The organism is Nocardioides alcanivorans (genome assembly GCF_021555175.1).
GTDB classification, from domain to species: domain Bacteria; phylum Actinomycetota; class Actinomycetes; order Propionibacteriales; family Nocardioidaceae; genus Nocardioides; species Nocardioides alcanivorans.
On record NZ_JAKGRW010000013.1, the window covers coordinates 1 to 56345 of the forward strand.

58 protein-coding genes and 4 pseudogenes (1 of these 62 running past the window's edge) are annotated in these 56345 nt (G+C 67.7%); 34 read left to right on the forward strand and 28 right to left on the reverse strand.

Annotation, left to right across the window (positions count from 1 at the left end; all coding sequences use genetic code 11):
- Positions 1-406: 406 nt before the first annotated feature.
- From L1066_RS07625 to L1066_RS07665, 9 genes and pseudogenes are all read left to right on the forward strand, one after another.
- Positions 407-760 carry a hypothetical protein gene (locus L1066_RS07625; protein WP_235735779.1) on the forward strand — a complete coding sequence of 118 codons (354 nt, stop codon included), beginning with the start codon at positions 407-409 and terminating at the stop codon, positions 758-760.
- Positions 682-1146, forward strand: a pseudogene (locus L1066_RS07630) (M20/M25/M40 family metallo-hydrolase); the annotation flags it as partial. The gene L1066_RS07625 and the pseudogene L1066_RS07630, both read left to right, overlap by 79 nt.
- A gap of 187 nt (positions 1147-1333) precedes the next feature.
- Positions 1334-1609, forward strand: a complete 276-nt coding sequence (locus tag L1066_RS07635; RefSeq protein ID WP_235735780.1) for a M20/M25/M40 family metallo-hydrolase — start codon at positions 1334-1336, stop codon at positions 1607-1609.
- A gap of 151 nt (positions 1610-1760) precedes the next feature.
- Positions 1761-2882 carry a BMP family lipoprotein gene (locus L1066_RS07640; RefSeq protein WP_235735782.1) on the forward strand — a complete coding sequence of 374 codons (1122 nt, stop codon included), beginning with the start codon at positions 1761-1763 and terminating at the stop codon, positions 2880-2882.
- A 127-nt stretch (positions 2883-3009) separates the two neighbouring features.
- Positions 3010-4497 (forward strand): annotated as a pseudogene (locus L1066_RS07645) (ABC transporter ATP-binding protein); the annotation flags it as partial.
- Positions 4498-4537: 40 nt separating this feature from the next.
- Positions 4538-5740, forward strand: coding sequence for an ABC transporter permease (locus L1066_RS07650; RefSeq protein ID WP_235735784.1), 1203 nt, complete (start codon positions 4538-4540; stop codon positions 5738-5740).
- A complete protein-coding gene (locus L1066_RS07655) occupies positions 5737-7035 on the forward strand; it encodes an ABC transporter permease (protein ID WP_235735785.1) in 1299 nt (432 codons plus the stop codon). The genes L1066_RS07650 and L1066_RS07655 overlap by 4 nt, the downstream gene beginning before the upstream one ends.
- A gap of 3 nt (positions 7036-7038) precedes the next feature.
- The gene (locus tag L1066_RS07660) at positions 7039-7470 is read left to right on the forward strand and encodes a cytidine deaminase (protein WP_235735786.1); all 432 of its coding nucleotides are present in this window, start codon (positions 7039-7041) and stop codon (positions 7468-7470) included.
- A gap of 1 nt (position 7471) precedes the next feature.
- Positions 7472-8758, forward strand: a complete 1287-nt coding sequence (locus tag L1066_RS07665) for a thymidine phosphorylase (protein WP_235735787.1) — start codon at positions 7472-7474, stop codon at positions 8756-8758.
- A gap of 38 nt (positions 8759-8796) precedes the next feature.
- Here the strand turns inward: L1066_RS07665 and L1066_RS07670 are convergent, their stop codons facing one another.
- From L1066_RS07670 to L1066_RS07690, 5 genes are all read right to left on the reverse strand, one after another.
- A complete protein-coding gene (locus L1066_RS07670; protein WP_235735788.1) occupies positions 8797-9249 on the reverse strand; it encodes a MaoC family dehydratase in 453 nt (150 codons plus the stop codon).
- Between the two features lie 112 nt (positions 9250-9361).
- The gene (locus tag L1066_RS27565) at positions 9362-9937 is read right to left on the reverse strand and encodes a MarR family winged helix-turn-helix transcriptional regulator (RefSeq protein ID WP_312007280.1); all 576 of its coding nucleotides are present in this window, start codon (positions 9935-9937) and stop codon (positions 9362-9364) included.
- Positions 9849-10958, reverse strand: a complete 1110-nt coding sequence (locus L1066_RS07680; RefSeq protein WP_235735791.1) for a phosphotransferase family protein — start codon at positions 10956-10958, stop codon at positions 9849-9851. Before L1066_RS07680 ends, L1066_RS27565 begins: the two co-directional genes overlap by 89 nt.
- Complete coding sequence (locus L1066_RS07685; protein WP_235735885.1) at positions 10955-11917, reverse strand: acyl-CoA dehydrogenase family protein; 963 nt, start codon at positions 11915-11917, stop codon at positions 10955-10957. The genes L1066_RS07680 and L1066_RS07685 overlap by 4 nt, the downstream gene beginning before the upstream one ends.
- A complete protein-coding gene (locus tag L1066_RS07690; RefSeq protein ID WP_235735792.1) occupies positions 11872-12267 on the reverse strand; it encodes an acyl-CoA dehydrogenase family protein in 396 nt (131 codons plus the stop codon). The genes L1066_RS07685 and L1066_RS07690 overlap by 46 nt, the downstream gene beginning before the upstream one ends.
- A 109-nt stretch (positions 12268-12376) precedes the next feature.
- On the opposite strand from L1066_RS07690, the pseudogene L1066_RS07695 reads away from it, so the two are divergent.
- Positions 12377-13446 (forward strand): annotated as a pseudogene (locus L1066_RS07695) (adenosine deaminase).
- On the opposite strand, the gene L1066_RS07700 reads toward L1066_RS07695, so the two are convergent.
- Positions 13436-14035, reverse strand: a complete 600-nt coding sequence (locus L1066_RS07700) for an ATP-binding protein (protein WP_235735793.1) — start codon at positions 14033-14035, stop codon at positions 13436-13438. The pseudogene L1066_RS07695 and the gene L1066_RS07700 overlap by 11 nt on opposite strands.
- A 186-nt stretch (positions 14036-14221) precedes the next feature.
- Between L1066_RS07700 and L1066_RS07705 the strand changes: the two genes are divergently transcribed.
- Positions 14222-14839: an RNA polymerase sigma factor gene (locus tag L1066_RS07705; protein ID WP_235735794.1), complete on the forward strand. Its 618-nt coding sequence runs from the start codon at positions 14222-14224 to the stop codon at positions 14837-14839.
- A complete protein-coding gene (locus L1066_RS07710) occupies positions 14836-15597 on the forward strand; it encodes a hypothetical protein (RefSeq protein ID WP_235735795.1) in 762 nt (253 codons plus the stop codon). Before L1066_RS07705 ends, L1066_RS07710 begins: the two co-directional genes overlap by 4 nt.
- A 136-nt stretch (positions 15598-15733) precedes the next feature.
- Here the strand turns inward: L1066_RS07710 and L1066_RS07715 are convergent, their stop codons facing one another.
- The 5 genes from L1066_RS07715 to deoC form a co-directional block, all read right to left on the reverse strand.
- Positions 15734-16873, reverse strand: coding sequence for a chymotrypsin family serine protease (locus L1066_RS07715; protein ID WP_235735796.1), 1140 nt, complete (start codon positions 16871-16873; stop codon positions 15734-15736).
- 388 nt (positions 16874-17261) lie between these two features.
- Positions 17262-17828, reverse strand: coding sequence for a hypothetical protein (locus L1066_RS07720; protein ID WP_235735797.1), 567 nt, complete (start codon positions 17826-17828; stop codon positions 17262-17264).
- 19 nt (positions 17829-17847) lie between these two features.
- Complete coding sequence (locus L1066_RS07725; RefSeq protein ID WP_235735798.1) at positions 17848-18717, reverse strand: aldehyde dehydrogenase family protein; 870 nt, start codon at positions 18715-18717, stop codon at positions 17848-17850.
- Positions 18717-20159 carry an aldehyde dehydrogenase family protein gene (locus L1066_RS07730; protein ID WP_235735799.1) on the reverse strand — a complete coding sequence of 481 codons (1443 nt, stop codon included), beginning with the start codon at positions 20157-20159 and terminating at the stop codon, positions 18717-18719. Before L1066_RS07730 ends, L1066_RS07725 begins: the two co-directional genes overlap by 1 nt.
- Positions 20159-21118 (reverse strand): deoxyribose-phosphate aldolase, encoded by a 960-nt coding sequence (gene deoC / locus L1066_RS07735; protein ID WP_235735800.1) that lies wholly within the window; start codon positions 21116-21118, stop codon positions 20159-20161. The genes L1066_RS07730 and deoC overlap by 1 nt, the downstream gene beginning before the upstream one ends.
- 110 nt (positions 21119-21228) lie before the next feature.
- On the opposite strand from deoC, the gene L1066_RS07740 reads away from it, so the two are divergent.
- Positions 21229-21774 (forward strand): hypothetical protein, encoded by a 546-nt coding sequence (locus tag L1066_RS07740; RefSeq protein ID WP_235735801.1) that lies wholly within the window; start codon positions 21229-21231, stop codon positions 21772-21774.
- Here L1066_RS07740 and L1066_RS07745 read toward each other — a convergent pair.
- The 6 genes from L1066_RS07745 to L1066_RS07770 all read right to left on the reverse strand — a co-directional run bounded on the left by L1066_RS07745 (position 21675) and on the right by L1066_RS07770 (position 27573).
- On the reverse strand, positions 21675-23417 hold the full coding sequence (locus L1066_RS07745; RefSeq protein WP_235735802.1) for a phospho-sugar mutase: 1743 nt from the start codon (positions 23415-23417) through the stop codon (positions 21675-21677). The two genes, L1066_RS07740 and L1066_RS07745, sit on opposite strands and share 100 nt — an antisense overlap.
- Positions 23418-23426: 9 nt before the next feature.
- Positions 23427-24398 (reverse strand): hypothetical protein, encoded by a 972-nt coding sequence (locus L1066_RS07750; RefSeq protein WP_235735803.1) that lies wholly within the window; start codon positions 24396-24398, stop codon positions 23427-23429.
- Positions 24399-24400: 2 nt separating this feature from the next.
- Entirely contained in the window at positions 24401-24727 is a 327-nt protein-coding gene (locus L1066_RS07755; RefSeq protein WP_235735804.1) for a PadR family transcriptional regulator, read from the reverse strand.
- A 54-nt stretch (positions 24728-24781) separates the two neighbouring features.
- Positions 24782-25573: a crotonase/enoyl-CoA hydratase family protein gene (locus L1066_RS07760; RefSeq protein ID WP_235735805.1), complete on the reverse strand. Its 792-nt coding sequence runs from the start codon at positions 25571-25573 to the stop codon at positions 24782-24784.
- A gap of 236 nt (positions 25574-25809) precedes the next feature.
- Positions 25810-26841, reverse strand: coding sequence for an NAD-dependent epimerase/dehydratase family protein (locus L1066_RS07765; protein WP_235735806.1), 1032 nt, complete (start codon positions 26839-26841; stop codon positions 25810-25812).
- Positions 26842-26895: 54 nt separating this feature from the next.
- The gene (locus L1066_RS07770) at positions 26896-27573 is read right to left on the reverse strand and encodes a biliverdin-producing heme oxygenase (RefSeq protein WP_235735807.1); all 678 of its coding nucleotides are present in this window, start codon (positions 27571-27573) and stop codon (positions 26896-26898) included.
- A gap of 258 nt (positions 27574-27831) precedes the next feature.
- Here L1066_RS07770 and L1066_RS07775 point away from each other — a divergent pair, with 258 nt between their 5' ends.
- The 8 genes from L1066_RS07775 to L1066_RS07810 are packed head-to-tail and all read left to right on the forward strand — an operon-like array spanning position 27832 to position 35189.
- Entirely contained in the window at positions 27832-28926 is a 1095-nt protein-coding gene (locus tag L1066_RS07775) for a heme/hemin ABC transporter substrate-binding protein (RefSeq protein WP_235735808.1), read from the forward strand.
- 34 nt (positions 28927-28960) lie between these two features.
- On the forward strand, positions 28961-29266 hold the full coding sequence (locus L1066_RS07780) for a hypothetical protein (RefSeq protein WP_235735809.1): 306 nt from the start codon (positions 28961-28963) through the stop codon (positions 29264-29266).
- Positions 29266-30045: a FecCD family ABC transporter permease gene (locus L1066_RS07785; protein WP_235735810.1), complete on the forward strand. Its 780-nt coding sequence runs from the start codon at positions 29266-29268 to the stop codon at positions 30043-30045. The genes L1066_RS07780 and L1066_RS07785 overlap by 1 nt, the downstream gene beginning before the upstream one ends.
- A complete protein-coding gene (locus L1066_RS07790) occupies positions 30042-30854 on the forward strand; it encodes a heme ABC transporter ATP-binding protein (protein WP_235735811.1) in 813 nt (270 codons plus the stop codon). Before L1066_RS07785 ends, L1066_RS07790 begins: the two co-directional genes overlap by 4 nt.
- Complete coding sequence (locus tag L1066_RS07795; RefSeq protein WP_235735812.1) at positions 30851-31930, forward strand: hypothetical protein; 1080 nt, start codon at positions 30851-30853, stop codon at positions 31928-31930. Before L1066_RS07790 ends, L1066_RS07795 begins: the two co-directional genes overlap by 4 nt.
- On the forward strand, positions 31917-32714 hold the full coding sequence (locus L1066_RS07800; protein ID WP_235735813.1) for a hypothetical protein: 798 nt from the start codon (positions 31917-31919) through the stop codon (positions 32712-32714). Before L1066_RS07795 ends, L1066_RS07800 begins: the two co-directional genes overlap by 14 nt.
- A 17-nt stretch (positions 32715-32731) precedes the next feature.
- Positions 32732-33766, forward strand: a complete 1035-nt coding sequence (locus L1066_RS07805) for a hypothetical protein (protein WP_235735814.1) — start codon at positions 32732-32734, stop codon at positions 33764-33766.
- 43 nt (positions 33767-33809) lie between these two features.
- Positions 33810-35189: a hypothetical protein gene (locus L1066_RS07810; protein ID WP_235735815.1), complete on the forward strand. Its 1380-nt coding sequence runs from the start codon at positions 33810-33812 to the stop codon at positions 35187-35189.
- Between the two features lie 112 nt (positions 35190-35301).
- Here the strand turns inward: L1066_RS07810 and L1066_RS07815 are convergent, their stop codons facing one another.
- Together L1066_RS07815 and L1066_RS07820 are read right to left on the reverse strand one after the other, a co-directional pair.
- Positions 35302-35865: a TetR/AcrR family transcriptional regulator gene (locus L1066_RS07815; RefSeq protein WP_235735816.1), complete on the reverse strand. Its 564-nt coding sequence runs from the start codon at positions 35863-35865 to the stop codon at positions 35302-35304.
- A gap of 2 nt (positions 35866-35867) precedes the next feature.
- Positions 35868-36662, reverse strand: a complete 795-nt coding sequence (locus L1066_RS07820; RefSeq protein ID WP_235735817.1) for a purine-nucleoside phosphorylase — start codon at positions 36660-36662, stop codon at positions 35868-35870.
- Between the two features lie 204 nt (positions 36663-36866).
- On the opposite strand from L1066_RS07820, the gene L1066_RS07825 reads away from it, so the two are divergent.
- From L1066_RS07825 to L1066_RS07835, 3 genes are all read left to right on the forward strand, one after another.
- Complete coding sequence (locus L1066_RS07825; protein ID WP_235735818.1) at positions 36867-37646, forward strand: alpha/beta fold hydrolase; 780 nt, start codon at positions 36867-36869, stop codon at positions 37644-37646.
- A gap of 380 nt (positions 37647-38026) precedes the next feature.
- A complete protein-coding gene (locus L1066_RS07830; protein WP_235735819.1) occupies positions 38027-38974 on the forward strand; it encodes a hypothetical protein in 948 nt (315 codons plus the stop codon).
- Positions 38941-39570, forward strand: coding sequence for an HNH endonuclease signature motif containing protein (locus L1066_RS07835; RefSeq protein ID WP_235735820.1), 630 nt, complete (start codon positions 38941-38943; stop codon positions 39568-39570). The genes L1066_RS07830 and L1066_RS07835 overlap by 34 nt, the downstream gene beginning before the upstream one ends.
- Before the next feature lie 513 nt (positions 39571-40083).
- On the opposite strand, the gene L1066_RS07840 is transcribed toward L1066_RS07835, so the two are convergent.
- The 6 genes and pseudogenes from L1066_RS07840 to L1066_RS07865 form a co-directional block, all read right to left on the reverse strand.
- Positions 40084-40965, reverse strand: a complete 882-nt coding sequence (locus L1066_RS07840) for a hypothetical protein (RefSeq protein ID WP_235735821.1) — start codon at positions 40963-40965, stop codon at positions 40084-40086.
- Positions 40966-41463: 498 nt separating this feature from the next.
- Positions 41464-41952, reverse strand: coding sequence for a MarR family winged helix-turn-helix transcriptional regulator (locus L1066_RS07845; protein WP_235735822.1), 489 nt, complete (start codon positions 41950-41952; stop codon positions 41464-41466).
- A complete protein-coding gene (locus tag L1066_RS07850) occupies positions 41952-42473 on the reverse strand; it encodes a PH domain-containing protein (protein ID WP_235735823.1) in 522 nt (173 codons plus the stop codon). The genes L1066_RS07845 and L1066_RS07850 overlap by 1 nt, the downstream gene beginning before the upstream one ends.
- Before the next feature lie 7 nt (positions 42474-42480).
- On the reverse strand, positions 42481-42651 hold the full coding sequence (locus tag L1066_RS07855; protein WP_235735824.1) for a hypothetical protein: 171 nt from the start codon (positions 42649-42651) through the stop codon (positions 42481-42483).
- 196 nt (positions 42652-42847) lie between these two features.
- Positions 42848-43788: pseudogene (gene meaB, locus L1066_RS28505) on the reverse strand (methylmalonyl Co-A mutase-associated GTPase MeaB).
- Entirely contained in the window at positions 43757-44944 is a 1188-nt protein-coding gene (locus tag L1066_RS07865; protein ID WP_235735825.1) for an acetyl-CoA C-acetyltransferase, read from the reverse strand. Before L1066_RS07865 ends, meaB begins: the two are co-directional and overlap by 32 nt.
- 124 nt (positions 44945-45068) lie before the next feature.
- On the opposite strand from L1066_RS07865, the gene mce reads away from it, so the two are divergent.
- The 6 genes from mce to L1066_RS07895 all read left to right on the forward strand — a co-directional run bounded on the left by mce (position 45069) and on the right by L1066_RS07895 (position 49595).
- A complete protein-coding gene (gene mce / locus L1066_RS07870; protein WP_235735826.1) occupies positions 45069-45521 on the forward strand; it encodes a methylmalonyl-CoA epimerase in 453 nt (150 codons plus the stop codon).
- A gap of 147 nt (positions 45522-45668) precedes the next feature.
- Positions 45669-46334 carry an alcohol dehydrogenase catalytic domain-containing protein gene (locus tag L1066_RS29115; protein WP_235735827.1) on the forward strand — a complete coding sequence of 222 codons (666 nt, stop codon included), beginning with the start codon at positions 45669-45671 and terminating at the stop codon, positions 46332-46334.
- Between the two features lie 40 nt (positions 46335-46374).
- A complete protein-coding gene (locus L1066_RS29120) occupies positions 46375-47007 on the forward strand; it encodes a zinc-binding dehydrogenase (protein ID WP_235735886.1) in 633 nt (210 codons plus the stop codon).
- 392 nt (positions 47008-47399) lie between these two features.
- Complete coding sequence (locus L1066_RS07885) at positions 47400-48407, forward strand: coiled-coil domain-containing protein (protein WP_235735828.1); 1008 nt, start codon at positions 47400-47402, stop codon at positions 48405-48407.
- Positions 48379-48621 (forward strand): hypothetical protein, encoded by a 243-nt coding sequence (locus L1066_RS07890; RefSeq protein ID WP_235735829.1) that lies wholly within the window; start codon positions 48379-48381, stop codon positions 48619-48621. Before L1066_RS07885 ends, L1066_RS07890 begins: the two co-directional genes overlap by 29 nt.
- Complete coding sequence (locus L1066_RS07895; RefSeq protein WP_235735830.1) at positions 48618-49595, forward strand: AI-2E family transporter; 978 nt, start codon at positions 48618-48620, stop codon at positions 49593-49595. The genes L1066_RS07890 and L1066_RS07895 overlap by 4 nt, the downstream gene beginning before the upstream one ends.
- A 76-nt stretch (positions 49596-49671) precedes the next feature.
- Here the strand turns inward: L1066_RS07895 and L1066_RS07900 are convergent, their stop codons facing one another.
- Together L1066_RS07900 and L1066_RS07905 are read right to left on the reverse strand one after the other, a co-directional pair.
- Positions 49672-50487, reverse strand: coding sequence for an alpha/beta fold hydrolase (locus tag L1066_RS07900; RefSeq protein ID WP_235735831.1), 816 nt, complete (start codon positions 50485-50487; stop codon positions 49672-49674).
- Between the two features lie 77 nt (positions 50488-50564).
- Positions 50565-51311 carry an endo alpha-1,4 polygalactosaminidase gene (locus L1066_RS07905; protein ID WP_235735832.1) on the reverse strand — a complete coding sequence of 249 codons (747 nt, stop codon included), beginning with the start codon at positions 51309-51311 and terminating at the stop codon, positions 50565-50567.
- Between the two features lie 49 nt (positions 51312-51360).
- Here L1066_RS07905 and L1066_RS07910 point away from each other — a divergent pair, with 49 nt between their 5' ends.
- The 3 genes from L1066_RS07910 (at position 51361) to L1066_RS07920 (ending at position 54604) form a co-directional block, all read left to right on the forward strand.
- Positions 51361-52176, forward strand: a complete 816-nt coding sequence (locus L1066_RS07910) for a flavodoxin family protein (protein ID WP_235735833.1) — start codon at positions 51361-51363, stop codon at positions 52174-52176.
- Positions 52177-52261: 85 nt separating this feature from the next.
- Positions 52262-52852: a DinB family protein gene (locus L1066_RS07915; protein WP_235735834.1), complete on the forward strand. Its 591-nt coding sequence runs from the start codon at positions 52262-52264 to the stop codon at positions 52850-52852.
- Positions 52853-53041: 189 nt separating this feature from the next.
- Positions 53042-54604, forward strand: a complete 1563-nt coding sequence (locus L1066_RS07920) for a DUF222 domain-containing protein (RefSeq protein WP_235735835.1) — start codon at positions 53042-53044, stop codon at positions 54602-54604.
- A 229-nt stretch (positions 54605-54833) separates the two neighbouring features.
- On the opposite strand, the gene L1066_RS07925 is transcribed toward L1066_RS07920, so the two are convergent.
- Positions 54834-56054, reverse strand: a complete 1221-nt coding sequence (locus L1066_RS07925) for a 3-hydroxyacyl-CoA dehydrogenase NAD-binding domain-containing protein (protein ID WP_235735836.1) — start codon at positions 56052-56054, stop codon at positions 54834-54836.
- 148 nt (positions 56055-56202) lie between these two features.
- On the opposite strand from L1066_RS07925, the gene nucS reads away from it, so the two are divergent.
- A protein-coding gene (gene nucS / locus L1066_RS07930) for an endonuclease NucS (protein WP_235735837.1) crosses the window boundary here: on the forward strand, positions 56203-56345 show its start. 547 nt of this gene lie beyond the right edge of the window; 143 of the gene's 690 nt are visible here — the first part of the coding sequence; it begins with the start codon at positions 56203-56205; the stop codon falls past the right edge of the window.

Genomic DNA, 56345 nt, shown 5'->3' on the forward strand with positions numbered 1-56345 from the left:
GACCAGCGGGGTGGGCGCCGGGACGCGGTCTCGACAAGCTCGACCTCCGGTGGGGGTGGGGGTCTCGACGGGCCTCGACCTCCGGGGTGGGAGGCGGGGTGGTCTCGACAAGCTCGACCACCGAACCGGTCTCGACAAGCTCGACCAACGGAGTACAGGCTCGACCTCCGGTGGCGGGCGGCGGGGTGGTCTCGACAGGCTCGACCTCCGGGGTGGTCTCGACAAGCTCGACCAACGGGGGTGGGTCTCGACGGGCTTGACCAACGAACCGGTCTCGACGGGCCCGACCTCCGGTGGTGGGCGGCGGGGTGGTCTCGACGGGCTCGACCTCCGGTCTGGTCTCGACGGGCTCGACCAACGGGGTGGACAGCGGGGGCGAGGGGGGACCGGCCGTAGAGTGACCTCGATGTCCACTTCACCCACCGCCGCGGCGACCGACCCGGCTGCCGGTCTGATCGCCGGCAGTATCCGGGAACTGGAGCCGGAGCTCTTGGAGTTCCGCCGCGACCTGCACGCCCACCCCGAGCTCTCCTGGCAGGAGGCTCGCACCACGGAGCGCGTCGCGACGCGCCTCGAGGCGGCGGGGCTGCGGGTACGGCGCCTCCCGCGCAGCGGGCTGGTGGCCGAGGTGGGGAGAACGGGCCACTGGTCGCACTGCGTGCCGACCTCGACGCGCTCCCGGTGGAGGACCGCACCGGCGCGCCCTGGGCCTCCACGGTGCCCGGTGTCGCCCACGCGTGCGGGCACGACGTGCACGTGACCGCACTCGTCGGTGCCGGCCGTGCGCTGGCCCGGGTGCATGCCGCAGGGCTGTTGCCCGGTCGGGTCCGGCTCCTCTTCCAGCCCGCCGAGGAGGTCATGCCAGGCGGCGCGCTCGAGCTGCTCTCGCTCGGTGCCCTCGACGACGTCTCGCACGTCTTCTGCCTGCACTGCGACCCCAGCCTCGACGTGGGTGAGGTCGGTCTGCGTGACGGGCCGCTCACCGGAGCCGCCGATGCGCTGGGCATCACCTTGATCGGCAAGGGCGGCCACACTTCGCGTCCCCACCTCACCGAGGACCTCACCTTCGCCCTGGCCAAGCTCGTCACCGAGCTGCCCGCCATCTTGTCGCGCCGCCTCGATCCGCGAGCCGGTGCGAGCCTGGTCTGGGGCATGGTCAGTGCCGGGTCGGCACTCAACGTCATCCCCGCCACTGGCCACCTCGGGGGACGGTGCGGATGCTCGACGCCGTCGCCTGGGCCGAGGCCGAGGACCTCGTGCGTGAGCTCGTCGCCCAGATCATCGCGCCCTACGGCATCACGGCGGAGATCTCCTACCAGCGTGGCGTTCCCCGGTGGTCAACGACCACACCGCCACCGCCCTGCTCGGCCGTGCTGTGGAGTCGGTGCTCGGCCCGGCCGGCCACGTACCCACCCGCCAGAGCCTTGGCGGGGAGGATTTCGGGTGGTACCTCGACCGCATCCCGGGAGCGATGGGACGCCTCGGCACACGTACGCCGGGCGGCACGACGTACGACCTCCACCAAGGGGACCTGCGCGTCGACGAGCGGGCCGTTGCGATCGGTGCCCGGGTGCTGGCGGAGACGGCACTGCTCGCGCTGCGTCACTGAGCGGCCGACCCGCCACGCAGGTCCGCTCAAGACGGTTCGGTCACTGCACGGTAACTATTTGCGCGCATGTGGTTCCCGGCGCGAGTACGTGACTTAGGGTGCTGCCGAGTGGCCGCGGTGCGGCCGTCCACGAACCCTCAGGAGGACCGCCGTGAAGAAGACGGCTCGAGTAGCTGCAGCCATCCTGGTCACCACCCTCGCACTCACCGCCTGCGGTGATCGTGACGACTCGGACGACAACAGCAGCAGCAACAACACCGACTCCACCAGCGAGACCACCGAGTCGGAGTCCGCGGCCCCGACCGAGAGCCACCCCGACTTCAAGGCCTGCATGGTCTCCGACGACGGCGGCTTCGACGACAAGTCCTTCAACCAGACCTCCCACGACGGCCTGAAGCAGGCTGTCGAGCAGCTCGGTGTGCAGACCGGCGAGATCGAGTCGCACGCGCAGACCGAGTTCGAGGACAACATCAACGAGATGGTCCAGGCGGGCTGCAACAGCATCACCACCGTCGGCTTCCTGCTCGGTGACGCCACCCTCAAGGCCGCCAACAAGAACAAGGACATCGACTTCTCGATCGTCGACTTCGCCTACATCGACGAGGCGGGCGAGAACACCGCTCCCAACAACCTCAAGGGCCTGACCTACGACACCGCCCAGCCTTCCTACCTGGCTGGCTACCTGGCTGCGGCCAAGAGCGAGAACGGCGTGGTCGGCACCTTCGGTGGCGTCAACATCCCGACGGTCACCATCTTCATGGACGGCTTCTTCCACGGCGTCCAGAAGTACAACGAGGACAACGACGCCGACGTCCAGGTCATCGGCTGGGACCCCGCCAAGCCGAAGACCGGCTCCTTCACGAACGACTTCGGCGACAAGACCAAGGGCCAGAACATCGCGGAGGAGATGATCGGCCAGGGCGCCGACGTCATCTTCCCAGTCGCGGGTCCCGCCGGACTCGGTGGTCTGCAGGCTGCCCAGGACAACAGCGTCTGGGGCATCTGGGTCGACACTGACGGCTGCGTCTCGGCGGCCGAGTACTGCGACTCCCTGCTGACCTCCGTGGTCAAGGGCATGGACGTCTCCGTGCTGGAAGCCATCCGCGAGTCCGCCAACGGCGAGTTCACCAACGAGCTCTACGAGGGCACCCTCGAGAACGGTGGCGTGAGCCTGGCCGACTACGGCCCCCAGGCCGACATCGACGACGAGCTCGACGCCAAGATCCAGGAGCTCTCCCAGCAGATCATCGACGGCACGATCACCATCGGCTGAGCGATCCCGGCCTGTCGGTCGGACACGACGAAAGGTCGGGGCGTGTCCACGCCCCGACCTTTCGATTCGCAAGTGTCATGCTGAGCACCGGCGGTCCCACCCGTGGGGCCCGGTGCGGAGGAGCGAGATGAAACTCGAGATCCGGGGTCTCACCAAGCGGTTCGGTTCGTTCACCGCCAACGACGCGATCGACCTGACCATCGAACCGGGTGAGATCCACTGCCTGCTGGGGGAGAACGGCGCAGGCAAGTCGACGCTGATGAACATGCTCTACGGGCTGTTGGAGCCAACTGAGGGCGAGATCCTCGTCGATGGTGAGCCGGTGGACTTCAACGACCCCAGCGACGCCATTGCCGCTGGCATCGGCATGGTCCATCAGCACTTCATGCTGGTGCCGGTCTTCACCGTGGCCGAGAACGTGATGCTCGGTCGTGAACAGACCCGCGGGGGCGGTGTGCTCAATCGGCATGCCGCTGCGAAGCGGGTGCGCGAGCTCTCCGACGAGCACGGCCTGCGCGTCGATCCCGACCGGCTGGTCGAGGACCTGCCGGTGGGCGTGCAGCAACGCGTCGAGATCCTCAAGGCGCTCGCCAACGATGCCCGGGTGTTGATCCTCGACGAGCCCACGGCGGTGCTCACTCCGCAGGAGATCGACGAACTCATGCGCATCATGCGCGACCTCAAGGCGCGCGGCACCTCGATCATCTTCATCACCCACAAGCTGCGCGAGGTCAAGGCCGTCGGCGACAAGATCAGCGTGATCCGACGCGGCAAGGTCGTCGGCACTGCCAGGCCTGACGCGACCGAGGCCGAGCTCGCCGAGATGATGGTCGGTCGCTCCGTGCAGCTGCGGGTCGACAAGCCCGAGGCAGAGGTCGGCGAGGTCGTCCTCTCGGTGGAGGGCATGACCGTCGTCGATCCGCGCGGTCACCAGGTCGTCAAGGACGTCTCGTTCGAGGCCCGCGCCGGCGAGGTGCTCGGCGTCGCGGGCGTGCAGGGCAACGGCCAGACCGAATTGATCAAGGCCCTCATGGGCCTGGTCAAGCCCGACGCCGGCACCGTCAAGCTCGACGGCAGGGACATCTCCAAGCAGGGTCCGAAGAAGTCGCTGGCGGCTGGCATCGGCTACGTGCCCGAGGACCGCTCCCACGACGGCTACGTCGGCACTTTCAGCGTCCGCGAGAACCTGGTGCTCGATCTCTACCGCAACGAGGAGTTCTCCAAGCACGGCGCCCTCGCCCTGGAGGCGATCGCGCGCAACGCCGAGCACCGCATCCAGGAGTTCGACATCCGCACCGAGTCCGCCGAGACTCCGGTCGCCTCGCTCTCGGGAGGCAACCAGCAGAAGGTGGTGGTGGCCCGTGAGTTCTCGCGCCCGCTCAAGGTGCTCATCGCCTCCCAGCCGACCCGTGGGGTCGACGTGGGGTCGATCGAGTTCATCCACAAACGGATCATTGCCGAACGTGACACGGGCACTGCGGTGATCATCGTGTCCACCGAGCTCGACGAGATCTATGCGCTGTCCGACCGGATCGCGGTCATGTACGACGGACGCATCGCCGGCATCGTCGGTCCGGACATCCCCCGTGAGGAGATCGGACTGTTGATGGCCGGAGCCGGGGGCGAAGCGCCCACGAACGGGGAGGGGCTGCCTGATGAGCGACCAGTCAGGAGCCGGGACCGTCGAGGCGGCACCGCCGCCGGAGCCGGACGAGCCGACCACGCGGGGTGGTCTCACGGCATGGTTGCCGACCGTGGTCGACACCATCGTCGCCATCGGGCTCGCGCTGATCATCGGCGCCATCTTGATCATCTTCTCCACCGAGGACGTCATCGACTCCCTCGGCTACTTCTTCAGCTACCCCTGGGACTTCTTCAGGTTCGCGGGCACGGCCGTCTGGGATGCCTACTCGAGCCTCGTCGACGGCGCGGTGGGTTCGGGAACCGCCATCCGCCGTACGCTCGAACGCGCAGCGCCGCTCATCTGTGCGGGTCTCGGTGTCAGCCTTGCGTTCCGTTCCGGCCTGTTCAACATCGGTGCCCAGGGCCAGATGCTCCTCGGCGCCCTGGCCGGTGGCTATGTCGGGTTCCACTACGACCTGCCCCCGGGCATCCACCTCGTCGCGGCCCTGCTCGCCGCGCTGGTGGCCGGTGGCCTCTACGGCGGCATCGCAGGTCTGCTGAAGGCGCGCACCGGTGCCCACGAGGTGATCGTGACGATCATGCTCAACCACGTCGCCGGGTTCATCGTGCTCTACTTCCTGGCCAAGGACACCTTCCAGCGGCCCAACTCCAACAACCTGCTGACGCCGCCGGTGGCCGACAGCGCGAGCTTCCCATCGGTGGGTGGCCTCCACCTCGGGGTGATCCTGGCGCTCGTCGCTGCCGGACTCGTGTGGTGGCTGCTCGAACGCAGCACCCTCGGCTTCGAGATGCGCGCCGTCGGTGCCAATCCTGACGCCGCGCGCACCGCGGGCATGAGCGTGGCGCGGGTCTACGTCGCGGGCATGATGATCGCGGGCATGCTCGCGGCGCTGGCGGTGACGATGAACGTGCTGGGTCGCCAGGACGCCGTGACCGAGAACATCGCCGGCCAGGTCGGCTTCGAGGCGATCACCGTGGCCCTGCTGGGGCGCGCGACGCCGCTCGGCACCGTGCTGGCGGGTCTGCTGTTCGGCGCGCTCTCCTCGGGTGGCCTGGCCATGCAGAGTGGAGCCGGCGTGCCGCCGGAGATGGCACAGGTGCTGCAGGCACTGATCGTCTTGTTCGTGGCCGCACCGGCCCTGATCCGGGGCATCACCCGGATGCGGGGTGGTGACGGTGGAGGCACCGTGATGGCGAAGGGGTGGGGCGGATGAGCGCGCTGGCCGAGGCTCCCGTGACAGACGAGGTGCCCGAGGTGCGGGACCGGGCCGATGTCGCCCGGCAGATCCGACTGGTCGTCGTCTTCGCTCTCGCGACCCTGCTGCTCGTGTGGATGAAGTTCGACATCGACGACCCCAACGTCACCTACCTGCTCACCGAGAAGCGGAGCAAGGACTCACCGCCCAAGCCGTTGGACGGCGCGCTGGTGTCGTGGATCGCGATCATCGTCTGTGCGGTGGCGCTGGTGCTGGCGGCGGTCAACCGCTATCCGCGGCGGTGGATCGGTGGGCTGTTCTCGCTGGCGGTGGGCCTGTCGTTCTATGCCGGCTTCCTGATGTGGGCGTACGCCGACCAGGAGGGTTTTGCGGCCTCCATCGCGAATCCGCTCCCGGGCACCGTCAGGATCGCAGCGCCGATCGTGCTCGGCGCACTCGCCGGCTGCCTGTGTGAGCGAGCGGGTGTCATCAACATCGCGATCGAGGGCCAGTTCCTCATGGGTGCCTTCTTCGCCTCGGTTGCTGCGAGTCTCGCCTACAGCGCGGAGATGGGTCTCGTCGGCGGCATCCTCGCGGGCGTGGGCATGGCAGCCCTGCTCGGGCTCTTCGCACTGCGCTACCAGATGAACCAGGTGGTGCTGGGCGTCGTGCTCGTCGCTCTGGCGACCGGTCTCACGACCTTCCTGGCAGGACAGATCCCGACCGACCCCGACATCAAGAAGTACTTCAACGATCCGCCGATCCTCAGCAACATCGCGATCCCGGGCCTCAGCGACATCCCTGTGATCGGTCCGGCGCTCTTCAACCAGAACCTGCTGATCTACGTCATGTATGCGTCGGTCGTGGTCGTCACCTTCCTGCTGTTCGAGACCCGTTGGGGGCTGCGGGTGCGATCGGTCGGCGAGCACCCGAAGGCGGCCGACACCGTCGGCATCAATGTCAACCGGGTGCGTTGGCAGGCAGTGCTCCTGGGCGGCGTCTTCGCCGGACTGGGCGGCGCGCTCTACACCGTCGGCTCGACGGGAGCCTTCGACCGCGACGCCTCCTCAGGCACCGGCTTCATCGCGTTGGCCGCCGTGATCATGGGCCGTTGGCACCCGGTGGGGGCGACCTTCGCCGGCGTCTTCTTCGGCTTCATGTGGAACCTGCAGAACCAACTGAGCTTCGCCGGCAAGCTGCCGACCGAGCTGCTGGGCGCGGCCCCCTACCTGGCGACGATCATCGCCGTCGCCGGCTTCGTCGGTCGGGTCCGTCCGCCCGCTGCCGACGGCGAGCCCTACACGAAGGGCTGACACATGTATCCCGACCAGGAGAGCTGGGACCCGGCCGACGACTGGCCGGCGCTGCTGGCTGCAGCGGTTGAGGCCTCCACGCACGCCTACGCGCCGTACTCCCACTACCGCGTGGGGGCCGCGGCCCGCGTCGACGACGGCCGGGTCGTCGTCGGCTGCAACGTGGAGAACGCGGGGTACGGCGTCACGTTGTGCGCCGAGTGCGGGTTGGTGTCGTCGCTCCACGTGACCGGGGGCGGCAAGCTGACCCACTTCGTCTGCGTCAACGGCGCGGGCGACGTGATCATGCCGTGCGGTCGGTGCCGGCAGCTGCTCGTCGAGCACGGAGGCAACGAGCTGCGTTGCCTCACCGTCTCCGGAGTGCGCAGCATGCGCGAGGTGTTGCCCGACGCATTCGGGCCCGCAGACCTGGCCTCGAAGGCCGGAGGGGAATGAGATGGAGCAGCACGACGTCGTCGAGGTCATCCACGCCAAGCGTGACGGGGGACGGTTGAGCGACTCCCAGATCGACTGGGTGATCGACGCCTACACCCGTGGTGGTGTGGCGGACGAGCAGATGGCGGCCCTGGCCATGGCCATCTTGCTCAACGGCATGGACCGCGCGGAGATCGCACGTTGGACCGGCGCGATGATCGCCTCGGGGGAGCGGATGGACTTCTCGTCCCTCTCCCGACCGACGGCGGACAAGCACTCGACCGGTGGTGTGGGAGACAAGATCACGCTCCCACTCGCACCGCTCGTCGCTGCCTGCGGTGTCGCCGTACCCCAGCTCTCCGGGCGCGGGCTCGGCCACACCGGCGGCACGCTCGACAAGCTCGAGGCCGTCGCGGGATGGCGCGCAACCCTGAGCAACGACGAGATGATGCGGCAGCTCGAGGACGTCGGTGCGGTCATCTGCGCGGCGGGGGACGGACTGGCGCCGGCCGACAAGAAGCTCTATGCACTGCGCGACGTCACTGGGACCGTCGAGGCAATTCCGCTGATCGCCTCGTCGATCATGTCGAAGAAGATCGCCGAGGGCACCGGCTCGCTCGTGCTCGACGTGAAGGTGGGCTCCGGTGCGTTCATGAAGAACATCGATGATGCCCGCGAGCTGGCCGCCACGATGGTGGCACTCGGGCAGGACGCCGGCGTCAACACTGTCGCGCTGGTCACCGACATGGCCACGCCGCTCGGACTCACGGCCGGCAACGGCGTCGAGGTTGCGGAGTCGGTCGAGGTGCTCGCCGGTGGTGGGCCCGCTGACGTGGTCGAGCTGACCGTCGCGCTGGCGCGCGAGATGCTCGCCGGTGCGGGGCGTGACGACGTCGACCCCGCCGACGTGCTCGCCTCGGGCAAGGCGATGGACGTGTGGCGCGCCATGATCCGGGCGCAGGACGGCGACCCGGACGCACCGATGCCGACTCCGAAGGAGACGCACGTGGTCGCTGCGCCGAGTAGCGGCGTACTCACCCGTCTCGACGCACTCTCGGTCGGCGTGGCCTCCTGGCGTCTCGGAGCCGGCCGGGCGCGCAAGGAGGACCCGGTGCAGGCGGCAGCTGGCATCACGTGGCACGCCCGCCCCGGTGACTCCGTCGTGGAGGGCGCGCCCCTCTTCACCCTCCAGACCGACGCGCCGGAGCGGTTCGCTCGCGCCCTGGAGTCGCTGGAGGGCGGCTACGACATCGCCCCGGCCGGGACCCCGTTCGAGGCTGCTCCGCTGGTCATCGATCGCCTTTCCTGACCAGCGGAGCAGCACACAGCACGTGTTGTCGCGCGGCGTCAGGGGAGCAGCAGCACCACGGTCTCGGCGACGCAGGCGGGCTTCTCCTCGCCCTCGATCTCGATGACGTGATTGACGGTGAGCTGCTTGCCCGCCGGGATGTCGACGACCTGACCCATGGTGACGACGACGCGCACCTTGGAACCGACCTTGACCGGGTTCGGGAAGCGCACCTTGTTGACCCCGTAGTTGAGCTTGGCGCCCGGCGTCTGCAGGGTGAAGACCTGACTGCCGAGCCACGGGAGCAGCGACAAGGTGAGATAGCCGTGGGCGATCGTGCCACCGAACGGACCGTCCTTGGCGCGTTCGAGGTCGACGTGGATCCATTGGTGGTCACCGGTGGCCTCGGCGAACTGGTTGACCCGACGCTGGTCGACCGTGACCCAGTCGGAGGCACCCAGCTCCTTGCCAGCGGCCTCGGCGACCTCGTCGAACGTGGTGAAGACCCTCATGTTGTGCTCCTTCCGGCTGCGTCCGTCGGGCTCGGGGAACTCTTGTCCAGAACCTACGCAATCACCGGTTGACCTGACCACCAGAACACGCTGCGGATCGGCGGTGATCTCGTCAGGAGAAGGCGGTGCCGGGCGAGTCGGCCGGTCGACCACGACGGAGATCGGCGATGAGCCGGCGCATCCCGGTGGTGAGGTCGACGAGGTCGGCCTCGCTCCAGCCCGCGAGCGCCTCCCCGAGGAGGGCGGTGTTGGCCTCGTCGAAGCGGGCGAGTGCTTCACGGCCCGCGTCGGTGATCGAGACCAGGGTCGCCCGCTTGTCGTCCGGGTCCGGGTGCCGCTCGACCAGTCGGTTCTCGACCAGGGAGGTGAGCTGTCGAGACATCGGAGGACGTGCGATGCGCAGCTCGCGGGACAGGTCCGACATCCGGAGATCGCCCACCTTCGCGAGGTGTCCCAGGACCGCCACGGCGGTCAGCGGGAGTTCGATGCCGGTGGCCGCGGCGTGGACGGAGGAGAGCCCCTGCTGTTGGAGAAGCGCGCAACCACCCCGATCGCGTCGTTGACGGCATCGCGGACGGTCGGATCGAGTCCTCGACGGTTCACGTCGTCCGACCCCGTCGGGTTCCGGCTTCGGCTGCCTCCGCGAGACTGCGCACCTGGGACTCCACGATCGATCGCCGGTCGACACCGGAACTCGTCTTCGCGGGAAGCCTGATGAGAGCCCCGGCGACGATGACCGCCAGGCGTGCCGTGGCCAGGGTGACGTACCAGCCGAGGTGCTCCAGGTCGGCACCCGTGCCGGCAGCCGCATAGGCCGCGGCGAGCTCGTCGGGCCCCGGCAGCGCGGGCACCGTCGTGGGGTGGCAGAGCGCCGTCTCGGCTGCCGAGTCGATGATGCGTCCCGCCTCCGAGAAGTAGGCGCAGAGGATCCCGAGGTCTGCCAGCGGATCACCCAGCGACGTGAGCTCCCAGTCGAGGACCGCCTGGACCACCGTGGGCCGGTCACGGTGGAACATGACGTTGGCGAACGCGTAGTCGCCGTGCACGATCCGTGGGGCCTGGGGTGGTGGCCTGTTCGTCACGAGCCAGTCGAAGGACCTGTCGAGGGCGGGCTCGTCCCCCAGGCCCGTGGCCTCTCGCGAACGCACCCACTGGCCCTGCCAGCGCCGGAGCTGCCGGTCGGCGTACGGCTCCGGGCGTCGGAACTCGTCGAACCCGGCCGATCGTGACGGGTCGACGGCGTGCACCTGGGCCAGGCAGGTGGCCAGTGCCAGGCCGGCGCGGTGGACATCGCCGTCCGACATCGCCGTCAGGGTCGCGGGGGAGTGGGTGAAGCCGTCGAGCCGTTCCATCAGGTAGAAGGGGGCGCCGATGACCTCCTCGTCCTCGCACGGCGCGACGACGGTGGGGAGCGCCAGGTCGCGTCCCTGTTCCTGGGCCGCGATCGTCAGCGCCTGCTGGATGCGATGTTCGCGCAGCATGTCGTGGGCATTGCCGACCCCGCCCCGCACCGGGGCTCGCCGCAGCACCCAGTCGGCGTCGCCGCTCTGGACCCGGACGGTGAGGTTGGAGGAGCCGCCGGCGAGCCGGGTGAGCAGCAGGGCGGGGGCGTCGGGTGTCAGCAGGCCCTGGCCGGTCAGCCACGCTCTCAGCGGAGCTGCCGGGACGCCGTCGATCTCGGGGTGCCGGGTGGGATCGGTCGGGTTCATGAACCCAGCTCCTGCGACGCGGCGTCGTGGCCGAGGAACGCGGCGTACTTCGTCTCAGCCCTGGCGAGCCGGGTCGGGACGTGCTCGGACGGGTGGCCCTCGACCGGCGCGTAGTGGCGGAGCACCGAGCGGGCGATGGTCTCGATGTGCACCTCGTCCGCGCCGTCCGAGATCCGGAAGTTGCGAGCGGTGCGATACATCTCCTCCAGGGGCAGGTCACTGGAATAACCGAGGGCGCCGTGCACCTGGATCGCCCGGTCGACGACGTCGTGCAGCACCTGGGCACCCCAGAGCTTGATCTCGGAGACCATCTGGCGAGCCGCCTTCGGTCCCTCGTTGTCCCACGTCCACGCCGTCCGCAAGGTCAGCAGGCGGAAGGCCTCGAGTTCGATGCTCGACCTGGCGATCATCTGCTGCACCAGCTGCCGATCGCCCAGGGGTGCGCCCTTCAACTCACGCGACACGGCGCGTTCGCACATCATGTCGAACGCGCGGCGGCACTGGCCCACCCAGCGCATCGCATGGTGGATGCGTCCTCCGTTGAGTCGACGCTGGGCGAGCAGGAATGCGTCGCCAGGGTCGCCGATCATGTTCGCCGCCGGCACCCGGCAGTCGACGAACCTCACCTCGGCGTGGCCGCCGTACCACCGGGGCGCCGCTGCCTCGTAGGGGTGGTGCATCGTCGGCACGTCACGCAGGATCTCCAGGCCGGGGGTGTCGCGCTCGACGACGAACATCGATGCCCTGCGGTGGCGCTCCGCGCCGGGATCGGTGACGGCGAAGACCAAGAGGAAGTCGGCGAAGCTCGCGTTGGAGGCGAACCATTTGTGACCGTTGATCACCCAGTCGTCACCGGCGCGTACGGCGGCGGTGGTGATCGCCGTGGGATCCGAGCTTGCGACATGTGGTTCGGTCAGGGCGAAGCAGCTGGTGAGCCTGCCTTCGAGCAGCGGGTCCAGCCAGCGTTCGCGCTGCTCGGGGTGGCCCCGACCGCGAGCAACTCGCTGTTGCCGGAGTCGGGAGCCTGGTTGCCGAAGATCTCCGGTGCCGACATGGTGCGGCCGAGGATCTCGTGCATCAGGGCAAGGGGGAGCTGCCCCAGGCCTTGGCCGCCGAGGTCGGGATCGAGGTGTGCGGCCCACAGGCCGCGTTCACGGACCCGCTGCTTGAGCGGAGCCGTCACCGCCAACCACTGGTGGCGTGACATCCGGTCGCGCACCAGGTCGAGCAGTTCGATCTCATCGACCAGGGAGGCGATCCAGTCGAGGTCTTCCTGGAGTTCGGGCTCGGTTCTGAAATCCCACGTCATGACCGCGATAATTGCTTACCTGGGTCAACCAATGCCGATCTGCTCCCGTTGGGTGCGACCGGCTGCGCGGCGAGCGCGCCCCGAGGCGGTGGTGGGCCATGATGGGGTCATGACGTTGACGATCGAGGAGTGCCGGCAGGCGCCGAAGGTGTTGCTTCACGACCACCTCGACGGGGGCTGCGACCTGGGACGATCGCCGAGCTCGCTCTCGAGCACCGCCACACGCTCCCGGTCGACGACCCGGTTGAACTCGGCCGTTGGTTCACCGCGGCAGCCGACTCAGGCTCGCTCGAGCGCTATCTCGAGACCTTCCAGCACACCGTCGGTGTCATGCAGACTGCCTCGGCGCTCACGCGAGTCGCGCGGGAGTGCGTGGAGGATCTGGTCGCGGACGGCGTCGTGTACGCCGAGATCCGGTATGCGCCCGAACAGCATGTCGAGCGTGGCCTCACCCTGGACGAGGTCGTGGCCGCTGTGCAGCAGGGCTTCGATGAGGGAGTGGCCGCTTCGGGCGACCGGATCGTGGTGCGGCAACTGCTCACGGCGATGCGCCACCAGGCCCGATCGCGGGAGATCGCGGAACTTGCGGTGGCCTGGCGGGATCGTGGTGTTGCCGGCTTCGACATCGCCGGCGCGGAGGCCGGGTTCCCTCCGACCCGGCACCTGGACGCGTTCGAGTACCTCCAGCGCGAGAACGCACACTTCACCATCCATGCCGGCGAGGCGTTCGGGCTGCCGTCGATCTGGCAGGCACTCCAGTGGTGTGGTGCCGACCGGCTGGGTCATGGCGTACGCATCGTCGATGACGTCACCGTCACCGACTCGGGGCAGGCGCAGCTCGGCCTGTTGGCCGCCTACGTCCGCGACAAGCGGATCCCGCTCGAACTGTGCCCCGCCTCCAACGTGCAGACCGGTGCCGCTGCCTCGATCGCGGAGCACCCGATCGGGCTGCTCACCGACCTGCGCTTCCGGGTCACCGTCAACACCGACAACCGACTGATGAGCGGCACCTCGATGAGCAAGGAGATGCATGCGCTTTCCGAGGCCTTCGGCTACGGGTTCAGCGAGTTGCGGTGGTTCACCATCAACGCCATGAAGTCGGCGTTCCTGCCGTTCGACGAGCGGTTGAAGCTGATCGAAGAGGTCATCAAGCCCGGCTACGCCTCGCTCACTTCCTGAGGATCTCCCGGATCTGGATGTTCGCCTGGTCCGGGGTGACCGGGGCGCAGCCCTTCACGACGGCGTCGGCGACGACGGAGCGCTGGGCACGCATCAGCGCCAGACCACGACGTATCAGCACCAGCGGCGGTTTGCGGTGCTCGCGCAGGTCACGGGTCAGTCGCCGCCAGAAGGTCACCAGTGGCTGCTGGCGCACGCAGAAGGCAGCAGCCAGCAGGCCGCGCTCTCGGCAGGCCGCCACGACGTCCTGGGCGAAGATGCCCTCGGCGAGGAACAGCGCATGGCCGGCGAGATCGAGCGTCTGCTCGCCACACCGCCCGCTGCGGGAGATGTCGTAGACCGGTGTCGCCGCCGTACCGTCGCTGCAGAGCTTCTCGATCGTGGCGATGGCGTCGGCGGGCAGCCAGGAGTCGGGATGATCCCAGTCCACGAGTCCGGTGTTGGCGCCCTCGAGGATCCGCGGGAGGGAGGGATCGCCCTCGTCCTTGTAGAAGTCGTCGAGCCGCAGCACGGGGAGTCCGGTACGCTCTGCCAGCCGGGACTTACCGGCACCTGATGGTCCGGCGAGGACGATCACCTGGGCGCGCACCGGAGGATTCTAAGCCTAGATCCGTAAGTTGTTGGGTGGCTCGGGAGGGTCGGGCAGGTGTGTCGAGACGTGAGTGTCGTCTCAGAGTGGCCGAATCGTAGTTCTGCAGGCAACGATTCTGCGGCCACGAGAACCCACGACGGTTGATAGCACATGCTGCACCATTGGGCACGTGGTCTTACCATCGTGTCTGACAACCGTGCGGGCAACTCAGCCCAGAAAGTTCAACGCGGCTGTTACGAATTGGTCCTCGATCTGCGTCTCTTCTACATGGCCGCAAACCCAAGACTTGCCGTGTCGGTGAGCCCATCATCGAGCAGCCGACTCGACATCTCCGTATTCGTCGCGGACAACCGCGATCACTGGGTCGCTTACGCCTATGTCCTGACAGGCAGCGCAGAAGCAGCGCAGGATGCGGTCCATGATGTGATCGAGCGGCTCCTGAAGAAGGACATGACGGAAGTCTTGGATCACGACGCATACGCACGTCGAGCGGTGGCCAATGCCTGCTCAGATAGCGGGCGGCGGCGGAGACGAGACCGGCGCCGGGACGAGCAGCTCCGCGCTGAGTGGCATCGGCGACATGCGACTCAAACGGACACCTTCGGAAAGGTGGAGGTTCTCTCGGCGCTCGCTGCCTTGCCGCACCGCCAGCGTGCGGTCGTGGTCCTCAGCTACTACCTGGACCTTGATGACGTCGACATCGCCGACGTGGTGGGGCTCGCGCCCAACAGCGTACGTGTGGTCCGCAGCCGTGCACTGCGCAAACTCCGGAAGATCCTCGGCACAGGAGGTTGTCAATGAGTGAGAAGAGAACCATCGATGACGACCTGGAGACACGTCTCCGAGGAGCCCTCCATGAGATTGGCGACGACGCTCTTCAAGACCTGAGCGTGAACGCACCCCCGCAAGACCTCGGAGGGCCTCGGAGGCAGCGACGCCGCTCCACGGCTCCGCTGCTGGTGACAGCAGCGGTCGTGGCGGTCATCGGCGCGGCAGCAGTGGCGCCGCGGCCGTTCGGCGCGCAGAACGATCGGCAAGCTGTCGGCGAAGGCACGTTCACCTCGTCCAATGAGAAGTCGCCACCGCTTGGTCGACCAGACATACGAAGCGCGGTCGACAGGGTCAGCGCACGAGCGTCTGGCTTTTGGCGAGAACCTGGCTATGGAAAGGTCACGGTCGACTATGAAGCTGCGGCCGTCCGGGTGTTCTGGCGCGGTAGCCCGCCGCCCGACATCGAGAGGTTGCGTGGCATGACGATCGACGGCGTCGCGGTCGACATCATCGACGTCCCCTACAGCGACTCGGACATGGCCGTAGCCGCGCGGCAGGTTCTCAATCACCATGGATCCTTGACGGGCGCCGTCAGGGTTTCGCACACGTTCCCATCCAAGGATTTTTCCGCGCTCGTCGTAGTCGTCGTGAAGACAGGCAACACTCTCGACGCTGCTGTTCTGGAGGAGCTGCTCGCCGAGGTTGCAGGCATACCGGTCGTCGTCAAGTTCACCAAGGACGAATTCGTCGACGGGTCGTGGCCCTTTCAGAGTAGCGGGCGCGGGTAAGAAGCGTGTCACCCGCAGAGGGGTTCCGCGCAGAACGTCGCATGAGGGTGGTTCTCCCCGCTGGGAAACCACCCTCATGCGCTGCAACGTTGGCCTGCCTCGGTGGTGAGGTGCATTGGCCATCCAGACGGACGGTTTAGTGTTCAACACTGATGCCAAACCTGTTCTCGATCTTGTGGATGCCGATCGAGAAGACCTTGTTGTAGCAGGTGGTCGGGGCTGCGGTAGATCCGCAGATGACCGGCTTGTTCCCTTGCGAGATGACACCCCGCGCTCCGACCTTGCCATCACTTCGCTTGATGTAGACCGGGCCACCGCTGTCTGCACCCGAAATGGCCACACCGCCACTGGCGTTCATTGAAATGAAGCCTTGGCAGTCGACCGTCCCTCCCACGCACTTCTTCCACACCCCGGTCTTCTTGATGAGGAGGTTGCAGTGTTCCCCGCTCATGGCGCCGGATGTGCACACGCGCTGCCCTTCAGCAGGTGCGGCGGATCCGCCAACCCAGCTCTGGTACCGACTGTGGCCGGTACCTGCGTTCCACGGGCCGCCGAATACCTTGCCGATGGTTCCGGTGTCGGGGTCGATGAGCAGGGCGTCATAGGCGGGCGCCCGACGGGAGACCGTTCCGATGCGTTCACCGGCGCCGTCGCGGACCACGCCTCCGGTGCCGGTGGCGCAGTGGGCCGCGCTGATGAGCCTGCCGGCGCCGCTGGGGGTGACTGCGGTGAAGGCCGAGCTGCAACCGTTCCCTGCGAAGTTGAGGATTGATCCGCCTTGCCAAGGCGCCGAGTCGTTCCATCGGGTGGCGTCTTCCCACGGAGTGTCTTTGATGATCGTGACTGGCACTTCACTCCGGGCAGCGATCTCGGAGATCGCTCGCGCCCGCTCGGTCGCGGTGGCGGTCTCGTCCACGGCGACGACGAGACCTGACAGATCGTCGTTCGGATGGATGTATACGATCGTTCGGTTGTCCGCCAGGAGCTTGCGACTGACGACAGACAAGTCCTCGTCGCTGTGGGGGCTGGGGACGACGTCCACGGTGACGCCGTCGGTGATCTCGCCGTCCCGTGCTGCGATGTCCCGGGGAGGCCGACCCCTCCAGTAGATCCGGACTCTCGCTTTGGTTTTGTCGACGACGACCTTCCCGTATCCGTCCTCCTTCCAGTGACGGGTTGCCCACTCACTCACGTCGGTCGAGGCGTCGATCGCTTGCGTGGAGATGTCGGTCTCTGGTGGTTTTCCGCCCGGCTCGGCGTGGGATGCCCATGGCACGCTCGCGCCCAGCGCGCTGATCCCGACAAGCGACGCTGTCAATAGTGCTGGTCTTCGTATCGTCATTCTCAAATCTCTCGCTGAGTTCGTTCCAGGGGCCCTTCGTCCTTTTGCGCCAGAACCTAAGGTGGACCAACGAAGCCAGCCAACGGGTTTGGGCCCAGCTGCTCCACTTATGCGCAGAAGTTGTCACCAGCGTGCTAAGAATCCGGTCATCGGCGAGATATCGCCGCTGACACCGACAAGACCTCACGTAGTTTGTGCTCGAGGGCACGGGCCACTTGGCTAAGAGGTTCTGAGGACTGGGCGGAATCCGCCCGAGCACGCCCTCGGCACGTCCACTTCCGCAGAATGTCGTGCTTCCTGCAAGGCCTTCCATGGCTTGGAGCTAATCTGCTGCTGTCTCGCTCGAGCAGTTGGTCGAGTCACCTGCGTCTGTCTCGATCCAGGCCCACGGATGTCCCCAGCGTCGCAATGCGAGCTTGGGCCTCGCGAAGGCGGTCGAGTCCAGGAGGACGACGTCACCGTGCGCCGGGTCGTAGGTGTGCAGCTCGGGGTCGATCACCAAGAGCACGTGACGGGGAAGCCAGCGACTGCCGACATACACGGCCACAGGGCCGGACGTGAGGGCTGCCCTCACGTCGGCCAAGGCCCGGGCACGTCGCCACGGCGGGATCCACCGGACTCGGTGGCGGCAGCCGCCGGCGATGCCGAGGGCGCGGGCCAACGCCCAGGGCGGAGTACCCAGGAACCGGGGCCATGGCAGCTGCAGGCGTCCGTCGCTTCCGCGCAGTCGCAGGAGACGGCGGTGCGTGGTGAGAACTTCGTCGCCGAACCGCCCAGCGGTCTCCTCGGCGTACGCCCCATCGTGGAGCATCCGATACACCACCACGACCGCTGCGCCGCAGCTGAACTGATCGGGCTGACGCAGCGGGCCGTCGGGCAAAGACCTCACGGGCGGCGCGGTTCGGAGCTCAGATGCCGATCGGGTGCCAGACGGTCTTGGTCTCCAGCAACCAGGTCATCGGTTCGATCCCCGGGTCGGTCGACCAGTCGGGCTCGGCGGCCGGAGCCCGGCGTACCCGCTTCAGGTTGTCGGCCGCCGCGATCTCGAGGTCGCGCGCGAGGTCGAGATCGCCGGCGACGCCGGTGAGGTCGATGGCATTCACGTCCATGTGGCCGGCCAGCCACGGGCCGACGGTGGCCGCGGATCCGGTGAGGACGTTGACGACACCGCCGGGCACGTCGGAGGTGGCGAGCACCTCGGCGAACGTGACCGCAGGCAGCGGGCGCTCGTGGGACGAGACCACGACGACCACGTTGCCGGTCGTGATGGCAGGTGCCACCACCGAGACCAGGCCGAGCAGGCTGGACCCCTGCGGCGCGAGCACCGCGACCACGCCGGTGGGCTCGGGGGACGAGAGGTTGAAGAAGGGGCCCGCGACCGGGTTGGCGCTGCCGGTGACCTGCCCGATCTTGTCGGACCACCCGGCGTACCAGACGAGGCGATCGATCGCCTCGTCGACGACCTTGTTGGCCCGCGCCGGGGTGAGGCCTTCGGAACGGACCACGGCATCCACGAACTGCGGCCGTCGGTCCTCCATGACCTCGGCGATCCGGTAGAGGATCTGCGCCCGGTTGTAGGCGGTCCGTGTCGACCAACCGCCGAAGGCCTTGCGGGCGGCGACGACCGCGTCGCGGGCGTCCTTGCGGGAGGCGAGGGACGCGTTGGCCATGAACACTCCCGAGCTGTCGTGCACCTCGTAGGAGTAGCCGGACTCCGATCGGGGGAATGCGCCCCCGATGAAGAGCTTGTAGGTCTTCCTCACGTCGACGCGCGCCATCAGCCGATTCCCTTCAGGTAGCCCTCGAGGCCGTGGCGGCCTCCCTCACGTCCGTAACCGGACTCCTTGTAGCCACCGAACGGGCTGGTGGGGTCGAACTTGTTGAACGTGTTGGCCCACACCACGCCGGCCCGCAGCTTGTCGGCCATCCAGAGGATCCGCGACCCCTTCTCGGTCCACACCCCGGCGGAGAGGCCGTACGGCGTGTTGTTCGCCTTCTCGACGGCTTCTGCGGGCGTGCGGAAGGTCAGGACGGAGAGCACCGGGCCGAAGATCTCCTCGCGCGCGATCCGGTGGGCCTGGGTGACGCCGGTGAACACCGTCGGAGGGAACCAGAAACCCTTCTCGGGCAGGTCGCACGCCGGGGACCAGCGCTCGCCGGCCACCTCCTGCTCGCCGATGTCGGAGAGCTCACGAATGCGGGCCAGCTGTTCGGCGGAGTTGATTGCGCCGATGTCGGTGTTCTTGTCGAGCGGGTCGCCCACGCGCAGCGTGCTCATCCGGGCCTTGAGACGCTCGAGCACCTCGTCGGCCACGGACTCCTGCACCAGCAAACGGCTGCCGGCGCAGCACACGTGCCCCTGGTTGAAGAAGATGCCGCTGACGATCCCTTCGACGGCCTGGTCGATGGGGGCGTCGTCGAAGACGATGTTGGCGGCCTTGCCGCCCAGTTCGAGAGTGACGCGCTTGCTGGTGCCAGCGACGGTACGAGCGATCGCCTTCCCGACCTCGGTCGACCCGGTGAACGCGACCTTGTCGGCGTCATCGTGGGCGACGAGTGCCTGGCCGGTGTCGCCTGCACCGGTGATGATGTTGACGACCCCGGCAGGGAGATCGGCCTGCTGGCAGATCTCGGCGAAGAGGAGCGCCGTCAGCGGCGTGGTCTCGGCCGGCTTCAACACGACGGTGTTGCCAGCGGCGAGCGCCGGGGCGATCTTCCACGCCAGCATCAGCAGGGGGAAGTTCCAGGGGATGACCTGGGCGGCCACGCCCATCGACTGGCTGCCGTAGCCGGAGTACTCGAGCTTGTCGGCCCATCCGGCGTAGTAGAAGAAGTGCGCTGCCGCAACGGGTACGTCGACGTCACGCGCCTCCTTGATCGGCTTCCCGTTGTCGATCGCCTCCAGGACCGCGAGCTCGCGGGCCCGTTCCTGGATGATCCGAGCGATGCGGAAGAGGTACTTCGCCCGCTCACGGCCGGGCAGCTTCGACCAGACCCGTGTGTGCGCACGACGGGCGGCGCGTACGGCGGCGTCCACGTCCTCGGCGGATGCCGCGGCAACCTCGGCGAGCACCTCCTCGGTGGCCGGGTTGATGGTCTTGAACGAGGCACCTGAACCGTCGACGAACTCCCCGTTGATGAAGAGGCCGTAGGAGGCCTTGATGTCCACGATCGCGCGCGATTCCGGCGCGGGGGCGTAGTCGAACACGTTGCTCATCATCAGTCCAAAGTGAAGTAGTCGGGGCCGGAGTAGCGTCCGGTGGTCATCTTGGTGCGCTGCATGAGCAGGTCGTTGAGCAGCGACGAGGCGCCGAAGCGGAACCAGTCCGGATCCAGCCAGTCAGGGCCTGCCACCTCATTGACCATCACCAGATACTTGATCGCATCCTTGGTGGTGCGGATGCCACCGGCTGGCTTCACGCCGATCATCTGCCCGGTTGCGGCGCGGAAGTCGCGCACCGCCTCGAGCATCACCAACGTCACCGGGAGGGTGGCGGCGGGGGACACCTTGCCGGTGGAGGTCTTGATGAAGTGTCCGCCGGCCATCATGGCGAGCCAGGAGGCACGACGTACGTTGTCGTAGGTCTGCAACTCGCCGGTCTCGAAGATCACCTTGAGGTGGGCATCCCCACATGCCTCGCGGACCGCGACGATCTCCTCGAAGACCTGCAGGTAGCGCCCGGACAGGAAGGCCCCGCGGTCGATCACCATGTCGATCTCGTCAGCGCCGGCCTCGACGGCGTCGCGGGTGTCGGCGAGCTTGATGTCGAGGGCCGCGCGACCACTGGGAAAGGCGGTGGCGACGGCCGCGACCTTGACCAGGTCGCCCACGACGCTCTTCACGTCGGCCACCATGTCGGGATAGACGCAGACGGCCGCAGTGGGCGGGCACGTCGGATCGGACGGATCGGGGCGCAGGGCCTTGTTGGCCAGTGCCCGCACCTTGCCCGGGGTGTCCTGTCCCTCCAACGTGGTGAGGTCGACCATGCGGATCGCCAGGTCGATGGCGAACTCCTTGGCGCTGGTCTTGATCGAGCGGGTGCTCAAGCCGGCCACACGGGCTTCGGCTCCCACCTGGTCCACGCCCGGGAGGCCGTGCAGGAAGCGACGCAGCGACGCGTCGGAGGAGGTCACGTCGGCGAACTGGTCCCGGGCCGATGCCGTCGGTGTCTGGGTCACCGCCCCAGCATAGGCACGGAAGCCCGCGGTGACCCGGTGTCGAAGTCACCTCGTAGGGTTCTGTGACCGGCTTGCAACAAATCGAGTGCGACAGATCATCGGAGTGATTCATGGCCCTGCAGGATGAGGACCGCTTCCCGCCGTCCAACGGACGCGCGGTGGGATGGTTCGGCGTCGTCGCGGTCACCGTGGGCATCGTCGTGGTCATCGCGAACGGCTACCAGAGTCAGGATCTCGTCGCGGTGCCGGTGCTCCTGCTCTTCGGCTACCTCGTCTGGGTGGCCGTGCTGCAGACCCAGGCGAGCGTGCGTGACGGCCACCTGGAGCTCAACAACTCCTTCCACACCACCCGTGTGCCGTTGGCGTCGATCACCGAGGCCGAGGTGCGGATGGCGTTGATCGTGCGGCTCGCCGAGGGCGACCGGCTCACCTTTGCGGCGATCTCCCGCTCGCGCCGCGAGATCGCCAAGAACGCCCCGAAGGATCCGCTGACCAACTATCCCGACCTGGTCGAGGCACGGCTGACGCACCGAGCCACGGAGGCTCGGGAGCTCGGTCAGCAACCGGGGCCGGTCGAGCGGGTGCCGTCCCAGCTGCGCATCGGCATCCTCGCCGCCCTGGTGGCGCTCGTGGCGGTCGGCGCGCTGATCGCCTGATCAGAGACCGGCCGCAGCGCGGATGCCCTCGCCGAGTGCGTCCAGGCGACCGGCGGCTGCGATGCGGGCGGCATCGACGCCCCCTCGTCCTCGACGGGTACGACGACCTCGAGGTAGCACTTCACCTTCGGCTCGGTGCCACTGGGCCGCACGATCACCCGGGCGCCGTCGGCGAGCGAGTAGCGCAATCCGTCGGTCGGAGGCAGGTCGTCGGATCCCTGGCTGAGGTCTTCGATGCGCTGCACCGCGAGACCGCCGATCGCGGCTGGCGGCTGCTCACGGAGCCGAGTCATCGCAGCGGGGATGAGGTGCAGGTCGGTGACGCGCACCGAGACCTGGTCGGTGGCGTGCAGCCCGTGTTCGCGGGCGATGTCGTCGAGCAGGTCGACCAGACCACGCCCGTCGGCCTTCGCGATCGCTGCCACGTGGCACAGCAGCAGCGCTGCTGACACCCCGTCCTTGTCCCGCACGTGGGCAGGGTCGACGCAGTAGCCCAACGCCTCCTCGTAGCCGAAGGCGAGTCCCGGGATGCGGCCGATCCACTTGAAGCCGGTCAACGTCTCCTCGTGAGGCTGACCGGATGCTCGGGCGAGCTTGCCGAGTAGGGAGGACGACACGATCGACTGGGCGTAGACGCCCTGCTTTCCGGTGGCCAGCAGGTGCGCCCCGAGCAGCGCCCCGACCTCGTCACCGCGGAGCATCCGCCACCCGTGCGGTCCGGGAACTGCAGCGGCGCAGCGGTCGGCGTCGGGGTCGTTCGCGACAACGAGGTCGGCCCCGACCTCCTCGGCCAGCGCCATGGCGAGGTCCATCGCGCCGGGCTCCTCCGGGTTGGGGAAGGCGACGGTCGGGAAGTCGGGGTCGGGCTGCTGCTGCGCAGCGACGACGTGCGGCGCTGCGAAGCCCGCCTGCTCCAGGACTGCCAGGAAGGTGTCATTGCCGACGCCGTGCATCGGTGTGTAGACGATGCGCAGGTCGCGTGGACCCGCTGGTACGACGGCACGGGCGGCTGCGACGTACCGTTCCAGCAGGGCCTCCTCAACCACGCTGCCCGCATCGCCGCGCGGGATGTCGGCCAGTCGGCCGACGGAGGCGATCTGCTCGGCGATCCGGGCATCGACGGGCGCGACGATCTGGCTGCCGTCACCGAGATAGACCTTGTAGCCGTTGTCGCGGGGCGGGTTGTGGCTGGCGGTCACCATCACGCCGGCCACGGCGCCGAGGTCACGGATCGCGAAGGCGAGCACGGGGGTGGGCAGCGGTCGTGGCATGACCTGCGCCTCGAGGCCCGCCCCGGTCATCACCTCGGCGGTGTCGCGGGCGAAGACGTCGGAGTTGTGGCGCGCGTCGAAACCGATCACCACCGTGTCGCCGGGCCGGGCGCCGGAGGCGAGCAGGTGCGCAGCCAGGCCCGCTGCGGCGCGGGTGACCACCACCCGGTTCATCCGATTGGGCCCCGCCCCGAGCTCGCCACGCAGTCCGGCCGTGCCGAAGGCGAGCGGGGCCCGGAAGGCATCGGCGAGTTCGACGGAGTCACCACCGACCTCGACCGCGGCAATCGCCTGGTCCAGCTCGGCTCGCGTCTGGGGGTCGGGGTCCTCGGCGGCCCAGGCACGGGCCAGTTCCAGCAGTGATCCGTCCATGGAGCGAGGTTAGTTCAACTCGCCGGGGGTGTCGTCGACCTTGCGCCAGGAGTCGACGAGGTCCCAGAGCGTGATCGCCACGGTCGCGATGACGATGACGGTGTTGATGTGGCCGGGGTCGCCGACGTGCTCGTCGATCACCGGCAGCAGGGCGGGGTTGAGGAGGCGGTCGGTGGCCGCCAGCCAGACGACGGGTGCCGCGAAGAGGAGCCCCAGTACGGTGTTGGCGATCGCCAGCCCGCTGGTCCAGTGCCCGGTGCGCCACTTGATGATCTCGAAGCCGATCATCGCGATCGCCACCGCGATCAGGAACGGCAGCCAGAAGGTCCAGAGGTCGGGATCGAGCATCGGCAGCGCCTCGCTGCCGTCCTCGTGCCAGGTCCAGAAGTGCTGGCCGACGAGGAAGGCGATGGCAACCAGCAGGAAGACCACCGAGGCGATCAGCTCGCCGAGGGGGAACTGGGTGGCTCTCGGCGGCTCCGGCAGATCGTCGGGCGACCAGTCGGCGCCGAGGTTCTTCGTCACGTCCTCCGGCGCGGAACCGCGTTCGACGAGGATGCAGACCAACGTGACCCAGAAGACGATCTGGACGCCGACCGTGAAGGTCGTCCACGCCGTGTGGCCGACGACCGCTCCCACGTTGTCGCCGTCGAGGACCTGCACGACGACGGTCACCACCGCGATGACGGGCAGGACGGCGAGGAGGATCGCCTTCAGCAGCCGCACGTAGCTCGGATAGACGGCCGGACCGATCAGGTGCAGCGGTCGTCCGGCATAGCGGGCAGACAGTCGGATCGGGTCGTCGAGCTCGGCGACGGCGGCGTACTCGGCTTGCTCCTGGTCGAGCTGCCCGTCTTCGTGCCGCAGTGAGTCCGCCCGGTCGGCGATGGTGGCTCGGAGCTCGTCGGCGACGTCGTCACGCTGGTCCTCGGGGAGGGAGCGGGTGACCGCGTGGACGTACTTCTCGGTGAGGGTGGCCATGACTACCTCAACTTCTCGATGGACGTGTGGAGGGCTTGCCACTCGGCGAGCAGCGACGCCAGCAGGGCATCGCCGTCCGGGCTGACCCGATAGAACTTGCGTGGGCGTGACTCCTCGGTGTTCCACTCGCTGGTCAGCAACCCCTGCTTCTCCAACCGCCGGAGCAGGGGATAGAGGGTGTTGCCGTCCACGGCGAAACCTGCCCTGCTCAGGGACTCGAGCAGTGCGTAGCCGTAGGTGGGCCGACTCAGCGTGGCCAGCGCCGCCATGACCACGGTGCCGCGGCGCAACTCCTGGAGGTGGCTGGCAAGTACGTCGGAATCACTCACGTCCAACACGATAGTGTGTGTCGCACACTATCGTCAAACGAACAGCATGGCCGGCTAGAACCGACGCGACCGCGGAGCGAAGGTGGGGGCAATCTTCTTGGCGGCCGCCTCACGCGCAGCCCTGGTGTTGGCGGACGCGAGCAGGAAGTACTGCTCCCAGCGCTCGCGTGCGAACGTACGCCGCGGGCCCGCGTGCCAGGTGTCGCCGAAGAGTCGCTTCGTTGCCGCGAGCTGGTCGGGAGAGCGGCTGGCCAACTCGTCCGCGAAGTCGCGGGCCGCTGCCACGGGGTCGTCGGCGAGCTCGCCGACGAGGCCGATGTCGTGGGCTGTCTTGCCGGAGAGGACGCGAGCGGTCATGGTGAGCCGCTTCGCGGTCTCGATGCCGACGAGCTCGGCGAGTGACTGCACGCCCGACATGTCGGGGACGAGGCCCCACTTCGCCTCGAGCACTGACCATTCGGCGTCAGGGGTGGAGATCCGGAAGTCGGCGGCCAGGGCGAGCTGGAGTCCGCCGCCGAAGCAGTGACCGTGCACGGCCGCGATCACCGGAACCGGCAGGCGACGCCAGGCCCAGCAGGCCTCCTGGAACTTGTTGGTGCCGCGCCAGGGCAGCGGCACCAGTGCACCGGCGATGCGTTGCGGCTTCCTCATCACGGTGCCGAAGTCGAGGCCGGCGCAGAAGGAGTCGCCCTCCCCGGAGATGATCACTGTGCGCAGGGTGGTGTCGCGGCGCAAGTCGCGGGCAGTGGCGATGAGCTGGTCGAGGGTGTCGATGGTGAGCCCGTTGAGCTTCTCGGGGCGGGTCAGCCGGACGTGGGCGATGCCGTTCTCGACAGAGTTACTCACCAGTAGGTTCATGGTGACAGGCTAACCGAATGGATTCCGCTCGCCGATTCGTGTTCCGCCACTCGTGGTGGGTCCCGCACGAGGCCGCCCGGTTGCACGAGGTGCTCCTCGACCTCGGCAGCTATCCGCGCTGGTGGCCGCAGGTGCGAGCGGTGGCGAGGATGGGCGCCGACGACGCGTGGGTACGTTGTCGTTCGGTGATGCCGTGGACCCTCGACCTGTTGTTGCATGCGCAATCACGGCAGGTCGGCCGCCTGGAGACCTCGGTCAGTGGCGACCTCGACGGGCGGGTGCGCTGGCTGTTGACCTCGGCGTACGGCGGCACGAGGCTCGACTTCGAGCAGGAGGTGGATCTCGGGGTCGCCTGGGCGGCACCGTTGTTGCGGCCGGTCGAGCCGGTGTTGCGCTGGAACCACGACGCGATGATGCGCGGGTGCCGGCGCGGACTGGGCGAATGGCTCCGGACGGCTCGCTGACTCAGTCGAGCGCCGGGCGCCAGGCCCCTCGCCGGCGAAGGGGCCGCCGACCATCGATGCCTCGAAGTCGTCCTCGGGGCGCTGGGGGAGGAGAGCCGCCCACGCCTCGGCATCGTCTTGTGGGTGGTAGCCGAGTGCCCTTCCCGGTGCGAGATCCCACCAGGCGCGGGTGTTGGCGGAGATGCCGTAGAGAGTTGCGAAACCCGGCGCGGGTGCGGCGAGCGCGGCCTCCACCATGCGCACACAGTCGTCGGGGGAGAGCCAGGTGGCGAGATGGCGGCGGTGCACGGGCTCGGGCAGGAAGGATCCGATGCGGCAGGCGACGGCGTCGATGCCATGGCGATCGGCGAAGAGCTGCATCAGTGCCTCGGCGGCGATCTTGCTGACGCCGTAATAGGTGTCGGGGCGCGGAGCCGCGTCGGTGCCGACCAACTCGCCGGCCGGCGTACGGCCGACGGCGTGGTTGGAGGAGGCGTAGACGAGGCGGCCGACGCCGTGGGTGACCATGGCGTCCAGGAGCGCCGCCGTGGTCAGCACGTGGGAGGCAAGCGAGTCCGGCAGGCTGGCCTCGGCCGGGTTGCCGGCGAGGTGGACGACGGCGTCGAGTGGCTGGGCCGCCACTGCGTCGAGTACGGCGTCCGCGTCCGTGCAGTCGGCGACGTGCCATCCGCCGTCGGCGTGGCCGGGTGTCTCGACGAGGTCGAGACCGGTGACGCCGTGCCCGGCCGCGGTCAGTGCGGGGACGATCGCCTGGCCAATGGAGCCGGCGGCGCCGGAGACGAGGATCTGCATGGCAGCGAGCCTACGACTCCGGCGGCCTCGCCGGCCTCAAGAATCCCCGCCGGATCAGCGCTGGTAGGCCGCCAGGTTCTCGCCGAGCTCGACGAAGAAGGCCTGGTTGCAGCCGAAGGCGGCCTTGACCTCGGTGACGATCTCATCGCGCTGTTCGGCGGTCACCGGCAGCGCGTCGAGGGCTGCGCGGTAGCCGTCCTTGTAGACCTTCGGCTTCTCGATCTGCTCGAAGCGATAGAAGGAGAGGCCTTCGCCATCGGCGTCGAGCTCGTAGGTGCGGGCCAGGATGCGGCCGATGGCCAGGCCGCCGGAGAGGTCGCCCAGGTAGCGGGTGTAGTGGTGCGCGGCGTAACGGGCCGGGTTGTCGACCGTGGCCTCGATCCGAGCCGCGTAGGCCTCGGCGGCGGGGGAGGAGTGGCTGCCTGCCGCGACGCCGGCACGAGCTGCCCAGTAGTCGATGTCGGCGTCGAGGGCGCTGCTGCGCTCGAGCTGGGTGTCGTGGATGCCGTCGACCGGGCTGGTGGTCGCGAGCTCGCGGCCAACCTTCTCGAGGGCGCGGTAGACGGTGCGCAGGCCCTCGAGGTAGTGCAGGTAGCCGAGGGCGTTGATCTTGCCGGCCATCAAGTCGGTGGTGAAGCCGGCGTGCTCGGCCTGCTCATGTTCCGACATCGAGCCCTCGCGCATGGCAACGGAGAGCGGAGTGGTGGTCGGTGCGGTGTCGAGCGCGGTCATGGTGGCTCCTCTGGTGTCTGGGTGCCGCGTCGGCGACGGGCGATTGGGTGTCGCCGGGACGTGGCTCTGACACATTGTCCAAAACATGTGGACAGGTTGTCAACTGTGATGCCGACAACTTGTCAACGCCACGTGGATGAAGTTAGGCTAACCTGAGTTGGGGGAAAATTGCGAGAGGCTTCACGCGGCGGACCGTCGCGCTTGATGCCTCGGAATCAAGCGGCCCACCCGATGGGTCGAGGTGAGGGGAGTGATCCGGTGCGCCGCGTCGTCGCCGTAGTTCTGGCCGTAGTCCTGACGCTGCTCGCTGCGTGCGGGATCGAGGTCGACAAGTCCGAGGACGCCCACGGCGCCACGGGCACAGCCGCCCCCGACCTCGACAGCGTGACGCCGCTCGACGACGTACGTGACTGGAAGGGGCCGGCCACCGCGGTGGCTGCGGACCCGGCCGTCCACCCCGTCGCCGACAACCCCGAGCAGAAGCTCCCGGTCACCGTCACCGACAACCAAGGCACCAAGGTCACCGTCAAGGACACGTCACGGGTCCTGGCGCTCGACGTCTACGGCTCGCTGTCGCGGATCACCTACGAGCTCGGCCTGGGCGACACGCTCATCGGGCGGGACGTGTCGACGCAGTTCGAGGAGGCGCAGGATCTCCCGCTGGTCACCCACGGCGGTCACGACCTCAGTGCCGAGTCGATCCTCGATCTCGACCCCACGTTGATCATCACCGACACCTCCCTCGGTCCGTGGGACGTCATCTTGCAGATGCGCGAGGCGGGCATCCCGGTGGTCGTCGTCGACTCCACGCGCTCGATCGACAACGTCTCCTCGCTGATCGACGAGGTCGCCACCGCCCTGGGGGTGCCGGCCGAGGGCAAGGTCCTTGCCGAGCGCAGCCAGGCCCAGATCGACGACGTGCTCGCCAAGATCGCGAAGGTCGCTCCTCAGCAGGAGTCGGGCCAGTTGCGGACGATCTTCCTCTACGTCCGTGGGCAGGCCAACACCTACCAGCTCTTCGGTGAGGGGTCGGGTGCCGACACGTTGATCGAGGCGCTCGGGCTCTACGACGTGGCGAAGGAGATCAACTGGAAGGGCTCCCGCTCGGTCACTGCGGAGGCATTGATCGAGGCGCAACCCGACCTGGTGCTCCTCATGTCGAAGGGGCTCGAGTCGGTCGGCGGTGTCGACGGGCTGCTGGAGAAGGTCCCGGCGCTGGCCAGCACTCCGGCCGGCGAGAACCAGCGCGTCGTCGACATGTCCGACTCCCAGATCCTCGGCTACGGGCCCATGACCGCCCAGGTGCTCAATGCTCTCGCCGTCGCCATCTACGCTCCGGGGTCGCTGACGTGAGCATCCGTACGACGACGCTCGACTCGGGGTGCCGATGACCACCGTCACCGCGGGGCTCGGCAGCCTCCGCGACCGGATCGCCGGTCGCGTCGCGACGAAGGTCGGACTCTTCGCCGTCCTCGGTGCGCTGCTGGTGGTCGTGGTGCTGTTCGGCGCCGGGCAAGGTGCGGTCAACGTGCCGCCGCAAGAGGTGCTCGGGTCGGTGATGCACAAGCTGGGCCTCGACATCGGTCCGATGCCGACCCATCCGCGTGGTGACGACGCGCTCTGGAACGTGCGGTTCCCGCGGGTGGCCATCGCCGTGCTGGTCGGTGCGTCCTCGCCACCGCAGGTGCGGTGATGCAGGGCGTCTTCGGCAACCCGCTGGCCGAGCCCGGCGTGGTCGGGGTCTCCTCCGGCGCTGCCGTGGCCGCCGCCGCCGTGATCGTCTTCGAACTCGACTTCGCAGGCAGCTGGACCATCGCGATCGCCGCCTTCCTCGGCGGTCTCATCACCACCTTCCTCGTCTACTTCCTCTCCCGGGAGGGCGGGCGTACCGAGGTCGTCACCCTGGTGCTGACCGGCATCGCGCTGAACGCGATGACCAGCGCCGGCCTGGCGTTCCTGCTCTTCCTGGCCAACACCTCGGCCCGCGAGGAGATCGTCTTCTGGCAGCTCGGCAGCCTCAACGGCGCCCGCTGGGAGAAGGTCGGCATCGTCGCAGTCCTCGCGGTCGTCGGTGTCGCCGCGGCCATCGTGATGTCGCGTCAGCTCGACCTCCTCGCCCTCGGCGACCGGGCGGCGCGCCACGTCGGCGTCGACGTCGAACGGCTCCGCATGAAGGCGATCATCGTGGTTGCCGTCCTCACCGGTGGCGCCGTGGCCTTCTGCGGCATCATCGCCTTCATCGGCCTGGTCGTGCCCCACTTGGTGCGGTTGATCATCGGTCCCGGCCACCGCCTGCTGATCCCGGCCAGCGCGTTGGGTGGCGCCGTGCTGCTGACGGCGGCCGACCTCTGGGCGCGCACCGCGATCGTCAACGCCGACCTCCCGATCGGCATGCTCACCTCACTCGTCGGCGGCCCCTTCTTCTTCTGGTTGATCCGCAGGGCTAGGCGGACGGCAGGTGGTTGGGCATGAAGCACCGCATCGAGCCGGTCATCGGTGAGGTCATGCTCGCCGGGCACGACGTCACGCTCACCCTGGGGGACGCGCAGATCCTCAGGGGCGTCGACGTCGAGGTGCGCGCAGGCGAAGTGCTGGCCCTGGTCGGGCCCAACGGTGCCGGCAAGTCGACGCTGCTCGGCGTCCTGGCGGGCGACCACACGCCGACCAACGGCGACGTCAGACTGCGTGGCGAGTCGCTGCGGAGCTTCAGCTCCCAGCATGCGGCACGTGAGCGCGGGGTGCTCATGCAGAAGCAGACGCTCTCCTTCGGCTTCGTCGTGCGCGACGTGGTGATGATGGGGCGGGCGCCGTGGCACCGCAGTCCCCAGTCCGATCTCGACGAGGCGATCGTCGACGAGGCGATCAAGCGTGCTGACGTCGGCCACCTGACGAGCCGTCACTTCCCGACGCTGTCAGGTGGTGAGCAGGGGCGTACGGCGTTTGCCCGGTTGCTCGCCCAGGACACTCCCGTCCTGATGCTCGACGAGCCGACCGCGGCCCTCGACATCCATCACCAGGAGCAGGTGCTCTCGGTGGTGCGTGAGGCTGCCGACGCAGGCGCGGCGGTCGTCGTCGTGCTCCACGACCTGTCGTTGGCGGCGGCCTATGCCGACCAGGTCTGTGTGCTCGCAAGAGGAGAGGTGCGCGCGCTCGGCCGCCCCGACGACGTACTCACCTCGGACCTCCTCTCCGAGGTCTATTCCCATCCGGTGCAGGTCCTGCGCCACGAAGGCCAGCTGGTGGTCGTGCCGGTGCGCCGGCCCAGCAAGGAAGGTGCTTGATGTTGTCGAGGCGTACGTCGCTGCTCACCCTGGTTGCGCTGGTCGCGGGCATCCTGCTGCCGGTCTTCGCGGTGGCTCCCGCCCACGCGGCAGCCTCGGTGAGCGTGCGCAACCCGGCAGGCAGCGCGCAGATCGATGGTCAGTACTCGACGAAGCTGACCGTCTCCGGCAGCGGCTTCCAGTCGATTCGTGGCGGTCACGGCGGCATCTATGTCTGGTTCGGCACTGTCGGCAGTGGCTGGAAGCCCAGCCAGGGCGGCGTCTCCGGACAGGACTACCAATACATCCCCGACTCCGAGTCGGCTAACAACAAGGGTTTCCAGCGCTACATCGCCTTCCCGGGCTCCGACACTGCGTCGTCGGCCCACGGCACGATGAGCGACAGCGGGGCCTGGAGCGCCACCATCACGGTGCCCGGGCCGACCTTCCAGGCTGTCGGCCGCAACGGTTCGGCCACGACGGTGGACTGCCGCAAGGTGCAGTGCGGGATCATCACCGTCGGTGCGCACGGGGTGAAGAACGCGCAGAACGAGACGTTCACGCCGGTGTCGGTCGGGACGGTCAGCACCGCGCAGGACGAAGCGCCGGCAGACGAGACCTCGGCCGACGAGCCGGCCTCCGCCGACGAGACCACGACACCCAAGAAGGTGAAGCTGGGCAAGCCCAAGCTGGAGGTCGACCGGACGTCGGCCGTGGCCGGGCGAGTGCTCTCCTTCACCGTCTCGGGGATGACCCCCGACTCGCAGCTCTCGGTGGTCTTCGATGACGGACGAGCTGCTGCCGGGCCGTTCCTGGTGGGCGACAACGGGCAGTTCGCCGGCGTCATCACGCTGCCTGTCGACCTGCCTGCAGGCACCTACGAGCTGCGCGTCTTCGGGGTGAAGAACCCACCGTCGATGAAGTTCGCCGTGCGGGCAGCCGACGAGGTGAGCACCGCCGCGACCGCACCGGCGAGCAACGAGAGCGACGACAGCGAGAAGTGGGGCATGATCTTCGCCGGTCTCGCCGGTGCCGTGCTGCTGGTGGCGCTGGCCCGCCTGTTGCTGATGGCGAGGGGGCGTCGTGCGCAGTCCTGAGACGCGGTACGCCGCTCGTCCGGTCGCTGCCGTCCTGCTGGTCGTGCTCGCCGTGGTGCTGGCGTTCAGTGCGGTGATGAACGTGCCGGGGGCGTCGGCGGATCCGATCGGCGGCGACCCGCGATGCACGCAGACCATCAAGAGCGGTGCTTTGGAATGGGACCTCTCGAAGTATCTGGCGGCCTTCGCCACTGGCGACCGGCCCACGACGTGGCGCAACGGCAGCGGTGAGGTTGGCGACGACGGATCGGTCGACGCTTCCTTCGAAGGCACGTCGGTCCACTTCGATGAGGAGTCGGGTGCTTGGCTGAAGATCACCGATCCCGTGGTCACGCTCGACGGTTCCGGGGCCGGCGCCTTGCGCGCCGAGGTCGCCTATGGAATCGCGGGGCAGGACGAGGATGGGATAGTCGAGTTCGATCCTGAGCAGGAGCCTTTGAGGACGGCGACCGTCGAGGTCATCACCGTCAAGGGTCAGGTTGTCGTCAAGGACCGGACCATGACCGCCGATGAACTCACTGCCCAGTGGTCCGACGCATTCCTCGACCTCCTCAAGGGGAGCCGGACGGCACCCCCGCGACACCGGCTTTTCCACACGTCGACCAGGTCGATGACACTGCGAACGGCCGGCCGAGCCCGGTCTCGGTCGCTGCGGTTCTCTCGACCCTGCCGGAAGAATGCGCGTCGACCGCACCACCGACCGACACGCCGTCGAAGGAACCGACCGATGAGCCAAAGCCCACGGCGGTCGAGGTCGATGACGCAGTCTTCCGCTGGGGGCTGAACCGCACATCGAACGCGATGTCGCACTCAGGCGCATACAACTTCTTCTCCGCCGGGACGATCAGACTGAGCGAAGCCAACATGCTGGTGCCCAAGAAGCTGTGGAGTGCCAAGCAGGGCAATGTGGTGATCCAGAAGTGGATGGGCAGCAAGGATGGCTGGCAGGAGGCCGTCTGGAACGGCTGGAAGAAGAATCACAAGGGCCAGACCAACACCACCACGGGGAATTTCAGCATTCACAACGTCGTCATTAACGGCGGCGAGGGTTGGGTCGACCGCAAGGAGCGGCGAGCCGAAATTAAGTGGACAGGCACCTTCACGGTCGTCTACTACGGCGGGAACTCCATCTTCACCGTGACTGATCCTCGGCTCTCGGTGACGGGAAAGAAAGGACAGATCACGGCGACTCTCGGTGGCTTCGGTTCCGCGCAAGGCACATCGCAGTGGGAAGAGCTGGACCCGACGGAAGTCACGATCGCTGATCTGTCCAAGGTGAAGTTGGGCAAGAAAGGGTTCACCGTTACGCCCGACTACCAGGGCGTCGCCGTAGACATAACCGACGAGTTCCCCAACCTCGACAAGCAGACGACGGGCAAGGACAAGGGCTCCTTCCCTCCCAGCATGGTGCGCTTCTTGGCAAGGGTCGGGGTCGGGCCCTACTGGTACTCCTCGGCCCTCAGCTCCGGCAACAGCTACAAGAGGCCATTGCCGCTGACCATCAGTTTCGACAGCTCTGACGAGGTGGACCAGACGGCGCAGGACGACGATGACTCCAGTCCGGTCATCGAGAATCCACTCAACGATCCACCTGCTGAGCGGGCCACGACCGAATCGCAGGTCGCCGCGCCTGTGCCAGCAGCTCTGGCACCGGGCCTCCCGGCGCAGGTCCCCGAGAGCCAGCGACAGCTGCTGACTCCGGCAGATCTCGGCGCAATCAAGCCTGCTGCCACCACGACCACGCATTCCCAACCTGACCGCACCTGGTGGCTGGTCGGTTCGCTGCTACTCGTGGCAGCCCTCCTCCTTTTCATCCCGGCTCGATCTCGGACCTGAGCCGTTCCGCCAACCGCAACACCCAACCCGAGAAAGGCACCACATGCTGTTCCTCACCCGAGGCCGGATGCGCCCTGCCGCAGCGGCACTGACCACGGCGGCTCTTGCCGCCACGACCTTGGCGTTCGCTGGGTCGCCGGCTCAAGCAGCCGAAGAGGGCTCTGTCAACGGCCTGAACTGGAACATTTCCGCGCAGTTCTTGGATCACTTCTCGCCGAAGCCCTATGCGCCCGCCAACGAGATCATTGCTTCTGATGGTGCTTCGTACGTCGACGGCCAGGTCGCTTACTCCTTCGAGGACGTCAGCGTCGAAGGCGGTGTGACCACGGTCGAGTACTCCGGCTCTGTAACGGGCCGCTTCATTGTTGGCGTCGAGCAGTACGCCATCACCGTTGCGGACCCCACGATCGTGTTCGATGAGGCTGGCGCCGGCGAGATCCGTGCAACTGCCTCCAACCGGGAGAAGGATGTTGAGCCGACGTCACCGGCCGAAGTGAAGGTTGCGGACTTCACGGGTGGGTCCCTGTCTGACGGCGTCTTCACCGTGACTCCGAACTTCGACGGAGTGCTGCCTGCGGATAGCGCCGAGGCCGAAGCCCTCGGCATCTCGGCCGGCCAGCCGGTCGACGGCAAGTCCTTTCACCCCGACTTCCTCGGTAACCTGACTGCGGGTGCACGCGCGCACTTCTACGCCAGCGGCGAGAACCAGCCGAAGAAGGCTGTGGCGGACATCGAGGCCGCAGTTTTCCTGCCGACGGTGAATGCAGTGGCCACCACCAGCGGAAACAATGTTCGAATCGCCGTTGAAGGCACGAACTTCGACTCCGCATCGCGGCCGGGGGCCCAAGGCGTCTACGTGGGGCTCAGCAACGAGCGCAACATTTTCAAGGTCGACTCCGACGACCAGGCCAGCGGTATGGCTTCCTTCCTTGGATCTGCCCATGTCTCGCCGGCCGGGTTCACCGATGGTGCTTGGAGCACAACGGTGAACGTCAACAAGAAGCAGCTCGCCAAGGGCATCGACTACGTCATCTACACCTGGACCGCTCACGGCAACCCGGCGAAGGGTGACTCGCAGTACACCGCGACTCCTGTGAAGGTCGGCGGCTTGGCGAAGGCTCCGACGAAGATCAACAAGAAGTGGAAGAAGAAGCCCACTTCGAAGAAGAAGAGCGCACTCGTTGTCGTGGTCAAGTCCAACAAGGCGATCAATCAGTCTGCGACCGCCACGGGCAAGGTGAACGTCAAGCTCAAGAAGGGCAAGCAGACCAAGAAGGTCAAGGCCACGCTCAATAAGAAGGGCCAGGTCAAGGTGAAGCTGCCCAAGCTGGCCAAGGGACAGTGGAAGGTCGTCGTGAACTACGGCGCCGACAAGACGTTCAAGAAGGCGAAGGCCAACTTCAAGGTCAAGGTCAAGAAGTGACTTCTCGTCACTGACCGACAATCAGCGAGCCCCCGTCACCACAGCGATGTGGTGACGGGGGCTCGTTGCTGTCGTGGCGGCGTACCCGTGCCGGACGGGTCGCGGCGGGCGGTCAGCGCACGCCGAGGGCGCGGAGGACGAACGCCTCGATGACCTTGGGGTCGAGGTGGCGGGGGCTCAGGCACGCGTGGATGAGCGACATGGTGGCGGAGAGGTCGTCGACGACGAAGTCGCCGGACTGCATGCCCGCCTCGAGGAGCTCGCGCAGCACCCGTTCGACGTCGAGCACGTGCTCGCGGATGGCCATCCGCGAGTCCTCGGAGAGCATCCCGTAGAACTGCATCCCCAGACCCATGTGGAACTGCTCTCCGGCGACCAAGTGGTAGTCGACATAGATCCGCAGGCGGTCGATGGGGGAGTCGGAGGTGGCGAGCACCTCGCGCAGGCGGTCCAGGTATTGATCGGTCTCGTGCGAGGCGAAGGCGACGACCACGGCTTCCTTGTCGGGGAAGTGGTGATAGATCGCAGTGCGGCCCATGCCGGCCTTGGCGGCCAGCTGGGCCATCGTGATCGCGTCGAAGCTCTTCTCCTCGAGAAGGGCAGTGAGGGCCTCGAAGACGGACTGACGGATCAGTTCCCGATGCTCGTCGAGCGAGTTGCCGGTGATCTTGGGCAAGGTCAGATCTTCCCGACGATCTGGCTGAGCAGGCCGCCCATGCGGCTCGCCGCAGCGCGGCCGGCTTCGAGGACCTCCTCGTGGTTGAGCGGCTGACCGCTCAGCCCCGCAGCCAAGTTGGTGACCAGGCTGATGCCGAGGATCTCCAGCCCCGCCTCACGGGCGGCGATCGCCTCGAGGGTGGTGCTCATGCCGACCAGGTCGCCACCGATCGCACGGACCATCTTGATCTCGGCCGGGGTCTCGTAGTGGGGCCCGGGGAACTGGACGTAGACGCCCTCGTCGAGGCTCGGGTCGATCTCCCTGCACAACTGGCGCAAGCGCGGGCTGTAGAGGTCGGTGAGATCCACGAAGTTGGCGCCGACGATGGGGGAGGTGGCCGTCAGGTTGATGTGGTCGCTGATCAGCACCGGCTGACCGGGTTGCCACCCCTCGCGCAGGCCGCCACAGCCATTCGTCAATACGATGGCCCCGCAACCGGCGGCGGCCGCCGTACGCACCGGGTGCACGACCGCATCGACGCCCTTGCCCTCGTAGAAATGGGTGCGGCTGAGGAAGACCAGGAGTTGCTTGTCGCCGGCCTTGACGCTTCGGATCTTGCCGGAGTGCCCGGCAACCGCGGCTGCGCTGAATCCGGGCAGGTCGGTCGTGTCGATCTCTGCGGTGGCCTCGCCCAGTGCGTCCACGGCGGGCAGCCAGCCGGAGCCGAGCACGAGCGCGATGTCGTGGCGCGCGACGCCGGTGAGTTCAGCGAGCCGGGCAGCGGCCTCCCGAGCGAGGGTCTGGGTCTGGGTCACGTTGCCAACTCTATGCCAGTCCGACGCCCGTCTCCGATCCTCGTGCACGGCAGGGTGTCGAAACATGGACCCGGTTGGTCGGGCAGCGAACTGAACGAGAAGGGTGTCGGGGGACAGTACGCCGGACATTGCGCTGTTGACGGTTGAGGACAGGGCGCCGTTCCTCCACCATGACCCGAGAACTCGAGTTGAGGAGACAACCACGTGACCGCACCCCTGGTCCTGATCGCGCCGGCGATGGCCATCGGCTCCGGCTACTACCGACCGCTCGTCGAGGAGTTCGAGGCGCGGGGCTGGTCGGCTCGTGCCCTGCCTCGGCGCGGCTTCGAGGCTGACGGCGTGCGGGCATCGCGCGGGCACGACTGGTCCTACGCAGACGAGATCGACGACATCGCCGCAGCTGTTGCCGAGGCGCGTACGGAGGATCCCGCCCGGCCGGTCCTGCTGCTCGGGCACAGCCTTGGTGGGCAACTTGTGGCTGGGCACGAACTGACCCGTGACCCCGTCGACGGCGCGGTCACGGTCGGCGCCTCGCTGCCACATCACCGTCAGCATCCGTACGGCGGCCCGCACCTGGTGCTGATGGGCGCGCTGGTGGTCCCGGCGCTCACCACGGTGTTCGGATACCTGCCCAAACCGGCGTTCGGAGCACCGGGGGCACGCACCCTGATGCGGGAGTGGGCGCGGATGGTGCTCACCGGGCGCACGCCGTATCCCGCGACAGGCAAGGTCGCGACGCCCTCCCTGATCGTCAGCCTCGAGGACGACGTGATGGCGCCGGTCGGGTCGATCGACGCGTTCGCGAAGCGGCTGTTCCAGGGCGACAGGGTCACCCGGTGGCACTTCCGCAACGACGACGTGCGTCCGGGCAACAGCAACGACCACATCGCCTGGGCCCGCGGTGGCAGCCAGGTCGTCGACCGCATCGTTGCTTGGTGGGCCGACCACCTCGAAGTGCTCCAGAACCCGCACGCCGCCACCTGAACCTCTCCCGCGCGCCGCCACGGACGTTGGTCGAGCCCGGTTCGTTGGTCGAGCCTGTCGAGACCGCTCCGCCCACCCTCGGAGGTCGAGCCCGTCGAGACCCTCGCGCCCCGTTGGTCGAGCCTGTCGAGACCACCCTGCCGCCCACCTCGTTGGTCGAGCCCGTCGAGACCACCCTGCCGCCCACCCCGTTGGTCGAGCTTGTCGAGACCCCGTGCCGCACCCCCGTTGGTCGAGCTGGTCGAGACCTCGTCCGGCAGCGCGGCCGGTGGTTGTCCACAGGTTGAGTCCCGGTACCGCTGGTTGTGTCGGAGCCAAATGTTGGACTGGTTCCATGATCGAAATCGACGCCCGCCACCAGCCCTACGAGGTCACCGACCTTGACGGCTGGCAGCCTGCTCGGCATCCTCGCCGAGAACCGGATCGTCGAGCTGAAAGCCATCCGCAGCAAACTCCGCCTCGCCTATCAGTGGGCGATCATGCACCCACCCACACCCGACAAGCCGAAAGCAGTGGTGGGTGACGAGACCCTGTTCCCCACCGACTGTGAAGACAGGATCTCGGGTGACGGCACCCCTGATGTCGCCCTGTTCGCGGTGGAGGAGCTCGCCGCATCAGGTGGGATGTCGCGTGCTGCTGGGTTCGCGTTGATCGCGGACGCTCTGGATCTGGTGCACCGGCTCCCGCTGTTGTGGGCGAAGGTCGAGGCCCTGGAGGTTCCGGGGTGGAACGCCCGCCGTGTCGCACTCCTCACCAGGAAACTGTCCTACGAGGCGGCACGATGGTTCGACGACCACCTCGCCGCCACCGGCCTCACCGGGTGGCCGACGATCGAGAAGTGGTTGGCGATGGCGATCGCGAAGTTCCACCCCGAACTGGTGAAGGACCCCACCACGCCGAAGGGGAAGGCGGATTGGGGTGTGTGGCTGCACCACCCCCAAGCCGGACACGAAGAAGGAGCCGGCGGTATTGCTGGCACCTCCGAGCTGCAGGCCGTTGGTGACTCGTTGGACCTCACCCGATTCATGGACTTGTTGTCAGCCGAGGCCGAGACGATGCGGCGTCTCGGTGACACCGACGACGTGAACCAGCGGCGTGCGAAGGCGATCGGGCGGCTCACCGACGACAACGAACAACCCGCACTCGACCTACACCACCCATCACCGACGACGACAGCAGCACCGACAGCACCGACATCGGTATCGACGCGGGTATCGGCGACAGCGAGAGCGGCACCGGCAGCAGCACCGGTACCGGCACCTCTTCCGCCGTTGCGGCGGCGGGTGGCGAGCCGGTGCTGGGCAACCCGGTGCTGGGCGAGCTGGTGATCGGGGTGAAGCCGGGTCGGTTGGTGACGACACCGGGGCCGTTCGGACGCCGTCGTGGGTTGCGGGTGATGGCCCACGTGAACCTTGCGGACCTGTTCGCGTTGGGCCTCGACCCCCACGAGTTGGGGTTGGACGGCGACGGGATCGCCTCCACCGACCGGTTGGGGCAGGTCCTCACCACCCAGCTACGCGACTGGATCACCCGCCACGGTTCCCTCGCGACCATCACCCCAGTCGTCGACCTGAACCGCACCGATGCGGTGGATCGTCACGATCCACCCGAATGGATGGACACCCTCGTCCGACTCCGTGACCCACACTGTGTGTATCCCAACTGTGAACGCTCCAGCTGGGACGCCGACCTCGACCACATCGACCCGTACCTTCCACCTGGTGAGGGTGGTCCACCTGGGCAAACCCGGCCGGAGAACCTGGCGCCGTTGTGTCGACGTCACCACCTGATGAAGACCCACGGCAGGTGGCGCTACCGACGGACCAGGGACGGAACCTATATCTGGACCAGCCAGCACGGCAGGACCTGGCTGGCCACACCCCAAGGCACCCACGGCACCACCGACACCAGCCAGCCCGGCTGAGCCTCACCGGTCACAAGCAGCGCCTGCCGAACAGCACCACAGCCCGATCCCCGGGAGAACACACGCTCTCCCGGGGCACAGGCACGCCACCAGCCTGGGAGACGTCTCGACAAGCTCGACCACCGGAGCGAGAGTCTCGAGCAGCGGCGTACGGGCTCTATCGGCGGGTGCGGCAATGGTCTCGGCAAGCTCGACCACCGACGCACGGACGCGACCAGCGGGGATGCCATGGGCTCGAGAACAGGATCCCGGTGGTCGAGCCTGTCGAGACCTTGCCCCGCGGGGTCAGAGCTGGTCTCGACAAGCTCGACCAACGACGTAGGGGATCGACCAAAGACGTAGGGCTCGACCAACGGGGGCGCGGCGATCTCGACAGGCTCGACCAACGGCGGACAGGTCGACCAACGGGCGCACATGGTCTCGACAAGCTCGACCAACGACGTAGGGGATCGACCAACGACGTAGGGCTCGACCAACGGGGGCGCGGGCTCGAGCGGCCGGCGGAGAGTCCGGTCAGGAGCGTGGGCGGCGTACCTGCCACACACCGAGCGCGAGGCACACCAGTCCCCCGGCCACGAGGCCCATCCCGGCGCCGCGGCGGCCGGTCAACCAGGTCTCGTCGCCATCGAGCGGCGCCGTGTGACCCGAGGCTGAGCTCGACCAGGTGTCAGGTCCGATGAGGAAGCCGGCTGATTGCCCTGAATACTCCGGGGCCTCGACCTTCTCCCCCTGCACCTCGATCGTGAGCGTGTAGGACACCGGCACGCGGCGTGCCTCGTCCTCCTCGTCCTTGGCACTGACGATGATCCAGTGGTCACCCGACAGATAGGCCGAGCGATTGGAGACCCGGTCCCGCCAGGTGACCGGCCCCAGACCGGTGGTGGCCGTCACCGGCTCGACCGTCTCTTCGGGTTGGTCGAACTCCGTGGTGACGTCGTCGTCGATCCCGTCGAGGTTCGACGAGATGGTGTTGCGCAACGGGTCGGCGACTGCCACCTTGAGCTCGGGGCCGTCCCACGGGATGTTCTCGGAGTCGCCGGGCTCGAGCGGCTCGACGTCGACCCGTGCAGCGATGGTCTGCCCCCACTCGACGGGAGCCCGGTAGAAGTGCATCTCTCCGGCTCCCAGCGTCGCACTCACCGTGCCGGAGCCGAGCTCACGCGCGTCATCGAAACCACGACCGGGCTCGACCTCCTCGGGGTCGCCAGGATCGGGCAGCACGAGCAACTCGTTGGAGCCCGGGGACTCCGGCAACCGGCCGCCCTCCTTCGCGTCCGTGGGGTTGCGCAGCGGCGCCTCCTCCACGACCTTGATGCGGATGGGCAGCTCCTCCCCACCGTCGACGAAGACTGACGCTGCACCTGGATCTGCAACGGCACGGCTTCGAGCATGCACTCGTCGCTGGTGTCCGCCTTGGCCACGGTGACGCGGCTGCCGACAGGTACGTGCTCCCAGCCAGCCCAGCTGTCCCCCTCGACGGTGGTACTGCCGCAATCGGCGACCCGACCTGCACTCGTCTTGACCTCCACACCGTCCCCACGGCCGAGCAACCCGATCACGGCGATGTGCACCGTGCTCTGGTTGACGCTGCGTCGATAGACGAACTGGTGCGCGTTGCTCGGAGCGGGTTCCAGTACGTCGCTCCACAGCCCGGGTTGGAGCGTGACGGGATCGTCGGCGTTCTTCGAGATGTCCAGGCGCGGAGCGCTGCCCAGCACGTCGTCAACCTCGTCTGCGGCGGCGAAGCCGCTGGGCAGCAGCGCGCTCAACAGTGCGACGGCGGCAACCGCGGCAGGAAGCGATCGTCGCCCACGGAGAGTCCTCAGGCCCAACACGGCCAGCACCCTACCCACCAGACGCCCGACGCAACCGGGTCGGCCCGATCGAGGGCGCTCAGAAGTCGCCCGCTTCGCGCCGGACGGGCCGCAGCAGTTCAGAGAGCTCCTCGAGCTGCTCGGCGTCGAGAGCATTGAGCGCGAACCCCGAAGCGACCAGATCCCGGGTGGCCGCCTCGACGACCGCCCGGCCGCTGTCGGTGATCTCGGCCAGCACGGCACGGCCGTCCTCGGGGTGCGGCACCCGGACCACATGGCCCTGTTCGACGAGTCGGCTGACGATCGAGGTGACCGAGGTGGGGTGCACCTGCAGTCGCTCCCCCATCTTTCCCAACGGCAAGGAGCCCTGCCGGGTGAAGCACAGCAGCACCAGCGCCTCATAGCGGGCGAAGGTGAGCCCGTGGGGCTTGAGGGTCGCGTCGAGGCGCGCTTGCACCAGCTGCTGCACGCGCATCAGGGACGTGACGGCGTGCATCGCGGGCACGCCCTTCCAACGCAGCCCCCATTGGCGGGCCGCCTCGTCGATCGGGTCGAACGGCAGAGTCATCAGTTCACCTTGGGTCCGCGCAGTCCGGAACGCTGCACCACGCGCTGGATGGCCAGGTCACGCTCACCGGGGCGGGCGACGTACCTGATGTCACGCAGGCCCTGTTCCTGGGCTGCGGATTCGAAGACGAAGTGCCCGAAACCGAGGATTCGGCCCTGCAACGGGCGCACGACCGTGATGTCGAGGATCCGGCTCAACGGCATCGTCGCGTGCTGCTGCGAGAGGACCCCGTGCACCCGGAAGACGCGCATGTTGGTGATCACGAAACGGTCGCGGTGCGCGGCCAACGCCTTCCAGCCCGCATGACAGAGCAGGGCTCCCGCCACCAGCATCGGCAGCCAGGCGAAGGAGATGTCGGCGAAGGGGACCCACAGCAGCAGGGCAACCGCCGCGACGACCTCGATCACGGGTACCACGTAGACGATCCAGTGGTGCAGTACCTCGTCGACGATGACCTCTCCCTCATCTCGCAACAGGTGCTTGCGGATGTTGGGGTCGGACAGGGACTTGAGGAGGCCCATCCCGTGCCTAGAACAGCTCGTTGATGAAGCGGATCGTGGCGTCGAAGAACTGAGTGGTCATGCCCCAACCGCCATCGAATGCCCGGCCGGAGAGCTCAGCGAGTCCACTGGGGTCCTTGAACATGTAGAAGCCCAGGAACAGCACGACGACCAGGAGCACGCCCTTCTTGGCGCCCATGTCTTCTCCTCGGGTTGCTGTCGGGCAGATTGCGATGCCATTTCTAGCAAACGAGCGCACGGCGACGCGGGAGGCGCGCCCGACACCCGCCATCAGGAAGGTTCGACCCGCTGGCGCAGCTCGTCGGCAGCGCTGTAGGGATCGCACTCCCCTGCCGCCACGCGCTGGGCCAGGTCCGCCAGGGTGCTCCCCTGCGTCAGACCCGCCCAGGCCTTGCGCAGCTCGGCGACAGCGATTGCCTCGATCTCCTCCGCCGCCCGCCGCTGCCTGCGCTGATCGAGCTCCCCGAGGAGACCAACCACTCATGGTGCTCGCCCAGCGTCTCCGCCACCTCGGCCACGCCACCGCCGTCGTGCGCCGTCGTCATCAGCACCGGGCGCTGCCACGACTCCTCGCGACGCTCGGAGAGGGCGAGAGCGTTGCGCAGCTCCCGACGAACCCGGTTGGCACCGTCACGGTCGGCCTTGTTGACCACGTACACGTCACCGACCTCGAGAATGCCTGCCTTGGCCGCTTGGATGCCGTCGCCCATGCCGGGTGCCAACAAGATCACGGTGGTGTCAGCGAGCCCGGCGATCTCGACCTCGCTCTGACCGACACCGACCGTCTCGACCACGACCACGTCGAACCCGGCTGCGTCGAGCACCCGGACCGCCTGCGGCGTCGCCCACGACAGGCCACCCAAGTGGCCGCGTGAGGCCATCGACCGAATGAAGACTCCGGGGTCGGTGGCGTGCTCCGACATCCGCACCCGGTCACCCAGGAGTGCACCCCGGAGAACGGGGACGACGGATCCACCGCGAGTACGCCGACCCGCAGGTCCCGCTTGCGCAGCTCTGCCACGAGCGCGCTGGTCGACGTCGACTTGCCGACGCCGGGAGCACCGGTGATGCCGATGACCCGAGCGTTCCCGGCCATCGGGGCAAGCAGGGTCATCACCTCACGCAGCAGGGGCGAGGCATCCTCGACCAGCGTGATGAGTCGTCCGACCGAGCGCGGATCGCCGGCGCGCGCCTTCTCGACGAGTTCGGGGACCGACGGCGCCCCGCGGCGCCCCCGGTCCCCGGTCGTCGGGTTGCTGTGTGTCACGTCAGCCGACGTGGCCTCAGGCCTTGGGGACCCGGACGATGAGGGCATCGCCCTGGCCACCGCCGCCACAGAGCGCAGCAGCGCCGGTGCCGCCGCCACGGCGCTTGAGCTCCAGCGCGAGGTGCAGCACGATCCGGGCGCCGGACATCCCCACGGGGTGACCGATCGCAATGGCACCGCCGTTGACGTTGACCTTGTCGTCGTCGATCCCGAGGTCGCGGGCCGACTCGATGCCGACCGCCGCAAAGGCTTCATTGAGCTCGAAGAGATCGATGTCGGAGACGGCGATGCCCTCCTTCTCGACGGCCTTCTTGATGGCGTTGGCCGGCTGCAGCTGCAGCGTGGAGTCCGGGCCGGCGACCTGGCCCGAGGCACCGATCTCGGCGAGCCACTCGAGGCCGAGCTCCTCGGCCTTGGCCTTGCTCATCACGACGACGGCGCAGGCACCGTCGGAGATCTGCGAGGAGGATCCGGCGGTGACGGTGCCGTCCTTCGAGAAGGCGGGACGAAGGCCGGCGAGTGACTCCGCGGTGGTGTCGGCGCGCACGCCCTCGTCGACGGAGACGACCACGTCGCCACGGCGAGAGGAGATGGTGACCGGCACGATCTCGTCGTCGAAGACACCGTTCTTCTGCGCGGCAGCGGCACGCTGGTGGCTGCGGGCCGAGAACGCGTCCTGCTCCTCACGAGTGAGGTTGCCGCCCGAGACATTGCGCTGCTCGGTCAGGTTGCCCATGGCCTGGTCGGTGAACTGGTCGTAGAGGGCGTCGTAGGCCATCGAGTCCACGAGCGTCGTGTCGCCGTACTTGAAGCCACTGCGCGACTTGGGCAGCAGGTGCGGGGCAAGGGTCATCGACTCCATGCCTCCGGCGACGACGATCTCGTGCTCGCCGGCCCGGATCAGCTGGTCGGCGAGAGCGATGGCATTGATCCCGGAGAGGCAGACCTTGTTGATGGTCAGCGAGGGCACATCCATCGGGATGCCGCCCTTGACCGCTGCCTGGCGAGCGGTGATCTGCCCGGCACCAGCCTGGATCACGTGACCCATGATCACGTAGTCGACCTGGTCACCGGCGACACCGGCCTTGTCGAGCGCGCCCTTGATGGCGACACCACCGAGGTCAGCAGCCGAAAGGTCCTTCAGCCCTCCGAGCAGTCGGCCTACGGGGGTACGTGCGCCGGCGACGATGACGGATCCGGACATGGTTCCTCCTGGAGGAGCAGATGGGTTGACGCGAGCGAGGTTACCCATTGTTCACCCATCGCGTGGATGTTGATCAGATCACACTGGTTGGCAGGGGCGCATCCGTTGGACGACGATGCTCCCCATGACTGCCCCGCTTTCCGTGCCCGACCATCTCTTCATCGCGATCGACCATGTCGGCATCGCCGTCCCCGACCTCGACGAGGCGATCGCCTTCTACCGTGACAAGTTCTCCATGACCGTCCGCCACGAAGAGGTCAACGAGGCCCAGGGCGTGCGGGAGGCCATGGTGGGCGTCGGCGACACCGATGCCTGCATCCAGTTGCTGGCCCCGCTGACGCCGGAGTCCACGATCGCCAAGTTCCTCGACCGCAGTGGTCCCGGCCTGCAGCAGCTCGCCTACCGGGTCACCGACCTCGACCAGGTCTCGGCGGTCCTGCGCGAACGCGGCCTGCGCCTGCTGTACGACGAGCCTCGCCGCGGCACCGCCAACTCCCGGATCAACTTCGTGCACCCCAAGGACGCCGGTGGCGTGCTCGTGGAGCTCGTCGAGCCGGCAGCCGACAGCAGCCACTGAGCCACGTCAAACGCCAGTCGCGTCGAGTCGCGTCACCCGCCTCCGCGCCCAGGGTGACGCGGCTCACTCCCACGACGGCCCAGCTACGACTAGATTCTGCGGTTACCAACCGTTAACACTGCCGCCCCTGCCCCAGGAGGATCCGCCGTGCAGCACATTCTCGACGCCATCAACGCCGAAGACGCGACCCACCAGGACTTCGCCAATCTCGCGCTCCCCGAGTCCTACCGCGCGGCACTGATCCGCAAGGACGAGGTCGAGATGTTCGAGGGCGTACCTTCCAAGGAGAAGGATCCGCGCAAGTCGCTCCACATCGACGAGGTGGCGCTGCCCGAGCTCGGCCCGGGTGAGGCGTTCGTGGCGGTGATGGCCTCCGCCATCAACTACAACACCGTGTGGACCTCGATCTTCGAGCCCGTCTCCACCTTCGGCTTCCTCGAGCGCTACGGCCGCGAGTCCGATCTCGGCAAGCGCCACGACCTGCCCTACCACGTCGTGGGCTCCGATCTCTCCGGCGTCGTCCTGGCGACCGGTCCCGGCGTCAACAAGTGGAAGCCCGGCGACCGCGTCGTGGCGCACTGCCTCTCGGTCGAGCTCGAGGCACCCGACGGCCACAACGACACGATGCTCGACCCGTCGCAGCGCATCTGGGGATTCGAGACCAACTTCGGCGGTCTCGCCGAGGTCGCCATGGTCAAGGCCAACCAGCTCATGCCCAAGCCGGAGCACCTCACCTGGGAGGAAGCCGCCTCCCCGGCCTGGTCAACTCGACGGCGTACCGCCAGCTGGTGTCGGCCAACGGCGGCAACATGAAGCAGGGCGACAACGTGCTGATCTGGGGGCCTCCGGTGGGCTGGGTGGCTTCGCCACCCAGTACGCCCTCAATGGCGGCGCCAACCCGGTCTGCGTCGTCTCCAACGAGGAGAAGGCCGACATCTGTCGCTCCATGGGAGCGGAGATGATCATCAACCGCTCCGAGATGGACTTCAAGTTCTGGAACGAGGAGAACACCAAGCAGAACCCCAAGGAGTGGCTGCGCCTGGGCAAGGCCATTCGCGAGCTCACCGGTGGCGAGGACATCGACATCGTCTTCGAGCACCCCGGCCGCGAGACCTTCGGCGCCTCGGTCTTCGTCACCCGCAAGGGCGGCACCATCACCACGTGCGCCTCGACCTCGGGCTACATGCACGAGTACGACAACCGGTATCTGTGGATGAACCTCAAGAAGATCATCTCGAGCCACTTCGCCAACTACCGCGAGTCGTGGGAGGCCAATCGACTCATCTCCCAGGCCAAGATCCACCCGACGGTGTCACGGGTCTATTCGCTCGATGACGTCGGCCAGGCGGCGCTCGACGTGCACCACAACAAGCACCAGGGCAAGGTGGGCGTGCTCGCGCTCGCCCCCGAGGAGGGCATGGGCGTGCGCAACACCGAGCTCCGCGACAAGCACCTCACGGAGATCAACCGCTTCCGCGGCGTCTGACCTGCGGTGCAACGCCCCGGCCCACCGACGTGGGCCGGGGCGTTCTGCATCAGATCGTGACGACACCTGCGAACTCCTGCCGACCTGCGGTGGTTCGGATGGGATGATCACCGGGTATCGGCAACACTGGGTGCCGGTCCGCACAATCTTGGCGAAGACACGAAGGAAGCAGCGCTGATGAGTGACGAAGGTCTGTCCATCTTCGACGACGAGGGAAAGGGCTCGAAGGCCCCGAACGCCGATGATGCGACCCAGGTGATTCCTGCCGTGAAGTCCCAGAACCCCGGCCAGCAGCATGCGCGCCCGGCGCCGCCACAGGCGCCGCAGCAGGGCCAGCAGCCCATGCGCCCGGCCGGCCCCCGACCAACCTCTCGCTTCCCAGCCTGCCCCAGGTGCGGAGGGGCGGCTACTCCATGGAGGCCGTCGACGCCGCGATGCGCCAGTTGGCCACGGAGAAGGCCGGCCTGGGCCGCAGCCTGAGCCTGTCCGAACAGCGGGTCAGCGACCTCGAGCGCGAAGTCGCCAAGCTCAACGAACAGATCCAGACCGCCGACAAGCCGACCTACGCCAGCCTCGGCGGCCGGGCCAATGAACTGCTCCGCCTGGCCGAGGAGGAGGCGGAGGACATCCGCACCGCCGCGGCCAAGGAGGCGGCGGTCATCCGCGACCAAGCCGAGCGTGATGCAAAGGCGATTCGCGCCGATGCCTCTCGCGAAGCCGAGGACATGCGCACCGTGCAGTTGGCCGAGCTCGAGGAGCAGCGGGTGCGCATGCTGGCGGAGGCCGAGCAGGAGGTCACCCTCGCCAAGGCGCAGGCTGCCGACACCGTGGCCGCTGCCAAGCGTGAGGCCGATCAGCTCCGGCTGGCCGTGCAGCAGGAGACCAACGACCAGAAGATGACCACCCAGCGCGAGGTCGAGAAGGCCCGAGCCGGCGTCGACCGCGAGATCCAGGACGCACGTCGTACCCTCGCCGTCGAGAAGGAGCGCCTCGCCCGCGAGGCCGCCGACTACCACGCCAGCGCCACCAGCGAGACCAAGCGCCTGGTCGACGAGGCCGAACAGCGTGCCGAGGCAGCCGAGCAGCGTGCCAGCGAGGCCAACACGCAGGCGGCCACCACCCGCCAGCAGTCCCAGGCCGAGGCCGAGGCGCTGTTGGTCAGGGCGCGTCGTGAGGCAGAGCAGATCGTCACCTCCGCCCGCACCCAGGCGGAGAGCATCAACTCCACCGGCCAGGCAGATGCCGAGCGCGAGCTCGCAGCCGTTCGGGCCGAGGTCGACCGGATGAACAAGCGGCGCGACGCCATCGCCGCCCAGCTGGGCGCGCTGCGCGACGTGGTCTCGGGCTTCGCCGACACCGATGCCGAGAGCGATGCCGGCGGCAGCTCCGACAAGAGCTGACGTACGTGGTGCGGGAGGAGCGGACGAGCTGGCTGAGATCTCCGAACGCTTCGATCCCCTCGGAGACGAGGGGATCGAAGTCGTCGAGGATGAGATCGAGGTGATCGCCGACGAGGTCATCGAGATCACCGAGCCCGAAGACCTCGGCGAGCCCGGGGCGCCGCTGCGCCGTTCCCCTTCATCATCGGTTTCTTCGGCGGCCTGGGGCTGTTGACGGCCTACTGGCTGTTCGAGCGCTTCCTCCAGGTCGGCGGCATCGTGATGATGGTCGTCGTCGCGATGTTCCTCGCGGCCGGCCTCAACCCGCTCGTGGAGTGGTTCGAGCGCCGCGGCATGCGGCGTCCGTTCGCCCTGCTCGCCGTGATCGTCCTCGTCCTGGTGGGCGTGGCGGGATTCCTCGCCACCTTGGTTCCGATCATCTCGGAGCAGGTCCAGGCGCTCACCCGCAACGCGCCCGGCTGGCTCGACATGCTGCTCGACAACGAGCGGGTGCAGAAGTGGAATGAGGACTACGACCTCATCGACAAGGCCAAGGACTACATCCAGGACGGAGGCTTCGCGGAGAAGGCCTTCGGCGGTGTCCTCGGCATCGGTCTGGCCGTGCTCTCGGCGTTGCTCAACGCCTTCGTGATCACGGTGTTGACGCTCTACTTCCTCGCCTCTCTCAACACCACCAAGTCCGCGCTCTACCAGCTGGCCCCGGCCAGCCGTCGCGAGCGGGTGACCAAGCTCGGCGACGAGGTGCTCCGGGGCATCGGAGGCTACGTCTCCGGCGCCTTCATCGTGGCCGTGTGCGCCTCGTTGTGCTCCTTGGTGTTCCTCTTCATCGTCGGCCTGGGCGACTACGCGGTCGCCCTCTCCTTCGTGGTCGGCCTGCTGTCGCTGATCCCGATGGTCGGCGCCACGATCGCCCTCGTCATCGTCTCCGCGATCGGGCTGACGGTGTCCATCAAGGTCGGCATCATCTGCGTCATCTACTACACCGCCTACCAGCAGGTGGAGAACTACTTCATCTACCCGCGGGTGATGCAGAAGTCGGTCGACGTGCCCGGCTCGGTCACCGTCGTCGCAGCCCTCTTCGGCGGAGCACTCTTCGGCGTCGTCGGCGCACTCATGGCCGTGCCGACCGCCGCCGCGATCCTGTTGCTGGCCCGCGAGGTCGTGATCAAGCGGCAGGACGAGCGCTGACCCTGCCCGATCAGCGGGGCGTCGAGCCGCACGGGTGAAACACAGTAGGCACCGCGCCGTACGCGAACTCCAGGACTCACGCCCGAGCGGAACCCTTTGTTGCACCGGCTTCGAGGAAACGTTGCAGCACCTCGCCGAAGACCTCTGGCTGCTCCGAGTGCACCCAGTGAGCGGCTCGCTTGACCGTGACCCGCCGGTTGCGAGGGAAGAGCGCGTCCATGGCCGGCGCGTAGGCGTCGGAGACGTAGGGCGATTCCTCTCCCCCGATCCACAACACCGGTCCTGCGTACGGCGCCACTCCGGTCAGCTCGTCCGCTGGCCACCCGGTGACCGCATCGAGTTCGTCACCCAGCAGTTCGAGGTTGGGCTGCCAGCGCCAGGCGTCGCCGTCGCGACGGAGGTTCTGCAGCAGGAAACCCCGCACGGTGGGGTGAGGCACCGCTTCGGTCAGCGCCTCGCTGGCCTCGCCCCGGGTCTTCAGCGAGTCGAGGTCGAGAGCCCGCATCGCGGCGATGTAGCCGGCGAACTCGCTGCCCGACGCGTAGTCGACCGGCGCGACGTCGACGACGGCGAGACGCTCCACGAGCTCCGGATGCCGCAGGGCCAGCAGCATCGCGATCTTTCCGCCCATGGAGTGCCCGACCAGGGCGACCGGGTCGGAGGGGTCGAGCAGCTCGGCCACCAGATCTGCATGCTCAGCGAGGTCCAGGTGCTCGGTCCACGGTGAGCGGCCGTGGTTGGGCATGTCGACCAGGGTCACCCGGTGCTGGTCGGTGAGCTTCTTCGCGATGCTCGTCCAGTTCTTGCCCTGGCCGAAGAGTCCGTGGCAGAACACGACCCTTTGGCCGCGCTCACCCAGCTCGGTGACATGGAGTCGAGAATCGTCGGGCACGCAGCGAGTCTAGGTCGTGTCCTGCCACGGCGGGCGCCCACTCCGTCGGGGTTCCGCGACCAGGTCGGTGCAACGCGTCAGCACCAGGCGCGTCGACCGTTCCGAGCCAGTGCCCGGTCACGAAGCACGACCGCTACCTGGTCGCCGTACTCCCGGCAGGTCTTCTTGAAGTCGCGCTTGCGGTACTCGACGACCAGCACCGCGCGACCGTACGTCGCCACGTAGTCGCCGCACTCGTCGTACCGTCCACACTCCTCGGCCACCGCGAAGTCGAAGCCGAGCCTGCGTCCGTTGAGGCCTGCCCAGTTCTTCTGCCCAGCAGCCAGCCCGGCACGATGGGCCTCGCGGGTCAGGAGGCGAGCGAACTTCTTGGCGTGCTTGCGCTTGATCAACCCGTGGCTGCGCGAGAAGGAGTCGAGGTTGTCGAACTCGACCGACGCAAAACCGTCCGCGGCGCATCCCTCGACCCAGCGACCGACGATGCGCGCCAGCCTCTTGCGCTTCGCTGGCCTCCGGATGTCGAGGATCCGCTCGCCCCACTCCTCGTCACGCACGAAGCGACCGTGACGCTTGAGCAGCAGGCCCCTGTGGTTGCGCCAGAAGTGCTTCTCGTCGGGCTGGGTCTGGAAGCCATTGACGTAACAGACGTTGTGGACGCCAGTGACCGGCGCCGCCTTGCGGTCGCGCACCACGATGCCCACGTCCACAGGCACGGAACGGGTCCCACCGAGTTGGTAGTCGAAGTCGGTGCCTGTCGGCACGGGCGGCACGAACGGCAGGGCGAGCCCGAGACCGGTGAGGATGACGACCAGTAGGTGGACCACACCGTCAGTATTGCGGCACGGCACTACCGTCATCCGATATATATGATCTATGACGACTGGTGAGCTGCTTCGCATCGGCGTCGTGATCGGATCGGGTCACGGCATGGCCGGCACCACCGGCGCCCTCGTGCAGGAGCTCCTCGACCGGGTCGCCGACCTGACCGCCACCGAGGTGACCGTCGTGGAGACCGAGACATTGCGCCTGGGCGGAAGCTGCTCCGCCTGCCTGTCCTGCATGACCGACGGTGAGGCGACCTGTCCCAACATCGGCAACTCCGACCCGGCAACCACACTCCTCGACACGTCGGATCTGGTGGTCTTCGCAACGCCGGTGCACTCCTTCCACGTCTCGGCCACGATGAAGCGCTTCGTCGACCACTACGCCTACCTGATCCACCGACCCCGACACTTCGGCACTCCGGCCGTCCTCATCTCCACCGCGGCCGGCGCCGGCCACGACGCCGCGCTCGGCTACCTGGCCGAGGCCACCCGCCGCTGGGGCTTCCACACGATCGCTCAGCTCGGCGTCAACGGCCCCGCCCTGGCTCGGGCGCCCTATCGGGCCCGGGTCGACACCGCGCTTGCGGAGATCGCGGAGACCATCGTCGACGGGACCCGGAACGGGAAGGAACCCACCCCGAGCACGAAGGACCTCATCGGCTTCCGGGTGGCACGACTGCTGGTGCAGGGCGGCAAGGACGAGGGATCAGTCGACGAGGCCTACTGGAACGAGCGCAACTGGTTCGACGCCGACTGGTTCACCGACGCCAAGGTGCCGAAGCTGGCCAACCGTCTCGCCGCGATCATCGAAGGACGCATCCGCAGCGCCATCGAAAAGGGCAGCAACAAGCCTTTTCGTGGTTGATTCAGAACCTCGGCACCATTGCGGACAGGAACTGGCCGCAATGGGAGAAACGATGGTCCTACAGCCATCAACGAGAGGACATCCGATGCCCGCACAGGCACCCCCGGTCACCAACGAGCGCGACGCGCTGCGCGCCTACCTGATCCAGCAGCAGGACGCGTTCCGCGCCGTGGCCTTCGGCCTCACGGACGACGAGCTGGGTCGTACGCCGACGCCCAGCGCACTGAGCGTCGGTGCGCTCCTCAAACACGCGACCCACGGCCAGCGCACCTGGCTCGCCAGCGTGCTGGCCGCTCCCGAACTGCCTGCGAAGACCCAGAGTGACGAGGAGGAGTATGCCGAGCGCATGGCCTACATCACCTGGTCCGCCGAAGACACCCTCGAGGCCGCCCTGGCGGAGTACGACGAGGTGAGTGCCGCCGTACTCGCGGCCGTGGCCGAGGTCGACCTCGATCTGGCCGTGCCCGTCCCACCGGCTCCGTGGAACCCCACCGACATCGACTCCTGGTCGGTGCGCTGGGTGTGGTTCCACCTGCTCGAGGAGCTCACCCGGCACGCGGGTCACGCCGACATCATCCGCGAAGCCGTCGACGGTGCCACGATGTTCGAGCTGATCGCGGGCCGAGAAGGCTGGCCGGCGACTCCGTGGCTCACCCCCTGGCAGCGTCGCGCCTGATCCACCGGCGTCACTCGCATCAACACCACGGCGACCTCCTACGGCGATGCTGCCGCGAGGTCGCCGTGGCATGCGACGGGCCGGCTGCCGAGGCGTCGGACGTCGATCGGGCCACGGTGTCGGAGGCTCCTGAAACACTGAACACACCACGCCAACCACCCCCGTCGGAACAGGTGAGGAGCAGCGAAGATGACCGGCATCTCAGCAGACACCACAGCAGTCGACCTGCTGCAGGCTGCCGCCGAAACACTGCACCGACGCCGGCTCGAAGAAGTCGCCGAACTCGAAGTGCTCGCAGCCTGGGCTGACGTCCACTCCGCCGACAGCCCCGGATCCGGCCCGTTGATCCACCCCGGCGGGCAAGGAACACCCGGGGTGCACGACCACGCCATGGGCGAGATCGCCCTGGCCCGCCACACCGGCGTGATGGCCACCATCAACGCCACCGCCGACGTCCTCGACCTACGCCACCGCCTCCCGTCGATCTGGGCCAAAACCCAACACGCCGTCGTCGACGTGTGGGTGGTCCGCAAGATCGCCCGCCTCACCCGCCACCTCCCCCACACAGCAGTCGCGCTGGTCGACACCGCCATCACCCCAATCCTGGAGCGCGAAGGCACCGGACGGATCCTCGACATCACCGCCGCCAAGATCATCGAAGCCGACCCCGACCTCCACACCCAACGTGTCGAAACCGAGAAGAAGCGCCGCTACGTCAACCTCGGCCAAACCGACGAACACGGGCTACGCACGCTGATCGCCCGACTCGAGGCCGGGGACGCCACCTACATCGAAGCCACCGTCACCCGAGTCGCCGACATCCTCAAAACCCGCCACGACAACCACACCCCCGACGAACTACGAGCCAAAGCACTCGGCTACCTCGCCCGCCCCGCCGAACTCCTCGCACTACTGACCGCGAACACCGACCCCCACGGCAACCTCGACCCCCACCTCCCCCACGACCCCTGGAACCCCACCCCACCCACCGCACCCGAACCCACAGGACCCGACGAAGACGAGGACGCAGACCAGCCGCCGTTGAACAAGGCGATCGCGTTCCCCGCCGACCTCCTCGACCGACTCACCGAGGTCGACTGGGCCGTGCTCAAACCGAAGCACACCCTCTACGTCCACCTCCACGAAACAGCCCTGCACGGCACCCCCGGTGTCGCCCGCATCGAAAGCCTCGGCGCCATGACCCTGGCCCAACTCCACGGCCTCCTCGCCGGCGCGACGGTCACGGTGAAGCCGGTGATCGACCTCCACGACAAGATCCGCGCCACCGCCTACGAACACCCCGAAGCCCTCAAAGAACGCATCCACCTCACCACCGGCGGCGACTACTGGCCCTGGGCCAACTCCACCAACAGACGACTCGACTACGACCACGTCCACCCCTACCAACCCGACCAGCCCGACCAGCCAGCCGGTCCAGGCCGCACCGACGGGCAGACAGGGACCGACAACGCCGGCCCCCTCGGCAGGCGCCACCACCGCTACAAAACCCACGCCGGCTACCGGGCCACACAAACCGGACCCGGCGAATACGTATGGACCACACCCCACCACCAGGCATTCCTCGTCAACCACACCGGCAGCCAGCAGATCGACCCCCAGGTCGCCGAAGCACTCATCAACCGACCCCGATGGCACGAGCAGACACCCCGACCGCCAGCCCACGCACCGCCACCCGACAACGCACCACCCGACCCCCTCAACCCCTTCAACCCCTTCAACCACGCAGCCTGACAAGGGGCCACCGGAGGCTGGTCTCGACAAGCTCGACCAACGGGGGCGGGCTCGACCGGCGGGGGCGGGGTCTCGACAAGCTCGACCAACGACAGCGGGCTCGAGCAACAGCGCACGGCGGGGTCTCGACAAGCTCGACCAACGGCAGGGCGACCTGGTCTCGACAAGCTCGACCAACGAAGATGCCGCTCGACCAACGACAGCGGGCTCGACCTCTGGGGCGCGGGCCTCAGCTGTAGTCGTGGAAACCCTTCTTGGTCTTGCGACCGAGGTGTCCGTCGGCCACGACCTTCTCGAGAGCGGGGGCCGGCGTGAAGCCAGGCTCCTGGAACTCGGCGTGGAGCTCCTGTTGGATCGCGAGCGACACGTCGTTCCCGACCACGTCGAGGAGCTGGAAGGGTCCCATCGGCAAGCCCGCCTGCTCCCGAATGGCCTCGTCGATCGCTTCGAGGGCGAGTCCCTGCTCGTGCAGCTTCACTGCGTCGTTGAGGTAGGGGAAGAGCAGACAGTTGACGATGAACCCGGCACGGTCACCGCAGGAGACGGCAACCTTGCCGACCTTGGCGCTCAGCGCACGCACCGTCTCGTCGACCTCGGCCGATGTCAGCGGAGTCGTCACGACCTCGACCAGCTTCATCACCGCAGCAGGATTGAAGAAGTGCATACCGATGACCCACTCCGGACGCCCGGTCGCCTCGGCGAGCCGGGCGATCGGGAGCGACGAGGTGGTCGTGCTCAGAATCGCACCCTGCTTGACGATCCGGTCGAGATCGCGGAAGAGCTCCAGCTTGATCTCGAGGTCCTCGGCGATGGCCTCGACGACGAGGTCGGCGTCTGCCAACGCCTCGCGCGACGTGGCAGGGGTCAGCCGGGCCAAGGTCGCCTCCTTGGCCGACTCCTCGAGCTTGCCCTTCTCGACCGCACGGGAGAGGCCCTTGTCGATGAAGGCGCGCACGCCCGCCACCTTGTCGTCCGTACGCCCCACCACGATCACGTCATACCCGGCCTGGGCGAAGACCTGTGCGATGCCTGAAGCCATCGTCCCGGTGCCGACCACACCCACCGTGGCGATCTCGTGACGCATCGTCGGCGTGTCATCGGCGTTGGGGGTCTCTCCGTCCACGACGACGTCCCCGCCCTCATAGGTGTAGAAACCACGACCGGAGGACTTGCCGAGGCGGCCGTCGGCCAACAGCTTCTCCAGCAACTCTGCCGGCTTGTGGAGGCTGTCGCCAGTCTCGGCGAAGCGGGCGGCAAGACCGTCGCGTACGACGTCGAGTCCGATCTCGTCCAGCACGGTCAACGGACCGGCCGGGTAGCCGCAACCGAACCGCATCGCTGCGTCGATGTCGCCGCGGGAGGCGTAGCCCGCCTCATACATGCGCACCGCGTGGTTGAGGTACGGCAGCACCAAGGTGGTACTGATCTGCTCGCTCGTGGTCTGGCTCATGCCAGCAGATGATGGCACGTCCGTTACCGTTCAGTAACCCCTCAATCACGATCTCGTCCTGTTGCTTGGGTCACAGTCGGCGTCCCGCTGCCTCGGTGCCGGCGCGGGCCCCGCCCCGGCACGGAGGACCACCGGTAGGGTCCTGCGCGTGAGAATCGTCGTTGCCCGCTGCCAGATCGACTACGCCGGCCGCCTCTCGGCCCACCTGCCGATGGCCACCCGGGTGTTGATGATCAAGGCCGACGGATCCGTGCTGGTCCATTCGGACGGCGGCTCCTACAAGCCGCTCAA

What these genes read in the sequence shown, in the direction of transcription:
- L1066_RS07625 (WP_235735779.1), top strand. Translation starts at nt 407, where the DNA reads ATGTCCACTTCACCCACCGCCGCGGCGACCGACCCGGCTGCCGGTCTG.
- L1066_RS07650 (WP_235735784.1), top strand. Translation starts at nt 4,538, where the DNA reads ATGAGCGACCAGTCAGGAGCCGGGACCGTCGAGGCGGCACCGCCGCCG.
- L1066_RS07655 (WP_235735785.1), top strand. Translation starts at nt 5,737, where the DNA reads ATGAGCGCGCTGGCCGAGGCTCCCGTGACAGACGAGGTGCCCGAGGTG.
- L1066_RS07660 (WP_235735786.1), top strand. Translation starts at nt 7,039, where the DNA reads ATGTATCCCGACCAGGAGAGCTGGGACCCGGCCGACGACTGGCCGGCG.
- L1066_RS07665 (WP_235735787.1), top strand. Translation starts at nt 7,472, where the DNA reads ATGGAGCAGCACGACGTCGTCGAGGTCATCCACGCCAAGCGTGACGGG.
- L1066_RS07670 (WP_235735788.1), bottom strand. Translation starts at nt 9,249, where the DNA reads ATGAGGGTCTTCACCACGTTCGACGAGGTCGCCGAGGCCGCTGGCAAG.
- L1066_RS07680 (WP_235735791.1), bottom strand. Translation starts at nt 10,958, where the DNA reads ATGAACCCGACCGATCCCACCCGGCACCCCGAGATCGACGGCGTCCCG.
- L1066_RS07690 (WP_235735792.1), bottom strand. Translation starts at nt 12,267, where the DNA reads ATGACGTGGGATTTCAGAACCGAGCCCGAACTCCAGGAAGACCTCGAC.
- L1066_RS07710 (WP_235735795.1), top strand. Translation starts at nt 14,836, where the DNA reads ATGAGTGAGAAGAGAACCATCGATGACGACCTGGAGACACGTCTCCGA.
- L1066_RS07725 (WP_235735798.1), bottom strand. Translation starts at nt 18,717, where the DNA reads ATGGCGCGCGTCGACGTGAGGAAGACCTACAAGCTCTTCATCGGGGGC.
- L1066_RS07730 (WP_235735799.1), bottom strand. Translation starts at nt 20,159, where the DNA reads ATGATGAGCAACGTGTTCGACTACGCCCCCGCGCCGGAATCGCGCGCG.
- L1066_RS07740 (WP_235735801.1), top strand. Translation starts at nt 21,229, where the DNA reads ATGGCCCTGCAGGATGAGGACCGCTTCCCGCCGTCCAACGGACGCGCG.
- L1066_RS07745 (WP_235735802.1), bottom strand. Translation starts at nt 23,417, where the DNA reads ATGGACGGATCACTGCTGGAACTGGCCCGTGCCTGGGCCGCCGAGGAC.
- L1066_RS07750 (WP_235735803.1), bottom strand. Translation starts at nt 24,398, where the DNA reads ATGGCCACCCTCACCGAGAAGTACGTCCACGCGGTCACCCGCTCCCTC.
- L1066_RS07765 (WP_235735806.1), bottom strand. Translation starts at nt 26,841, where the DNA reads ATGCAGATCCTCGTCTCCGGCGCCGCCGGCTCCATTGGCCAGGCGATC.
- L1066_RS07770 (WP_235735807.1), bottom strand. Translation starts at nt 27,573, where the DNA reads ATGACCGCGCTCGACACCGCACCGACCACCACTCCGCTCTCCGTTGCC.
- L1066_RS07780 (WP_235735809.1), top strand. Translation starts at nt 28,961, where the DNA reads ATGACCACCGTCACCGCGGGGCTCGGCAGCCTCCGCGACCGGATCGCC.
- L1066_RS07785 (WP_235735810.1), top strand. Translation starts at nt 29,266, where the DNA reads ATGCAGGGCGTCTTCGGCAACCCGCTGGCCGAGCCCGGCGTGGTCGGG.
- L1066_RS07790 (WP_235735811.1), top strand. Translation starts at nt 30,042, where the DNA reads ATGAAGCACCGCATCGAGCCGGTCATCGGTGAGGTCATGCTCGCCGGG.
- L1066_RS07805 (WP_235735814.1), top strand. Translation starts at nt 32,732, where the DNA reads ATGTCGCACTCAGGCGCATACAACTTCTTCTCCGCCGGGACGATCAGA.
- L1066_RS07810 (WP_235735815.1), top strand. Translation starts at nt 33,810, where the DNA reads ATGCTGTTCCTCACCCGAGGCCGGATGCGCCCTGCCGCAGCGGCACTG.
- L1066_RS07845 (WP_235735822.1), bottom strand. Translation starts at nt 41,952, where the DNA reads ATGACTCTGCCGTTCGACCCGATCGACGAGGCGGCCCGCCAATGGGGG.
- L1066_RS07850 (WP_235735823.1), bottom strand. Translation starts at nt 42,473, where the DNA reads ATGGGCCTCCTCAAGTCCCTGTCCGACCCCAACATCCGCAAGCACCTG.
- L1066_RS07855 (WP_235735824.1), bottom strand. Translation starts at nt 42,651, where the DNA reads ATGGGCGCCAAGAAGGGCGTGCTCCTGGTCGTCGTGCTGTTCCTGGGC.
- L1066_RS07865 (WP_235735825.1), bottom strand. Translation starts at nt 44,944, where the DNA reads ATGTCCGGATCCGTCATCGTCGCCGGCGCACGTACCCCCGTAGGCCGA.
- mce (WP_235735826.1), top strand. Translation starts at nt 45,069, where the DNA reads ATGACTGCCCCGCTTTCCGTGCCCGACCATCTCTTCATCGCGATCGAC.
- L1066_RS07890 (WP_235735829.1), top strand. Translation starts at nt 48,379, where the DNA reads ATGCCGGCGGCAGCTCCGACAAGAGCTGACGTACGTGGTGCGGGAGGA.
- L1066_RS07910 (WP_235735833.1), top strand. Translation starts at nt 51,361, where the DNA reads ATGACGACTGGTGAGCTGCTTCGCATCGGCGTCGTGATCGGATCGGGT.
- L1066_RS07915 (WP_235735834.1), top strand. Translation starts at nt 52,262, where the DNA reads ATGCCCGCACAGGCACCCCCGGTCACCAACGAGCGCGACGCGCTGCGC.
- L1066_RS07920 (WP_235735835.1), top strand. Translation starts at nt 53,042, where the DNA reads ATGACCGGCATCTCAGCAGACACCACAGCAGTCGACCTGCTGCAGGCT.
- L1066_RS07925 (WP_235735836.1), bottom strand. Translation starts at nt 56,054, where the DNA reads ATGAGCCAGACCACGAGCGAGCAGATCAGTACCACCTTGGTGCTGCCG.